Origin of the sequence: Agromyces binzhouensis, from assembly GCF_042672355.1 — a bacterium.
Lineage (GTDB): Bacteria > Actinomycetota > Actinomycetes > Actinomycetales > Microbacteriaceae > Agromyces > Agromyces binzhouensis.
Genome location: NZ_JBHXVJ010000001.1, coordinates 53,256 through 108,601 on the forward strand (window position 1 = coordinate 53,256; position 55,346 = coordinate 108,601).

Consider the following 55,346-nt stretch of genomic DNA (forward strand, 5'->3'; position numbering starts at 1 on the left):
GGCGCCATCGGAGATGGTGCGGGCGTAGACCACTCCGCGCACGCGTTCGGCGCGGCCGCGCGAGTCGTGTCGCAGGTCGGCCATCGCCTCGGTCGCCGCGCCGGGCGTCAGCCAGTTCAGCACGACCGCGTCGGCGAGCTCGGCGGCGAGTCGGCGCATGCGCGGGCCGAGGGCGCCCACCGCGATCGCGGCGTCGGTGCGGGTGCGGAGTTCGGCGACGCCGTCGGCGACGACGGCGACCGGGTGTCGCACGCCGCCGGATCCGATGCCGATCGTCGTGCGCTCCGGGGGGATGCCCGCGAGTTCGAGGCTTCCGACCGGTCGACGATCGATCGGGATGACGCCGGTCGCGAGCCCGAGCCGCTCGGTCGCCTCGGCGACCACGCGGAGCCCGGCGAGCGAGTCGCCGCCCGGGACGTCGTTCAGCCAGATCGCGTCGAATCCGAGCCGCTCGAGCCGCGGGGCGAGCGCGCGCAGCGTCTCCGGCGCCGTCGTTCCGGGCAGTCCGATCGAGAGCGCGGCACGCATCCGCTCAGCCCGCGTAGCTGCCGACGAGGCGGACGGCTCCGCCGTCCACGCCCTTGGCTCCCTGCTCCCAGCCGGATGCCTCGACGTCGCGTGCGCCGGTCGAGACCGTGCCGACCTGCCAGGCGGGCAGGCCGAGCGTGCCCAGTTCGGCGATGACGGATGCCGCGGCATCCGCCGACACGACCGCGAAGAAGCCGACGCCGAGGTTCCAGGTGCCCTCGGTCGACTCGAGCGTCGTGCCCGCGAGGTCGTTCAGGACCCGGAACACGGGCTGCGGCGACCACGTGGAGCGGTCGACCTCGACCCAGGAGCCGCGAGGGAGCACACGCGCCAGGTTCGCAGCGATGCCGCCGCCGGTGACGTGCGAGAGCGAGTGCACGGCTGCACCGAGCGTGTCGTGCGCGAGGAGGCGCACGAGCGGGCCGGAGTACAGGCGGGTGGGTTCGAGGAGCGCTTCGCCCCAGGTCGTGCCGAGGTCGGCCGAGGCATCCGTGTACGAGAGGTTCGCGTTCGCCAGGACGTGCCGGACCAGCGAGTAGCCGTTCGAGTGCAGCCCCGAGGACTCGATCGCGATGACGGCGTCGCCGTCCTGCACGCGCTCGGCGCCCAGGGCGCGGTCGGCCTCGACGACGCCCACGGCGGCACCCGCGACGTCGTAGTCGTCGACGCCCATGAGGCCGGGGTGCTCGGCGGTCTCGCCGCCGACGAGCGCGGTGCCGGTCTCGGCGCAGGCGCGGGCGATCCCCGTGACGATCGCGGCGATGCGGTCGGGCACGACCTTGCCGCAGGCGATGTAGTCGGTCATGAAGAGCGGGGTCGCGCCGACCACGACGATGTCGTCGACGACCATGCCGACGAGGTCCTGGCCGATCGTGTCGTGGATGTCGAGCGCCTGCGCGATCGCGATCTTCGTGCCGACGCCGTCGGTCGAGGTCGCGAGGAGGGGGCGCGCGTAGTCCTTCGCGAACGAGAGGTCGTAGAGCCCGGCGAAGCCGCCGACGCCGCCGAGCACGTTCGGCCCGTGGGTGTTCGCGACCGCCTCCTTCATCAGTTCGACGGCGAGGTCGCCGGCGGCGGTGTCGACTCCGGCAGCGGCATAGGACGAGTTCGCGCTCACCCGACAAGGGTACCCGCGCGAGGTGCGCCGCTCGGGCCCGCTGTCGGGGGCCGGCGGTAGAATCCGTGCATGCACGCGGGTGCCACGCCATCGTGGGTGATTCGCGAGAACGCGAGCACCGGAGCCCTCCTCGCCCTCTACCTGCGGGAGGTGCTCGGCATCGCGTCGCCCGCCGAACTCCCCCGACTCCGCGAGGTGGGTCGCATCGGCCCCGAGGCGGCGCGCGACGTCGACGCGCACGACACCCTCGAGAAGCAGTGGCGCGAGTGGTGGTCGATGACCATCGAGCCCGAGTCGCACCCGTCCCCGGTGCCGCTCGAACTGGTCGACGAGTACGGCACCGCCGTCGCCCTCCCCGTCAGCGGCGCAGAGGCACTCGCCGCCGCCATCCGCCCGCACGCCGAGGCAGCCCTCGCGTGGGCGGAATGGGCGCACGAGCGCTACCGCACGGCCTCCGCCGCACGCTCCGGCGACACCTACCGGGCCTACGCGGGCTCGATCGCCGAGCACGAGCGCGAGGTGGGGCGGCGTGCCCACTCGTTCGAGTTGAACGTCGAGGTGCTGCCGCTCGCGGCATCCGGCATCTGGTGGATCGGCGAGAAGACCGTGGCCGTGACCGACACGCTCAGGTCGGATGCCGCGGCGTTCGACGACGCGATCCACCCGATCATCGCCGAGCTCGCCTGAGGCGCCGCGTTCCCGCGCGTCCGGGCGCCGCGCCCGCCCTGCGGGCCTCGTCACGCGACCGTGGCAGACTCGATCGCATGAGCATCTGGTTCGGCGAGCCCTCACTGGAGTGGGCGAACTCTCGCGGCGAGCACGCCCTGATCCGCGCCCTCGGCATCGAGATGACCGAGATCACCGACGGCTCGCTGAAGGGGCGGATGCCGGTCGACCACCGCACCCGACAGCCCGCCGGCGTGCTGCACGGCGGCGCGTCCGTCGCACTCGCCGAGACGCTCGCGAGCTGGGGCGCCTCGTTCACGGTCGACCCGTCGCAGTACTACTGCGTCGGCATGGAGATCAACGCGAACCACGTCCGCCCGGTCTCCGAGGGCTGGGTCCACGCGGAGGCCAGCCCGATCACGCGCGGGCGCACGACGCAGGTCTGGGACATCCGCATCACCGACGAGCAGGGGCGCCTCGTGTGCGTCTCGCGGTGCACCATGGCGGTGCTGCCGACGCCGTCGCAGTACTGACACGCGCCGAGTCCCACGCGTATCGTGGGGCCGTGAAGCCGTTCGTCCTCCTCGCCACACGTGCCGAGGACCAGCCCGCCGACGAGGAGTACGCGCTGTTCCTCCGCGGCACCGGCCTGGACGAGCGCGACCTCGTCCGCGTCCGCCTCGAGTCCGGACCGATGCCCCGACTCGACCTCGACGGCCTGTCGGGCATCTTCGTCGGCGGCGGCCCGTTCAACGCGTCCGATCCGCCAGAGCGGAAGTCGCCCGTGCAGCATCGCGTCGAGGCCGAGTTCGCGGCCCTGCTCGACGAGGTCGTCGCCCGCGACTTCCCCTTCCTCGGCGCCTGCTACGGCGTCGGCACGCTGGGAGCCCACCAGGGCGCGCTGATCGACGACCGCTACGCCGAGAAGATCGGCGTAGTGCCCGTGACGCTGACCGACGCCGGGGCCGCCGACCCGCTCCTCGCCGGGCTGCCGGAGACGTTCAACGCGTTCGTCGGGCACAAGGAGGCGATCCGGGCCCTGCCGCCGTCGGCGACGCTGCTCGGCTCGTCGCCGACGTGCCCGGTGCAGGTCTTCCGCGTCGGCTCCAACGTCTACGCCACGCAGTTCCACCCCGAGCTCGACCTGGAGGGCATCATCGTGCGCATCCGCGCGTACGCGAGCTACGGCTACTTCGCCGACGACGAGCTCGAGCTCACGCTCGCCGCCGCCGCGCGCGCGGTCGTGTCCGAGCCGAGCCGGATGCTGGGCACGTTCGTCGAGCGCTACGCGCGCTGAGCGGACGCGTCACGGGCGAGCCGTGAACACCTCGCGCAACCCCGGCCACGCCGGCGCCCGCGCGAACACCGGGATCCGCTCGATCGGCACCTCGACGCGCACGACGCCATCGCCGGCGACAGCCTCCCCCGACCACGCGTCGACCCACTCGCCGGGCGGCAGCGCGACCTCGTGCGTCGTCTCACCCTCGTCGACGACGGGCGAGACGAACAGGTCGCGCCCGAGGAACCACTGCAGCGGATGGGTCCAGGCGGTCTCGAGGGTCGGGTGGTCGAAGTACACCGGGCGCATGAGCGGCGCCGAGGTGCGGATGCTCTCGGCGGCCTCGGCCGCGAGGTACGGCACGAGCCGCTCGCGCAGGTGCGCGTACGCACGGAAGACCGGAAGGACCCGATCGTCGCCAGTGCGTTCGGCGAGGTTCCAGGGCGTGCGGTCGCGCACCGGCCGCCGGTGGTGGTTGAACTCGGAGTGGTACTGCATGATCGGCACGAACGTCGACGCGGCGGTCGCACGCAGGTAGAGCTCGGCGCTCGGCAGCGGGCCCGAGAAGCCCGCGAGGTCCCAGCCCCAGTAGAGGATGCCGCTCGCCGCCGCCGAGAGCCCTGCGAACATCGACCAGCGGAACGCCTCCCACGTGGAGTTCTCGTCGCCCGCCCAGAAGGCGCCGTGCGCCTGCGACCCGGTGAAGCCGGCCCGGCTGAACGTCACGGGCGCCTTGCCCGCCGACCGGAGCAGGTCGCCGTAGGCCTTGGCGTACGCGACCGGGAACAGGTTGTTCCCCTCGTCGCCGCGCGTTCCGTCGAGGTAGGCGAGCTCACGGCCCCAGGCGTGCTCGCCGCCATCCGTCTTGAAGCCGTCGATGCCGACCTCCTCGACGAGGTACCGGCGCTTCTCGGTCCACCACCGCGCGGCCCGCTCGTCGGTGAGGTCGGGCATCGTCGACAGCGGGAACCACCACCCGCGGTTGCGGTACGGGCGCAGCTCGCCGCGCGCGTTCGGCTCGCGGATCAGCACGCCCTCGCGCTCGGCGGCGAGCGCGTCGGCCCTCGCCTGACCCGTCGGATGCGGTCGTGCCTTCAGCAGCGGGATCTGCCAGAGGTGCACGCGGATGTCGCGGGCGTGCAGCTCGTCGACCATGCCCTTCGGGTCGGGCCAGGCGCCGTCCGCCGGGAAGGTGAAGTCGGCGAGCCGGTGCGGTGCGCCGTCCTCGGCGACCTCGTACTCGGCGTCGCGGAAGGCGGTGAAGGTGCGCTCGTCGCTCCACGCCTCGATGACGACCGAGCCGACGGGCACGTCGTGGTCGCGGTGCAGGTCCATCTGGCGGACGACCTCGGCCTGCGTGTTCCACTCGTTGCCGCTCGCCCAGAGCCGGAACACCCAGTCGGGCAGCTCCTCGGGGCGGCCGACCTCGGCGAGGAACGCGTCGAGCACGTCGGTGGGCGTGCCGTCGTAGAACGCGACGGCGACGGCGGTCTCGCCGGCCGCGGCATCCGCCTCGACCTCGACGACGAGCCGATCGGGCTCGCTCGCGCCGACGTCGAACCACGCGCGCCGCGACGTGCGCACGTGGAAGCCCCAGCCCTCGCCGCCCACGACGTGCGCGAACGGCATCGGGAGGTAGGTCTTCCGTTCGGCGCCCTGCGACTTGTACTGCTCGAAGACGACCGAGTCGAGCTCGGTGCCCCGGTGATCGAGCGCATCGAAGCGCTCCCCGAAGCCCGTGACGTGCTCGCCGTCGGCGAGCGGCAGCGCGAGGCGCACGCGGCGCACGCGCGCGCCGTCGGTCAGGACCTGCACGCTGCCCGGGATGACGCGGCTCGCCGCCGCGGTCGAGACGATGCCGTCGGGGGCGTCGGCCCAACCCGAGACGGCAGCCTCGAACCGGCGCGTGCGCTGCATGCCGCCGTCGGTCGTGCGCCCGACGAAGCGGTATCGGATGGCGCTGCCCGCCTCGGGCGCAGGCAACTCGACCGCCCAGCCGCCGGCCGTCCGCGCGAGCCGCGCCTGCGCGGAGGCGAGGTGCCCGCCGTCGATCGTCTGGCCGCGCGACGTGCGCGTCGCGCGCGCGAGCGGGAGGCGTTCGGTGCGGCGCGAGCCCGCGGCATCCGTGACCTCGACCTCGACCTCGACGGACTCGACGTCGGACGTCGCACGGACGCCGAGCCGGAGCGGCTCGCCTGCGACGGGGTCGACCGGCCGGCGCTGCTCGGTGTCGATCGAGTACGGGTGGCCGGAGCCGAACGGGCGGTGGCGGATCATCGGGCGGACTCCTGGGGTGCGGGTGCGGATTCGGGTGCGCCGTCGAGGGCCACGGCGAGTCGGACGAGCATGGCGTGGCTCCAGAGCAGCGGGTCGGCGGACGGCCCCCAACGCGCGACCCACTCGTCGACCCGGGAGGGGTCGAGGAGGTGCCGTTCCACCTGCTCGGGCATCGACCCGTCCGCCCCCGCGGTCCCGGCCGCCCAGTCGAGCAGCTCGCGCGCACGGTCGGCGTCGCCGGCGCGCGCGTGGGCGAGGCCGAGGAAGCAGGAGAGCAACGGCCACTGGCCGCCGCCGAAGTAGGTGTCGCCGACGAAGCGGTGCACGCCGCCGTCGACCGTCAGGTCGCGCTCGATCGCGGCGATGGTGCCGGCACCGAGCTCGGATGCCGCGGGGACGACGTCCATGACCCCGACGATCGCCGCGAGGCTCGCGTCGACGGCCGTCGAGCCGACCCACTTCGACAGGTGCCCCTCGGCGACGCCGCGCCGCACCATGAACCCCTCGACGTCCGCCGCCGCCGCAGCCGCGAGTGCGGCGCCGTCGTCGTCGAGGACGCCGAGCGACGCGGCCGCTCGCAGTCCGGCCGCGATGCAGCCGAGCGTGGACACGTGCACGTGCTCGGCGTGCTCCTCCCACCAGTCGAAGCACGGGCGCTGCCACGAGGACGCGAGGTAGTCGACCGTGAGCGCGATCGCCGACGCCCAGCGCGCGGCGTCCGCGCCGTGCCGACGCGCATGCTCGGCGATCGCCCAGAGCCAGGTCCCGTATCCGTCGAGCTGGAAGTCCCACCACTCGTCGTCGCCGGCCCGGCCGTCGAAGGTGAAGCGCGTGGGCAGCATCGCGGAATCCGCGACCGGCGCTCCGGTCCGGGCGGCCGCCGTGATCGCGCCGATGTCGTCGCGACGGGACTCGAGCACGCCGGCGCACCAGTCGAAGAACCGCTCGGCCGACTCGGCGCGGCCGTACGCGGACATGGCGTCAGCGATGAACGCGCCGTCGCGGAACCAGCTGTACCCGGCGTACGCCGAGAACGTGGGGCTCGCGGGGTAGGCGCCGCCGGCGTCCTGGAGCGTGGCGATGAGGTCGGCGCTCGAGGCGACCAGCGCAGCGAGGTCGGCGCGGGCGGCGCCGGCGGTCGTGGGAAGGGTCATCGTGGGGCTGCCTCCGTGCGTGGTGGATGGGCGGGGCCGGGCGCGTGGGCGCCCGGCCCCGAGGCGGTGCGAGCGGTCAGCCGCCGATGGCGGCGTTGATGCGCTCCTCGGCGGAGTCGAGCGCCTCCTGCACGGTCTTCCGACCGGCCTGCGCCTCGACGAGCTCCTCGGTCATGATGTCCTGCATCTCCTGCTGGCCCTCGGCGACCACGGGCGGGAGCGCGACGTCCTCGAGCGAGTCGAAGACGGCCTGCCGGTTCTCGGGGTTCCCGAGCGTGAGGTAGCTGTCGAGCGCGGCCTCGTCGGAGGTCGCCGGGAGCTCCCATCCCGCATCCAGGCGGGTCTGGACCATGACGTCGCTCGAGGTGAGGTACTCGGCGAAGGCGGCAGCGGCCTCCTGGTGCTCCGATCCCGCAGAGACGCCGACCGCGTTCGAGAAGAGCGCACTCGCCTGCTGGGCGTTGCCCGGCTCGACCGCGATGTCCCAGCCGAAGGGCGCGTCGGCGAATGCGCCGAACATCCAGATGCCCGTGTGCAGCATCGCGAGCTTCCCGTCGAGGAAGAGGTTGGTGTCGAAGTCGGGCGTGCCCTGGCCGTCCTCGATGGTCGGCATGGTCGTGCCGCTCTTGCCGACGAGCCACTCGGCGGCCTCGACGCCCTCCGGCGTGTTGAACGCGACGGCCGTGCCGTCGGAGTCCAGGAACTCGCCGCCGTTCTGCGCGAGCACCTTGTAGTACTCGTAGAAGCTCACGGGCTGGTGGTCGCCCCACACGCCTGCGGCCTCGTCGGTGAGCTGCTCGGCCGCTGCCTGCTCGTCGGCCCAGGTCCAGTCCGCGCTCGGCGTCTCGACGCCCGCGGCCTCGAACAGGTCGCTGTTGTAGAAGAGCACGACGGTCGAGAAGGAGCTGGGCAGGGCGTACTGCGTGCCATCCGCCTGGTAGGCCTCGAGCACGCTCTGACGGTAGGCGGACGGGTCCTCCGGATCGAGCTCGGCGAGGACGCCGTTCGCCTGGTACTGGGCGAAGTTCGCGTACTCGATGTCGAACACGTCGGCGACGGTGCCCGCGGCGAGGTCGGTCTGCAGCGCCGTACCGTAGTCGGCGTACGGCAGCGTGGTGACCTCGACCGTCACGTCGGGGTTCTCCTCCTCGAACGCGTCGACGATGGCCTGGAGGTTCTCCTCGTTGCCGCCGTTCGAGATGAAGTTCGTGTAGGTGATGGTGACGGGGCCGTCGGCGTCGCCGGACGAGTCGCCGGCCGAGCAGCCGGTCAGGGCGAGTGCGGCGGCGGCGACGATGCCGACGCCGGCCAGTGCTGTGGTCCTCATGGTGCGTATCTCCTTCGATAGGGGTGAGGCGTGGATGGAGCGGATGGGTGTTCGGGACTCGGAGCGGGCGTCGCGGGCCTCACTTGATACCGGTGTTCGCGACCCCCTGGATGACGTACTTCTGGGCGAAGAGGTAGATGGCGAGCATCGGGAGGATGCTCACGACGGAGCCGGCCATGACGATGTCCCACTGCGTCGTGTACTGGCCCTGCAGTCCGGCCAGGGCGACGGGCAGCGTCTGCAGCTCGGGCGAGCGCAGCACGACGAGGGGCCACAGGAAGCTGTTCCAGCTGCCCATGAACGCGAACACCGCGAGGGTCGCGAGCGCCGGCCTGATGTTGGGCAGGATCACCGTCCAGAAGATCCGGAAGTGGCCGGCGCCGTCGAGCGCCGCGGCCTCGTCGAGCTCGACGGGCACCTGGTTCATCGCCTGCCGGAGCAGGAACACCCCGAAGGCGGCCGCGAGCGTCGGCAGCAGGGCCCCCAGGTAGGTGTCGACGAGCCCCCAGGCGCGCAGCTCGGCGAACAGCGGCACGACGAGCACCTGCAGCGGGATCATCATCGTCGCGAGGTAGATGCCGAAGACGACCGTGCGCCCGCGGAACGGCAGGCGGCTGAACGCGTAGGCCGCGGTCGCGCTCGTGAAGAGCTGCGCGAGCGTCGTCACGGTGGCGAGCAGCAGGCTGTTGCCGACGACGCGGGCGAACGGCAGGTCGGCGAACAGCCGCTGGTACGCCTCGATGCTCGGGTCGGCCGGGACGATCGACGGGGTCGAGCCCAGGCCGCTGCCGGGGCTCAGCGAGGTCACGACCGTCCAGTAGAACGGGAAGAACATCGCCAGGGCGCCGAGCACCATCACAACGTGCAGCAGCACGCTCCGGGCGAGCGCCGCGCGCGCGGCGTCGGTGCGGTGACGGATGCCTCCGGCCCGTGCCGGCGTCGGTGCGAGGGTCGTCTCAGCCATAGTTCACCCACTTGCGCTGGCCGCGGATCTGGATGACCGTCACGGCGAGGATCACGACGAACAGGAGCCACGAGAGCGCCGACGCCTCGCCTGCCCTGCCGTATCGGAAGGTCAGGTCGTAGATCTGCTGGACGACCACCTGGGTCGCTCCGCCCGGGCCGCCGCCGGTCATCGCGTACACCTGGTCGAACACCTGGAACCCGTTGATGAGCGAGATGACGATCACGAAGAACGTGGCGGGTGAGAGCAGGGGGAGGGTCACCGAGAACAGGCGACGCCACCACCCGGCCCCGTCGACGCGCGCTGCGTCGAGCAGTTCGGGGTCGATGGCCTGCAGGCCCGCGAGCAGGATCACCATGACGAAGCCGAGGTCCTTCCACGCCGAGGCGAGGATGATCGAGGGCATCGCCCAGGCCGGGTCGGTCCACCACCCGGGTCCGTCGATGCCGAACCAGGCGAGCACGCTGTTCACGACGCCGTTCGACGGGTTGAGCAGCCACCGCCAGACGAGCGCGACGACGATCCAGCTCGTGATGACGGGGAGGAAGTACACGCCGCGGAGGATCGTGCGACCGCGCAGCGCCGTGTTCAGCGCGAGGGCGATCGCGAGCCCGCCCACGTAGACGAGCGGCAGGTAGCCGACGATGTAGTACAGCGTGTGGAGGAAGACGTCGGCCGTCTCGGGATCGGTGAGCAGGTCCGCGTAGTTCTCGAGCCCGACCCACTTCGCGGGTGCGAGCAGGTTCCACTCGGTGAGGCTGATCCAGGCGGCGGCGACCATCGGGCCGAGCACGAAGAGGAGGAGCGGCACCGCGCTCGGCAGCAGGAACGCGAGCACCGTGAGGGCGTACCGGACCCGTCGTGCGCGGCGGCCGGCGCCGCGCGGAGGCACGGCGCGCGATGCGGTCGGGCGGGCGTCGGCACCGACCTCCGCGGCGGCCTCGCCGATGAGCGCGGTCATCGGCGCACCACCGGGCCGACGAGCCGTTCGCGGATGAGCCTCCCCTGGTCGCCGGCGGACCCGGCGGAGTCGAACGGCATCGCGAGCACCAGTGCGGCGGCACCCTGCGCCCAGCTCTCGTCCTGCCAGGTCTCGATCTCGACGGGCAGGCTCCGACGGTGCCGGAGCAGGTGCGACCGGAACGCGGGCTCGAACCCCGGCGACCAGTGACGCCATCCGGTCGTGCCCTCGCCGAGGACCACGACGAGGGCCGGGTCGACGGTGTGCACGACGCCGGCGAGCGTGCGCCCGAGCAGCCGCCCGGCCTCGCGGTAGATCCGGATGGCGTCGCCCTCGCCCGCGTCCGCGGCGGCGAGGAGGTCGTCGATGCCGCCGTGCGGCGGGATCGCACCGCGTTCGCGCGCGTCGCGGACCAGCGCGCCCTCGCCGATGTGCGCTTCGAGGCATCCGTCGTTGCCGCAACCGCACCGCGGCCCGTCGTCGGCGACGGGGAAGTGCCCGATCTCGCCGGCCCCGCCGGAGGCGCCCCGCAGCACGTTGCCGTCGACGACGACGCCGGCGCCGACGCCCGTGCCGATCGTGACGACCAGGAAGTTGTCGTGCGAGCGGCCCAGCCCGAACAGGCGTTCCGCGACCGCGAGCGCGTTGACGTTGTTCTCGACGACGACCGGGAGCCCGGTGGCTCGCCGGAGGGCGTCTCCGAGCTCGACCCCGGTCCACCCGAGCTGGGCCGAGTCGACGATGCCGCTCCCGAGGCGGTCGACGCTGCCCGGCACGCCGACGCCGAGGCCGAGCACGGTGGTGCCGTCGCCGGCGGCGATGAAGCCGCGGATGCGTTCGACGAGTTCGGCGATGAACGTGCTGGCGGTCGCGTCGAACGGCTCGCTCGCCGAGCGGACCACCCGCCCGTCGACGCCCACCTCGACGAAGGCCACGTGGTCGGCGACCACCTTGACGCCGATGGCGTGGCCGGCCGAGGTCGCGAGGCCCAGCATCCGCCCCGGGCGTCCGCCGTTGGACGGCGCCTGCTCGAGTTCGACGAGCAGTCCGTCGGCGAGCAGTTCCTTCACGAGCTGCGTGATGAGCGCGGGCGAGAGGGCGAGCACCCGGGCCAGCTCGGCGCGCGACGCGGGGCCGTCGGCGCCGAGCCGCGCGAGGATCGCCGAACGGTTGACGTCGGTTCGGTTGCTGGAGTGGATCGCCATCGATGCCTCTGTGTCCGTGGAGCGGGTCGCGGTGGGGTGTCGTGAGTTAATTTAGAACTAAACAAAGTAGAAAAGCAAGACCCGATATCGCCCGGACACGACGAAGCGCCCCGCACCGGTCCCTCGGTGCGAGGCGCTTCGCGATCGGGCGGCCGCGTTCAGCGGCCTCGGCGGGCGATCAGGATGCCGCCGCCGTGGCGTACGTCGCCTGGGCGACCGAGCCGTAGTACGGCCCGAACATCACGTTCGGGATGTTGTTGTAGCCGAAGCTGTTCACCGAGTTCTGCGCACCGTTGCCGAGGAACCACGGGCCGCCCGAGGAACCGCCGGTCATGTCGCACGGGATGCCCTGCGACTGGGTCTGGCCGTAGGGGTCCGCCGTCGCGGTGCCCGCGCACGACTTCAGCGTCTGGCCGTTGAACGGCGCGGCCGCCGGGTAGCCGAACGCCTCGTACGAGAGCCCGCGGGCCTGGTTGAACGAGATCGCCGTGCCGCCGACCGTCGCCTGCAGGCTCTTGCCGGCGAGCTGACCGACCGTGGCGAAGGCCGTGTCGTACGTGATGTCGCCGCCCCTCGTCCACTGGCGCGGCGCCGTCAGCGACGTCGCGACCCACTGCCCGTACGGCGCCGCACCGTTCTCGTAGGCCGGCACGAACGTCCAGTTCGTGGCGTACTTGCCCTTGCCGGAGTGCACGCAGTGCGCGGCCGTCGCGACCACGCTGCCGTTCGACGAGCTCACCGAGTTGCCCGAGCACACGTAGTTGCGGCCGTTCAGGGTGAAGAACACCTTGCCGATGTTCGACACGGGCGACTCGTTCGCCGCCATCGGCGTGACCTCCGGCGCCGGCGCGGGCTTGCCGTACGTGACCGGTGCGCCGGCGGCGACCCCCGCCGCCGGGGTCGAGGCCGACTTGCCGGCGAGCAGCACGTCGGCCGGGGTGGCCGAGCGCATGCGTTCGGCGGTCCAGTACCCGGCGGCCGCGGTCCGTTCGGCGGCGGGCACGGCGCGCTGGTCGACGCCCGGCGGCACCGAGGGCGGCGCGGCCGACGCGGCGGTCGGCGCGGCGAGGAGCCCGCAGGCGACGAGGGCGGCGCCGGCGAGTGCCGCGCGCAACGAGGTGAGCTTCATGGACGAGCCCTTTCTGAGCAGGCGGCGGCGGTCCCCCCGAACGGTCGCCGCGCCGCGATGATGCGAATGTCGGGAAGCGTGGCACACGTCCCCCGTTCGGGGGGAGAGTCCGACGCATCCTTCGCGGAAATCGAGAACCCGCGGGAGGGATCCGGCAAATCCTCCCCACGTACGACCCGCCCGGGGTAGGTTCGTCGTTTGGCCATCGGAGTCGCCGGGCCGACCTGAAGGCGTCCGCGCACGCGGCCGCTCAGGTGAGCAGCGTCATCCGCACAGCCGGCTCACACGCGCGCGTATGCGAGGATGTATCGTCCAGCTCGGACGCTTCACCACACCTCCCGAGGAGCCATCGCTCGCATGTGCGGCATCGTCGGCATCGTCTCCACCGAGCCCGTCAACCAGCAGATCTACGACAGCCTCCTCCTCCTGCAGCACCGCGGGCAGGACTCGACGGGCATCGCGACGGCCGACGGCCCGATCTTCCACATGCACAAGGCGCGCGGGCAGGTCCGCGAGGCGTTCCGCACGCGCGACATGCGCTCGCTGCTCGGCCGGATGGGCCTCGGGCACGTGCGCTACACGACGAAGGGCGCCGCCGAGCGCGAGGAGGAGGCGCAGCCGTTCTACGTGAACGCGCCGTACGGCATCATCCTCGTGCACAACGGCAACCTCACGAACACGCGCGAGCTGTCCGAGGACCTCTTCCGCATCGACCGCCGCCACGTGAACTCCACGAGCGACACCGAGATGCTGCTCAACGTGCTCGCGACCGAGCTGCAGGGCCAGATCACCGGCCTCGAACTCGACCCCGACCAGGTGTTCAACGCGGTCGCGCAGGTGCACGAGCGCGTCGAGGGTTCGTACGCGGTCATCGCGATGATCGCCGGCCACGGCCTGCTCGCGTTCCGCGACCCGTTCGGTATCCGACCGCTCATCCTCGGCAGGCGCACGACGGAGTCCGGCAAGGACGAGTGGATCGTGGCATCCGAGTCGCTCGTGCTCGAGAACGGCGACTACGAGGTCGTGCGCGACGTCGAGCCCGGCGAGGCCGTCTTCATCACGACCGAGGGCGAGATGATCTCGCGCCAGTGCGCGAGGAACCCGCGCCTCATCCCCTGCTCGTTCGAGTACGTCTACCTCGCGCGCCCCGACTCGATCATGAATGGCATCTCCGTCTACGAGGCGCGCCTGCGCATGGGCGACCGCCTCGCGAACACCATCGCGACGCACATGGACCACGGCGACGTCGACGTGGTCATGCCGATCCCCGACTCGTCGCGGCCCGCCGCGATGCAGGTGGCCCAGAAGCTCGGCATCGAGTACCGCGAGGGCTTCTACAAGAACCGGTACGTCGGCCGCACGTTCATCATGCCCGGGCAGGCCGCGCGCAAGCGCTCGGTCCGGCAGAAGCTGAACGCGATGGGCACCGAGTTCAAGGGCAAGAACGTGCTCATCGTCGACGACTCGATCGTGCGCGGCACGACCTCGAAGCAGATCGTCGAGATGGCGCGTGCCGCCGGCGCGAACAAGGTGACGTTCACGTCGGCCGCGCCGCCCGTGCGCTTCCCGCACGTGTACGGCATCAACATGCCGAGCCGCGCCGAACTCGTCGCGCACGACCGGAAGATCCCCGAGATCGCGCGCGAGCTCGGCGCCGACCACATGATCTACCAGGAGGTCGAGGACCTCCAGGCGGCGATCACCGAGGGGACGTCGATCGACAGCCTCGACCTCTCGTGCTTCACCGGCGAGTACGTGACCGGCACGGTGACGCCCGAGTACCTGGAGTGGGTCGAGCGCACGCAGCTCAGCTGACGCACGGCCCGCCGCTCACAGGCCGCCCTCGGTCGGACCTGCGACGCTGATCGCATGGGCGCGTACGCCGAGTACCTCGGGATCTACGACGCCGACGGCGGTGTGCGGGGCGACCTCGCCTACATCGTCGGCCACCTCCTGGGCACCAGGGAGTGCGCGCTCTGCGACATCACCCACACCTGGCGCCGCAAGCCGGAGTGGGACGCCATGGTGCTCCGCGTCGGGGTGCCGTTCACCCTCCGGCACCGCAACGAGGTGACGGATGCCGCGGCATCCGCCGCCCTCGCGGACGCGGGCCTGCCGGTCGTGCTCGGCCGCGATACGGCGGGCACGTGGCATCCGGTCCTGCGGCGGGCCGCCCTCGAGCGCGCGCACGGCAGCGTCGAGGAGTTCGAGCGGCTGCTGCTCGCCGCCCGAGCGGATCAGGGTTCCGGATCGTCGTCGACGTAGTGCGTCGACTCGTGCTCGGCGACGGCCGTGCCGCGGCGCTTCGCGAGCACGCGATCGATGACGAGCGCGGTGACGCCCCCGAGCGCGAGCCCGCCCGCGCCGCACCACAGCAGCAGGAAGCCGAACACCTGCCCGCGGTCGAACTGGTCGCTCTCGGGGAACGCGAACGTGAGGATCAGCGCGACCAGCACGCCGAGCGCGGCGCCGAGCAGGAGGAAGCTGCCGTAGCGCGGTGACCGGCGCACGGTCACGGCGTCGCTCGTCACGTCGGTCTCGAGGCGCTCGCCTGCCTCGGGGTCGAGGTCCATGCGCTCGACCTTGGGGCGTGCGTCCTCGCCGGGTGCGCCCTCGTCCGCCGAGGCCGCGTGCTCGACGGACGCCCCGGGGCCGGCCGAACCGTCGGCGGCGACGGATGCCTCCGGCTGGACGGGCGACGCCCCGCCCGCGTCGGCGCCCGTGGCGGTCGCGTCGGACCCCGCCGGCTCGGCGGGATCGGTGGGCTCGGGACGGGTCGCATCGCTCACCCGTCCATTCTCCCGCACGGCGCGCGTCAGCCGAGCCGCGCGGCGTCGATGACGGGCACCACGTCCTCGAGGTCGGCGCGCTGACCCGAGGCGTGGACCGACCCCGACGAGCGGGCGTCGCCCCACGCGAGCGTGCCCGTGGCGAGGCCCAGCCAGGTCGCGGCATCCGTCTCGACGACGTTCGGCGGCGTGCCGCGCGTGTGCCGCGGTCCCTCGATGCACTGCACCGCCCCGAACGGCGGCACGCGCACCTCGACGGTCCCGCCGGGCGCGCGTTCGGCGAGCAGTTGCAGGGTGTATCTCACCGCGAGCGCCAGCGTGTTCCGGTCGACGGATGCCGCGGCATCCGCCCGCACCACCGACGCGACCGCGTCGCGCCCCTCGACGTCTCCGATCCTCCGCGGCATCCCCCCATCCTCCCGCACGCCCACGGGCATCGCGAGGGGGTCCGGTAGCCTGAGCGGGTGAGAATCCTCGTCCTCGGTTCGGGCGCGCGCGAGCACGCCATCATCCTCGCCCTGCTCGACGAGGAGGCCGGCCACGAGATCGTGGCGGCGCCCGGCAACGCGGGGATCGCCGCGTCCCCCACCTCCTCGGCGCGTGGCAGCGTCGAGACCATCGCACTCGACCCGACCGACCCCGTGATCGTCGCCGACTACGCGATGGACAACGACATCGAGCTCGTCGTCGTCGGCCCCGAGGCGCCGCTCGTCGCGGGCGTCGCCGACGCCCTGCGGACGCGCGGGATCGCGGTGTTCGGCCCGGCCAGGGCCGCCGCCGCGCTCGAGGGGTCGAAGACGTTCGCCAAGCGCATCATGGAGTCGGCCGGCGTGCCCACGGGTCGCGCGAGCCTCGTCGACTCGCTGCCGAAGGTGACCGAGGTCCTCGACGAGTTCGGCGCCCCCTACGTCGTGAAGGCCGACGGACTCGCCGCCGGCAAGGGCGTGCTCGTCACCGAGGACCGCGAGGCGGCGCTCGCGCACGCCGCGCACTACCTGCAGCAGGGTCCCGTGCTGGTCGAGGAGTTCCTCGACGGCCAGGAGGTCTCGCTCTTCCTGCTCTCCGACGGCACCAACGTGCTGCCGCTGTCGCCGGCCCAGGACTACAAGCGCCTGCGCGACGGCGACGAGGGCCCGAACACCGGCGGCATGGGCGCGTACTCGCCGCTGCCGTGGCTGGACGAGCGGTTCGGCAGCGAGGAGGCCTTCGTCGACGAGGTCATCGAGACGATCGCGCTGCCGACCGTGAAGCAGCTGGCCGAGGAGCAGACCCCGTTCATCGGGCTGCTCTACGCGGGGCTCATCCTGACCAGCCGGGGCATCCGCGTCATCGAGTTCAACGCGCGCTTCGGCGATCCGGAGACGCAGGTCGTGCTGCCCCGGCTGGCGACGCCGCTCTCCGGCCTGCTGTTCGCCGCTGCGACCGGCAGGCTCGGCGAGCTGCCGCGGCCCGAGTTCCGCGCCGACGCGGCCGTCACGGTCGTGCTCGCGAGCGAGGGTTACCCCGAGTCCCCCGAGACCGGGCGACGGCTCGACGGCCTCGACGCCGCGGCATCCGTGCCCGGCGTGCACCTCGCGCACGCCGCCACCGCGGTCGGGTCGACCGCCGACGACGCCGAGCCGCACCTCATCGCGACGGGCGGCCGCGTGCTCAACGTCGTCGCGGTCGGCGACGACTTCGCGGAGGCGCGACGCCGCGCGTACGAGGCGATCGGACAGCTCCGACTCGACGGCGGGCAGTACCGCACCGACATCGCCGCACGCGTCGCGGACTGAGCAGGGCGCCGCGCCCGGGCCGGGCGCAGGCGTCGTGACGAGAAGGAGACAGCATGACCCACGTGACCGACCTCGCCGGCTGGACCCTCGTCTACTCGGGCAAGGTGCGCGACCTGTACGTGCCGACCGACCTGATGACCGACGACGACACCTGGACGGGCGACCCCCTGAAGCTGTCGCCCGTCGCCCTCGTCGTCGCGAGCGACCGGGTGAGTGCGTTCGACGAGATCCTCGAGCCCGAGATCCCGGGCAAGGGGGCGCTGCTCACCTCCCTCACGCGCTGGTGGTTCGACCGGCTGCCCGAGGTTCCGAACCACCTCGCCTACGCCGAGGACGACCGCTACCGCGACCTGCCGGCGATCCCGGCCGCGGTCGCCGACCGCGCGATGCTCTGCCGCACGCTCGACATGTTCCCGATCGAGTGCGTCGTTCGCGGCTACCTCACGGGCAGCGGATACGCGGAGTACGTCGCGACCGGCGGCATCGGCGGACTGCCGCTCCCCGAGGGCCTCCAGGACGGCGACCGGCTCCCCGAGCCCGTGTACACGCCCGCGTGGAAGGCGCCGCTCGGCCAGCACGACGAGAACATCTCGTACGAGCGGACCGTCGAGCTCGTCGGCGAGACCGTCGCGGAGCAGCTCCGCGCGATCTCGCTCGCGGTCTTCGAGCACGCCTCCGAGGTCGCCGAGGAGCGCGGGCTGATCCTCGCCGACACGAAGTTCGAGTTCGGCGCCGACCGCGAGCTCGGCATCGTGACGCTCGCCGACGAGGTGCTGACGAGCGACTCGAGCCGGTACTGGGACCTGGAGGCGTACCTGACCGGTGCGACGCCCGAGATCCGCATGGCGAGCTTCGACAAGCAGATCGTGCGCGACTGGCTCGCCGCGAACTGGGACCGGTCCGCGCAGGCCGCGCCCCCGACCCTGCCGGCGGAGGTCGTCGAGCAGACGGCCGAGCGCTACCGTGCGCTCGTGGAGCGGCTCACGCTCGGGCTCTGAGCCGGGTCGGGGGTCGGCCGGCTCGCGCCGTCCCCGCCGCGGGGGAATAGTCGTCGAGGGGACGTGGTTGAAATAGTTGTGCCTACAACTGATTCGGGCCGCTCATCCGGCGCCGCCCACGATCGACTCGCCGCCGACACGGCGATGGGTCCGGTGACCCTGCGCGTCGCCGACCTCGACGCCATGATCCGGTACTACCGCGACGGCGTGACGCTCGAGCTCCTGAGCCACGACGGGCCGGTCGCCGTGCTCGGGCGCGGCGGCGTGCCCGCCATGATCCTCCAGCACGCACCCGAGCTGAGGCACGCGTCGCCGCGCAGCGCCGGGCTGTTCCACACCGCGATCCTCTTCGACACCAGGGAGGCGCTCGCGACCGCCCTCCTGTCGGTCGCGACGAAGCACCCCGGCACCTTCACCGGCAGCGCCGACCACCTCGTGAGCGAGGCGTTCTACTTCGACGACCCCGAGGGCAACGGAGTGGAGCTCTACTTCGACCGCGACCGCTCGACGTGGAGCTGGACGCACGGCACGGTCGAGATGGCCACGATCTTCCTCGACCCCAACGGGTACCTGCGCGAGCACCTCACCGAGCGGGGGGCGGATGCCGCGGCCGCGGGCACCGGCCTCGGCAACGCCGGGGTCGGGCACGTGCACCTCTCCGTGGGCGACGTCGCGAGCGCGCGCGAGTTCTACGTGGACCGCCTGGGCTTCGACCAGACCGCGACCTACGGTGACCAAGCGCTCTTCGTCAGCGCAGGCGGCTACCACCACCACATGGCCATGAACACGTGGAAGAGCCTCGGCGCGGGGCGCCGACAGCTCGCGCTCGGCCTCGGCAAGGTCGAGATCCTGGTGCCGACCGAGGACGACCTCGGCGAACTGGGCGAGCGGATGGCGCACTTCCGCGTCCCGTCCCGAGACGACGGGCGCACGATCGCGTTCGACGACCCGTGGGCGAACGTCGTCGAGGTACGCGCGGCGGAGTAGCGGCCGACCGGCCGACCGGCCGCGGCAGGCTCTCAGTCCTCGGCGCGCTTCCGGTGCGACATGTCGTGGAACTCGCCGAAGTCGAGCGCGGCGCCCGGCAGCTCGTTCGCATCGGGCCGTGCGCGGAGCCCGTCGAGCACCACGGCCAGCTGGCGTCGCCAGAACGGCAGGTAGGCGCCGCCGTACTGGCCGAGCGAACCGAGCATGTCGACGAGCACGCTGATGTCGACCGCGGTGACGTCGGGGCGAAGGACTCCCTCGGCCTGGGCCCGCGCGACGATGCCGTCGGCCATCGCCTGCAGTTCGGTCCCCGGACGGTGGTCGGGGTCGAGCTCGGCCACGCGACGCATGACGGCAGGCAGGTACGGGCGCTCGATGAGCCAGGCGGACAGGGCCTCGAGCCAGATCTCGATCGCGTGCCATCCGCTCTCGGCCTGGCTGATCTTCGCCGTGAAGGCACGCAGGTCGTCGACGCCCGTGTCGTAGAGCTCCCGGATCAGCGCGTCGCGCGTCGGGAAGTGGCGGTAGACGGTGCCGGCCCCCACCCCCGCGCGGGTGGCGAGCTCATCCAGCGGCGCATCGATGCCGCGTTCGGCGAACAGGCGCCGGGCCTCGACGAGCAGGCGCTCATGGTTGCGGCGGGCGTCCCGACGCGACGACACGGTCGTGGTCACGACACCAGCGTACGCCCGCGACCCCGCCGGGTGTCCGGATCGGATAGTATTCGGAGCGTCTACTCCGCTTTCCCTAGTGCGGGAGACATGCGCCCACTCGGGGGAGGGGCGTCGGTGCGGCGGGCACGGGGTGGATGCCTGCTCTGGGGGATGCCCGCCGCACCCACTTCGGGTCCGAGTCACGCCCGGGAGCCGCCACCCCGTCCGGTTCGCTATTCGAGCGTCTCGAGGTGCACCTCGACCGGCTCTCCCGCCTCGATGCCCTCGGCCTCGCGCACGGCGCGCTTCAGCGGGAGCGCGTAGCGCTCCTTCCCCGGGAAGATCGAGGTCCGCCACGTCGTGCCGCCGATCGTCGCCGAGACCCGCACCGACCCGAACCCGCGCGGCATGCGCGGTCGGTCGCGGATCTCCTCGGAGAGCTCGCCGGGCACGTCGACGAAGAACCACGAATCGGCGGCGCGCTCCTCCCAGCGGTAGACGACCGCCGTGAACCGGTACTCCTCGCGCATGCGACCGACCCTACGCCCGATCCCGACGACGTCGCGCAGCCGTCCGGGTCCCCGGACGACGGCGTTCCCGGGGCCCTGACGGGCGCATCGGCCCGGTGGCTAGGCTGGCGGCGTGGCAGCATCGAACGACGACCGAGCGGTCGAGGCGGACGAACGGGGCGTCGAGGCCAACACGCGACGCATCGAGGCATCCGTCGTCACCGACTTCAGCGACCGCATGAGCTACGGCGGCTACCTCGACCTCGACACGCTGCTCGCCGCACAGCGGCCCATCTCGCGGCCCGAGCACCACGACGAGCTGCTGTTCATCATCCAGCACCAGACCACCGAGCTCTGGCTGAAGCTCGTCCTGCACGAGCTCGAGTCGGCGTGCGAGTTCATGCGCGCCGACGACCTCCCGCCGGCGCTCAAGTGCATCGCGCGAGTGAAGCACATCCAGAAGACCCTCACCGAGCAGTGGTCGGTGCTCGCGACGCTCACCCCGAGCGAGTACGCGCAGTTCCGCGGCGTGCTCGGCAACGCGTCCGGCTTCCAGTCGTACCAGTACCGCGCGGTCGAGTTCACGCTGGGCAACAAGAACGCGAAGATGCTGCAGGTCTTCGAGGCGGACGCCGCGGCGAGCGCGATCGTGCGACGCGCCCTCGAGTCGCCGAGCCTGTACGACGAGTTCCTGCGCCTGCTCGCCCGCGCCGGATACGACATCCCGGCCGACGTGCTCGACCGGGACGTCACGAAGGCCTGGACCTTCCACGACGACCTCGTGCCCGTGTTCGCGGCGATCTACGCCGACCCGGAGCACAACTGGGCCGCCTACGAGACGTGCGAGGAACTCGTCGACCTCGAGGACAACTTCCAGCTCTGGCGGTTCCGGCACCTGAAGACCGTCGAGCGCATCATCGGGTCGAAGACGGGCACCGGCGGTTCGAGCGGTGCGCCGTTCCTCAGGCGCGCGCTCGAGCTCACCTTCTTCCCCGAGCTGTACGCGGTCCGCACCGAGATCCCGGGGTGAGCGAGATGACGGATGCCTCGCACTCCCGTGAGCCCGCCGAGCCCGCCGAGCCCGCCCGGCCCGCCGATCCGCTCGGCCCGCGTGCCCGCCGCGTGCGGCGTTCGCTGAACGGCGACCATCCAGGCGAGACCGGCGTCATGCTGCCGCCGTTCGTCGACCACCACGTGCACCTCCAGCTGGCCGATCCGGCACCCGCCGTCGCACGCGGGATCGCCGCAGTGGTCGACCTCGGCGCCGACCCCGGCGCCATCGCGACGATCGCGCGCGCCGACGGGCTGCCGCACGTGCGGTACGCGGGAGCGTTCCTCACCGCCCGCGGCGGCTACCCGACGGGTCGACCGTGGGCGCCGGCCGGGAGCGTGCGCGAACTCGACCCCGTCTCCGGCGACGCCGACGACCTGCGCGAGCGTCGGCACCACGCGCTCAGCGGGCCCGTCGAAGCGGTGGTCGACGAGCAGCGGAGGTTCGGGGCATCCGTCGTCAAGGTCGCCCTGAACTCCGTCGCAGGCCCGACCTTCGACCGGTCGACGCTCGACGCGATCGTCGCGGCCTCACGAGCGGCCGGGTTGCCGGTCGCCGTGCACGCCGAGGGCGCGGGGATGGCGCAGCTCGCGATCGACGCCGGCGCCGACGTGCTCGTGCACGCGCCCTTCACCGAGCGACTCGAGGACGACGTGATCGCGCGCGCCGTCGCAGCCCGTCAGGCGTGGATCTCGACGATCGCGATCCACGTGCGCGACGACGCATCCGTCGCCGAGACCGCCATCGACAACGTCCGCCGCTTCCACGCCGCCGGCGGTCGCGTGCTCTACGGCACCGACTCCGGCAACGGCGAGCTCGATCCGGGAGTGAACCCCGTCGAGGTCGCCGCGCTCGTGCGCGCCGGGCTCGCGGCATCCGCGGTCATCGCCGCACTCGCCGACCCGTGGCCCGAGCGATCGCCGGACTGGGCCGACGCCGGCGTCGCGACCTTCGTCCCCGACCCCGCCCCGGCCGACGGCGACCTCGGCACGCCCGACGCCGTCGCCCGATGGCTCGCCACGGCACGACTCGTGCCCACCGAGGAACTGGAGCTCAGCTGACCATGGACTCGCTGCTCGCCTACGCCCGCCGCCAGGATCGCGCCGACGGCCTCGCGCACCTCCGAACGCGATTCGTCGGCGCCGACACCGAGCTCGTCTACTTCGACGGGAACTCGCTCGGCAGGCCGCCCGTCGCGGCGATCGAGCGCGTCGAGCGGTTCATGCGCGAGGAATGGGGCGGGCGACTCATCCGCGGGTGGGACGAGTCCTGGCTGCAGCTGCCGTACGAGATCGGCGACCGCATCGGTCGCGCCGTGATCGAGGCGAAGGCCGGCCAGACCGTGATCGGCGACTCGACGACGGTGCTCCTCTACAAGCTCGCGCGCGCCGCCGTCGATGCGCAGGTCGCACGGGATCCGCAGCGCCGCGAGATCGTCGTCGACCGCGACAACTTCCCGACCGACCGGTACGTCCTCGAGGGCATCGCGCACGAGACCGGATGCCGCCTCCGCTGGATCGACGTCGACCTCGAGCGCGGCGTGACCCCGGAGCAGCTCGCCGAAGTCGCCGGGCCGCACACGGCGCTCGTCGTCGTCAACCACGTCTCGTACCGGTCCGCCTACCTCGCCGACGCGCCGGAGCTCACGCGCATCGCCCACGACGCCGGCGCGCTCATCCTCTGGGACCTCTGCCACTCGGCCGGCTCAGTGCCGGTGCACGCCGATCGATGGGAGTTCGACCTCGCCGTCGGCTGCACCTACAAGTACCTCAACGGAGGGCCCGGCTCCCCCGCGTTCGCGTACGTGCGCGACGACCTGCAGCAGGCGCTGCGTCAGCCGATCCAGGGCTGGTTCGGCACGGCCGACCTGTTCGCGATGGGCCCCGAGTACGTTCCCGCGCCCGGCATCCGTCGCTTCGTCAGCGGCACGTCGCCCATCACCGCGATGATCGCCATGCAGGAGACGCTCGCCATGATCGAGGACGTCGGCATGGCGGCGATCCGCGCGAAGTCGATCGCGCTCACCGAGTACGCGATCGAACTCGCCGACCAGTGGCTCGCTCCGCTGGGCGTCGTGGTCGGCTCGCCGCGCGACGCGGAGGAGCGCGGCGGCCACGTGATCCTGCAGCACGACGCCATGCGCGAGGTCACCGCCCGCCTCTGGCAGCGCGACGTGATCCCCGACTACCGCGACGTGGGCGGCCTGCGGGTCGGGCTCGCACCCCTGTCGACGAGCTTCGAGGAGGTCCACCGCGGCCTCGACGCCACGCGCGAGGTGCTCCGCGAGGTGCTCGCGGAGCGGGCGGGGCTCGGCTAGGCGTCGGCCGCGGTCACGGTCGTCGGTCGCCTCGCGGCCGGACGCCGGCCGAGCAGCACGGCCAGGATCACGGCGAGGGCGAGCCCCGCCTCGAAGATCGCCGAGAGCCAGAGCTCTGGCGCCGTGATCACGAGCGAGACGCCGAGCACGACGTGCATCGCGGAGATCGCGAGCACCAGCGCCCGCCCGGCCTCGACGCGCGTGCCGCGCGCCAACAGCACGCCGACGATGACGGTCACGCCCATGAGCATGTTGTAGACCCCGACGTTGCGGGTCCAGAGGGCGACCGCGTCGTACTCGTCGGGCTCGATGAGGAAGATCGCGTACAACGCGGGCTCCCGGAAGAAGAACGTCTCCAACGCGCCGACCACGAGGAGCGTGAGCGCCTCGAGCGCCGCCAGGACCTGTGCGACTCTGGTCATGGCCGCATTCTCCTCCCGGCCCCAGCCGAGGTCCAGCCTCGATGGCGTGCCGACCGCTGCACGCCGGTACCACGCGATCCGGGGTCGGGCAATCCCCGGTGGGACTTCACTTGCACGGAACATGGCGCGCGTAGCATGGCCGCACACGTGACACCGATGGAAGGGATGTTCCATGACGGATGCGACGGACAAGAAGATCGACGACCTCGACGACCAGGTCGAGGAGGCCGTCGAGAACGCGATGGCCGCAGCGGATGCGGCGGCCGACGATGCCTCCGACCGGATCGAGGACCTCGCCGACGCGGCGAGCGAGGCGCTCGGCAGGGCGACCGCCGCGGCGACCGAGGTCGCGAGCAAGGCGACGGCCGCGGCGACCGACGCGGCGAGCAAGGCGACGGCCGCGGCCTCCGATGCCGCGAGCCAGGCCAAGGCGCTCGCCGCGGACGCCATGGACGACGCCGGCGAGTTCATCGACGACGCCAGCGACTGGATCCAGGAGAAGTACCGCGAGAACCCGGCGCTCGTGCTCGGTCTCGCCGCCGCGGCCGGCGTGGCGCTGATCGTCGGCGTCGGCGCGATCGTCCGCGCGATCACGCGCGACTGAGCGCGACGCGGGCGGTGCGGGCCGACCGCGTCGCCCGCGCCCGCACAGCGCGGTCAGGCGAGCGCCGCGATCCGGGCGAACTCCCTGCGGAGGCCCTCCGACACGACGTCGGCGGCGACCGCCGCGGCATCGCAGTGCACGGCGCAACGCAGCGCGCCGTCGTACGAGATCGCCGCGATGCCGAGGCGGACGTTCCCCTGGATCGCCGTCACGGGCCAGGCGTGCTCGAGTCGCGCGCCGGCCAGGGCGAGCGGATGCCGCGGCCCGGGCACGTTCGTCACGAACATCACGATGAGCCGCTGTCGGCGTGCGAGCCGGAGGAAGAGCCGCGCGCCGACGCGCGTGCGGGTCAACTCGAACGTCCCGCGCCCTCGCGCGTCGCGCTTCCCCTCGGCGGTGAGCGCCGCGATCCGGGCCAGCCGGCGCGGGAGGTCGGCCTCGCCGGTCGGGAGCCGGACGAGCATGACGCCGACCGCGTTGCCCGATCGGCCGCGGGCGCCCAGGGCGACCGGCACGCTCGCGGGCAGGACCTCCGGCACCGGATCGCCGTGCGCGCGAAGCGCGCCCTCGACGGCGGCGGCCGCCGCGGCGAGCAGGGCATCGTTGAGCGTCGCACCGACGGCCCCCGCGCCCGCCGCGAGCGCGGCGAGCGGCGCCTCGGCGAACGCGACGCCGCGCCGCGGGCCGATCGGACCGAGGAGGACCGTGTCCGGCACCGCCTGCCGGAACATGCCCAGCGTGCGCTCGACGCCGGATGCGATCGCACGCACGCCGCGTGCGGGCGCGGCCTCGGCGGCGACCTCGGAAGCTCCGTTCGGGGTCCGCGACGCGGCATCCGCCTCGTCTCGCGCTTCGGGTGCGAGCAGGCGCTCGACCAGTCGCACCGAGGCGATGCCGTCGGCGAGCGCGTGGTGGATCCGCAGCACCACGCCGACCCGGCCGGGCTCGACGCCCGGGACGACCAGCAGTTCCCAGAGCGGACGGTCGAGCGGCATCGGCGTGACCATCAGTCGCGCGCACAGCTCCTCGAGGCCGGCGCGCCTGTCCACCGGTTCGACGGTGCGCACGTGTCGCGCGAGGTCGAGGGCCGCCGGTTCCCACGCCAGCGCGCGTCCGTCGCGGACCACGCGCTGCGAGAGCCGCGGAACCGCGGCGATCCGGGAGGCCAGGCTCGCCCGGACGCGGTCGAGGTCCACCGAGCCGTCGGCGCCGACCGCTCCGCCCGGAGCGAGCACGCCGGCCATCAGGAACGCGTTCACCTGGTCGGGAACGTCCATCGCGATGTTCGCCGCGTCGGCCCTCGAGAGCCGCTCGCGACCGGCGGTCCGAGCCGTCACGCCCGCAGTCTACGGCGGGCGACGAGCGGCGTCCGGGCGACGGATAGAATCGACGCATCCACACCCTCGACACCGAACGGAGAACCGCGGTGCCCACCATCGTCGTCGAAGTGATGCCCAAGGCCGAACTGCTCGACCCGCAGGGGAAGGCCGTCGCCGGCGCGCTCTCCCGTACCGGGCACGACTCGATCAGCGGGGTCCGGGTCGGCAAGCGCTTCGAACTCACCGTCGACGGCCCGATCGACGACGCGGTCCGCGCCGAGGTCGCCGCCCTCGCCGAGCACGTGCTCTCCAACTCGGTCATCGAGGACGTCGTGGGCATCCACTACGAGCAGTCGAACGCCGAACTGGCCGGCGAGGCGGCAGGTCACCACGACGGCTACGACGCCCCCGCGGGCGAGACCCACTGAGCGCGGGGAGTCGGCCCATGCGCATCGGCGTCATCACGTTCCCCGGCTCGCTCGACGACCGCGACGCGCAGCGCGCCGTGCGGCTCGCGGGCGGCGAGCCCGTCGCGCTCTGGCACGGGTCGCACGACCTCGAGGGCGTCGACGCCCTCATCCTCCCGGGTGGCTTCAGCTACGGCGACTACCTGCGCTGCGGCGCGATCGCCTCGCTCAGCCCGATCATGACCGAGGTCGTCGACGCGGCGAACGCCGGCATGCCGGTCCTCGGCATCTGCAACGGCTTCCAGATGCTCGCGGAGGCGCACCTGCTCGAGGGCGGCCTGATCCGCAACGACCACGGCTCGTTCATCTGCCGCGACCAGGTCCTGCGCGTCGAGAACGCGTCGACCGCGTGGACCGGTGAGTTCGAGGCCGGCCAGGAGATCACCATCCCGTTGAAGAACGGCGAGGGCGGGTTCATCGCCTCGGAGGAGACGCTCGATCGTCTCGAGGGCGAGGGGCGCGTGGCGTTCCGCTACGTGGGCGTCAACCCGAACGGATCGCTCCGCGACATCGCGGGCATCACGAACGCCGCCGGGAACGTCGTCGGACTCATGCCGCACCCCGAGCACGCGGTCGAGCCGGGCTTCGGCCCCGACACCGCCGCCGCGATGCGATCGGGCGTCGACGGGCTCGGCTTCTTCACGAGCGTCATCCGCCGCACCCTCGTCGAGGCCTAGCCCGCATCGGCACCTCCCGTAGGCTGACGCTCGGGAGGTGCCGATGCCGACATCCGACGGAACCCGCCGCTGGTGGGCCACGCTCTCCGAGGCGATCTCGTCCCGGATCTGGCCGCTGCCCGTCGCGGCGATCATCGCCGCCGTCATCGCCGGCGTGCTGCTCCCGCTGCTCGACGCCGCGGTCGACGAGCAGCTCCCGCCCTGGCTCGGAGCACTGCTCTTCAGCGGCGGGACCGAGGCCGCGCGGGCGGTGCTCACGACGATCAGCGGCTCGCTCATCACCGCGACCTCGCTGACCTTCTCGCTCACCGTGGTCGCCCTGCAGCTCGCGAGCAACCAGGCGTCTCCGCGCGTGCTCCGCCAATTCGCGTCGGACGGTATGGTCCACCTGACCCTCGCGATCTTCCTCGGCACCTTCGCGTACGCCCTGACCGTGCTGCGCACCGTCGAGGACGCCGGCGACCGGGTCCCCCGGATCGCGGTGACCGTCGCCTTCGGGCTCACGCTCGCGAGCGTCGTCGTCCTCGTGCTCTTCCTGGCCCACCTCGCGAGCCGGCTGCGGGTCGAGACGATGCTGCGCGACGTGCATCGCGAGACCGCGCGCACCATCGCCCTCGTCGGGGCCGACGATCGCGCCACGGCGCCCGCCCCGGAGCGGCCGGGTGACGCGCGGCAGATCCTCGCGCGGCACTCCGGTTTCGTCGTCGGGATCGACCGCGACCGGGTGATCGCCGCGGCGCGCGAGCACGGCGTCGTCGTGCGCGAACTCCGGGACATGGGCGCGAGCGTCATCGAGGCGACGCCCCTCGCGGAGTGGTGGCCGGCGCAGGCCCGCCCGGCGGCGGCACGGGATGGCGCGGCCGACGCCGAGGCCGGCGTCGCCGCCGACACCGAGGCCCGGACGGACGGCGGCACCCGCGCCGATCGCGCCGCGCTCGAGCGCGCCGTCGTCGAGGCCTATCACGTCGGATACGAGCGCACCGCGCCGCAGGACGTCGGCTTCGGCCTGCGGCAGATCGCGGACATCGCGACGAAGGCGCTCTCACCCGGCGTCAACGATCCGACGACCGCGGTCCACGCGCTGAGCCATGTCGCCGCGCTGCTCGGCGACATCGCGGAGCTTCCCGAGCAGCCGGCCGCCTACGCCGACGAGGACGGCACGGCGCGGCTCGTCCCGCGCGGTCACGAGTTCGCGTCGCTCGTCGAGGTCGGGATCCAGCAGGCTCGTCGCTACGGCGCCGCCGACCCGGACGTCGCGGCGCGGCTCTTCGGCCTCCTCGAGGACGTCGGGCGGCGCGTCTCCCGGCCGGACCAGCGGATCGTGCTCGCGCGCCAGCTCGACCGCCTCGTGGCCAGCGTGGACGCCGAAGCCTACGACCCGCACGAGCGCGCGGTGTTCGCCGAGCTCGCGGCGCGCGTCCGATCCGTGCTCGATCGGCCCGCCGCCTCGACGTCCGTGTAGCGACCCGGCGCGCGGTGCGCGACGTCCGTGGCGTCCGAGCCGCGCTGCCACGCGACCCGGACGCCGTGCCGGCGCTCCGGCGGTGCGGACTAGGCCGCGGCCTCGTCGGCCTCCGGCTGCTGCGGCGCGTCGGCGTCCACGCCCGCGGCGTAGGCGGCGCGGAGCGCGGCGCCGAGCCCGGCGTCGACGTTCGTCCAGTACTGGAAGAAGCGCTCGCGGATGTCGTCCACGGTGATCGCGTTCGCCTGGCCCGAGAGCGTCTCGAGGAAGCGCGCCTTGGCCTCGGCCGAGTAGACGTCGCGGTAGAGCGCGCCGGCCTGGCCGAAGTCGGAGTCGTCGGCGCGGAGCGTGTAGGCGGAGCGGACGAGCGCGCCGTCGGCCTCCCAGCCGCCCTCGGCCGCGACCGCGGCGTCGGCGGCCGGGCCGCCGACCGAGTTCGGGGCGTAGACCGGAGCGGTCGGCGCGCTGAAGTGGTAGCGCGCGGCGCCGTCCTGCGAATAGTTGTGCACGGATGCCGCGTGCGGCGCGTTCACGGGCAGCTGGTTGTAGTTCGTGCCCACGCGGTAGCGCTGCGCGTCGGGGTAACTGAACACGCGCGCCATGAGCATCTTGTCGGGGCTGATCGCGATGCCCGGGACGGTGTTGGCCGGCGAGAACGCGGCCTGCTCGATCTCCGCGAAGAAGTTCTGCGGGTTGCGGTCGAGCGTCAGCGTGCCCACCGGGACGAGCGGGTAGTCGGCGTGTGGCCACACCTTGGTGAGGTCGAACGGGTTGAAGCGGTAGGTCTTCGCGTCCTCGTAGGGCATGACCTGCACGAAGAGGTCCCACTTCGGGTGGTCGCCGCGTTCGATCGCCTCGTACAGGTCGCGCCGGTAGAAGTCGGCGTCGGCGCCGGCGATCGCCTCGGCGGTCTCGGCGTCGAGGTGCAGGTCGCCCTGCTGCGAGCGGAAGTGGTACTTCACCCAGAACCGCTCGCCCTCGGCGTTGGTCCACTGGTACGTGTGCGAGCCGTAGCCCTGCATCTCGCGCCACGACTTCGGCAGGCCGCGGTCGCCCATGAGGTAGGTGACCTGGTGGGCCGACTCGGGCGAGAGGGTCCAGAAGTCCCACTGCATGTCGGCGTCTCGGAGCCCGGAGCCCGGCAGGCGCTTCTGCGAGTGGATGAAGTCGGGGAACTTGATGGCGTCGCGGATGAAGAAGACCGGGGTGTTGTTGCCGACGATGTCGAAGTTGCCCTCGGTCGTGTAGAACTTCAGCGAGAAGCCGCGCACGTCGCGCCAGGTGTCGGGCGAGCCCTGCTCGCCGGCGACAGATGAGAAGCGCAGCAGCGTCTCGGACTCGGCGCCGGGCTGGAACACGGCCGCGCGGGTGTAGGCCGAGACATCCGCCGTGACCTCGAAGCGGCCGAATGCGCCGCCGCCCTTGGCGTGCACGATCCGCTCCGGGATCCGCTCGCGGTTGAACTGGGCGAGCTTCTCGACGAGGTACCGGTCGTGCAGCACCGTGGCGCCGTCGGCGCCGACCGTGAGCGAGTGCGCGTCGCTGGCGACCGGCGTGCCGGTCTGGGTGGTCGTCACGGGCGGGGTCGTAGGGTTCGACATGTCGTCCTTCTCTTCTCGGTGGTGGATGCCGCGGCGCGGCGGTGCGCGTCGTGCGGGCACGACGAGCACCGCCCCGGCCGGGCGGTCGGCGCGCGGGGCGCGCCTGGGCGAGCGGATGGCGCCGGGCTAGCCGGCGACCTCCCGCTGGCAGTCGGCGCAGAGGCCCCAGAAGGTGACCTCGGCGGTGTGGATGGCGAAGCCGGCGGCGTCGGAGGGCGCGAGGCAGGGCGGCTCGCCCACCACGCAGTCGACGTCGGCCACGGCGCGGCACCGGGTGCAGACGACGTGGTGGTGGTTGTCGCCCGTGCGGCTCTCGTAGAGCGCCGGCGACTCGGCGGGTTCGATGCGTCGCAGCAGTCCGGCGTCGGTGAGCGCACCGAGCACGTTGTAGACCGACTGCAGCGAGGTGCCGGGGAGCGTGCCCGCGACCCGCGAGAGCACGGCATCGGCGTCGAGGTGGCCGTGGCCGCTGACGGCGTCGAGCACCGCGATGCGCGGGGCGGTCACCTTGAGACCCGCGGCGCGAAGGCGCGCCGCGGCGTCGTCGCGGTGGGCCTCGGTGGTCATGCCCCCACCGTAGCAGTTGTTTTGAGTGACTCAAAACAACTTCGCGACCGGTTCACGTTCGCGGCGCACGCAGGGCTGCGCCAAAGCCCGCGCATAGCCTCACGGCGAAGCATCGGAACCGCACCGGTGCGCCGCGCACCGCGCAGGACACGCCCGGAGGACCGATCATGACCGCTCAGAGCACGAACACGACGACCGCCGCGACGACGGACGACCCGGCGACGACGCCGGACGCTCCCGCCACGGCGCCGACCGCACCGCTGCCGCCTGCGGCGCAGACGCCTCCCCCGTTCCACCCGGCCGACCGCGACGCGCCCGCCGCGGGGGCGCCGCCCGCCGGCGGCCGTCCGTCACGGGTCGACGAGCGCACGCCCTGGCACCGCCGCGCCTGGGTGCTCGTCGTGGCGGCCCTGGTCGCGGCGCTCGTCTTCTTCGGCGCGGGCTTCGTCGCGGGGAACGCCGCCGCCGTGTTCGGCGGTGTCGTCGGCGACCGTGCGGGCATCCCCGCGGGTCCGGGCTTCGGCGGCGACCGGGGCGGCGACCGCTTCGCCCCCGGCCGCGATCGCCCGGGCTTCGGCGGGCCCGGCGAGCGCCCCGGTTCCGGCGACGGGGACGGCGACGACACAGGCACCGGCTCGGAGTCCTGAACGGCCGTGCGCGTACGGGGCCTCAGCGCGCCCGATCGTCCGGGCCGGCGGACCGGTCGTCGCCCGCATCGACGTCGGCCCCCGCGCGCGCACCGTCCCCGTCCTCCTGGGACTGCACCGGGATCGCCTGCGTGAACTCCGACGCGCGCTGCGCGCCGTCCGCCGTCCCGGAGAAGAGCCCGGCGCGCGGTATCGAGCCCGTCGCCGGCTTCGCCGCCGACGGCTCCCCGGCCTGCCGCCGCGACTCGGACGCGGCATCCGTCGCCCCGCTCCGCCCCTCGTCGGAGTCCGCATCCGCATCGGTCCGCTCCGCCGGCTCCGAGCCGACCAGGACGCGCTGCTGCGGGAGCGCCGCGGCATCCTGCTCTCGGATCCACTCGACGAGGTCCTCGCGGACCAGGCATCGGAGGTCCCACAGCGCCGCCGAGTCGGCTGCGCTGACGAGTACGCGGACCCGGACGAGCCCGCCGGTCGCCTCGGTGACCTGCAGCACCTTCGTGCGGCCGTCGAAGAGCTCCTCTCCCTCGAGGACCCGGTCGAGCTCCTCGCGCATCGCGTCGGTCGAGATGCGCCAGTCGACGTCGAGCTCGACCGAGCCGACGAGGGCGCTGCCGTACTTCGTCCAGTTCTGGAACGGCTTCGTGGTGAAGTACGTGCAGGGCAGCACGACGGTCCGCTCGTCCCACGTGACGACCACCACGTAGGTGAGGGTGATCTCGCGGATGCGGCCCCACTCGCCCTCGACGACGACGACGTCGTCGACGCGGATCGCCTCGCTGAACGCGATCTGGACCCCGGCGAACATGTTCGCGAGCACCGACTGCGCGGCGAGACCGGCGACGATCGACGCGATTCCGGCGGAGGCGAGCACGCTCGCACCGACCGCGCGCACGCCCGGGAAGGTGAGCAGGATGGCGCCCACCGCCAGGATCACGATGACGACGACCACGAGTCGGCGCACGATCTGCAACTGCGTGTGCACGCGCCGTGCGACCCGATTGTCGGCGACATCCAACCGGTACCGGCTCACGCCCATGTCGGCGAGGAACAGGAACAGCTCCGCGACGAGCCAGGCGCCCGCGGCGATCATCGCGATGAGGAAGGCGTGGTCCACGGCGGGCCGCCAACTCGCGTCGGGGAACGCGAGCGCGATCGAGATCCACGTGCCGGCGACGAGGAGCACCGTCCGGAACGGCCATCGCGCGCGGCGGATCAGGATGCCCGCCCAGTCGCGGCGGCGCGAGACGGCCCGCACGATGATCGAGGCGATGGCCGAGATGATGAACGTGGCGATGACCGCGATGACGAGCGCGATCGCGAAGACCAACGTGGTCTCCCAGGTCGTGGCGTCGGGCATGGCGGACTCCCTCCGGTCGGGCTCCCCAGCGTATGCGGGCCCCCTGTGAGGCGTGCAAGCCGAGCGAGGACCTCTCGGGTCATGCCCAGCCCGCGCCGGGGCGACGGCCAGAGGGCGGTGCGCCGCGGTCGCGGAGCGCGGGCGCAGTGGTCAGGTCGCGTCGCGGGCCGCGATCCAGGCGCGGACCAGCGCCTGCAACGCCTCGCGCTTGTGCTCCAGGTCTCCCGAGTCGACGAGCTTCGCGACGCGCGAGACGTCGCCCTCGCCCTCGAGCAGGCCGTCCGGATCGGGGAGCTCGGCCCCTCGGTGAGGATGAGGCTCGCGTGCGGGCGGCGCCGGTACCCTGAACGGATGGCCCTGACCGAGCTCGTCCCACTGCCCGGTGGCACGTTCCGCATGGGCAGCGACGCCCACTACGCCGAGGAGGCGCCGCAGCACGAACGGCAGGTCGCGCCGTTCGCGATCGAGCGCCACCCGGTCACGAACTCCCAGTTCGCCGAGTTCGTCAGCGCGACCGGATACGTCACGACCGCCGAGCGCCCGCTCGACCCCGTCGAGTTCGCCGACGTCCCGGAATCCGATCGTGCGCCGGGGTCGCTCGTGTTCACGCCGACCGACGGCCCGGTCGACCTTCGCGACTGGCGCCAGTGGTGGCGCTGGGTGCCGGGCGCCGACTGGCGCCATCCGTTCGGCCCGGGCTCGGGGCTGGAGGACCGCGCCGACCACCCGGTCGTGCACGTCGCCTTCGCGGACGCCACGGCGTACGCCGAATGGGCCGGTCGCCGCCTGCCCACCGAGGCGGAATGGGAGTACGCGGCGCGCGGCGGGCTGGACGGCGCCGAGTTCGCGTGGGGCGACGAGCGGACGCCCGGCGGCGTCGTCCTGGCGAACACCTGGCAGGGGTCGTTCCCGTACCGCAACGAGGGCTGGGGCGGCACCTCTCCCGTCGGTGCGTACCCGCCGAACGGGTTCGGGCTCGTCGACGTCATCGGCAACGTGTGGGAGTGGACCTCGGACCCGTTCACGCCTCGACACGTTCCCCCGGGCGCGGCATCCGTCGACCGCGGCGAGCGCGCCGACCTGCTCGCCGGCGCGGCTCCGTCGCGCGCACTGCACGTCACCAAGGGCGGGTCGCACCTGTGCGCGCCCGAGTACTGCCGCCGCTACCGACCGGCCGCGCGCTCGTCCCAGGCTGAGGACTCCTCGACCACGCACCTCGGCTTCCGCTGCGCGGCCGACGTCACGGGCTGAGTGCTCAGCGGTACTCCGGGTTCGGGTGGTCCGGCGTGGGCCGGTACCCCCAGCGCTCCCCCGATTCCCACTCGTCGCGGACGTTGCCGATCGCGGGGATCCCGCCCGCATCGTTCAGCAGCCTGGCGAGGTGCATGAGGTTGTACGTCATGAACGTCGTGTTGCGGTTCGTGAAGTCGTTCTCGGGGCCGCCGGAACCCTCGTCGAGGTAGCTCGGGCCCGGGCCCGCCTCGCCGATCCACCCGGCGTCGGCGGCAGGAGGGATCGTGTAGCCGATGTGCTGCATCGAGTAGAGCAGGTCCATCGCGCAGTGCTTGATGCCGTCCTCGTTGCCCGTGATGACGACCCCGCCGACCTTGCCGTAGAAGGCGTACTGCCCCTTGGCGTTCCGCTCGCCGCTCATCGCGTAGAGGCGTTCGACGAGTCGCTTGGTGACCGACGAGTTGTCGCCGAGCCAGATCGGCCCGCCGATCACGAGGATGTCGGCGTCGCGGATGCTCGGCCAGATCTCGTCGGGCCACGCGTCCGTCGCCCAGCCGTGCTCGCGCATGTCGGGGAACACGCCCGTCGCGACGTCGTGGTCGACGAGCCGGAAGGTCTCGACGGCGACGCCGTGCTGGCGCATCAGTGCGATGCTCGCGTCCATCAGGCCCTGGGTGTTGCTCACCTCGGGCGACCGCTTGAGCGTGCAGTTGACGTACACGGCGCTGAGGTCGCTGAAATCCGGTGCTGCTGCCATGGAGCGACGGTACTCCGGACGCCCGGGATTCAGTACCGGAGAACGCTGTGTATCTCGACGTCATCGCCGAGCCGGGCCCGCCCGCCGAGGTCGAGGAGCTCGATCGCGACCGATACGCCCGCGACGCGCCATCCGGCCCGCTCGATCAGCGTCGCCGCCGCCTCGACCGTGCCGCCCGTGGCGAGCACGTCGTCGACGATGAGCACGCGCGAGCCCGGGGGAAGCTCGTCCTCGTGCACCTCGAGCGCGGCCGTGCCGTACTCGAGGTCGTACTCCTCGCGGAGCACCGCGCGCGGCAGCTTGCCGCCCTTCCGGACGGGGAGCACGCCCGCGCCCGAGAGCGCCGACGCGGCTCCCGCGAGCAGGAAGCCGCGCGCCTCGAGCCCGGCGAGGTGGTCGAACCGACCGGCGAACGGCGCGGTGAGCGCCTCGGACAGTGCGCGGAACGTCGGGCCGTCGGCGAAGACCGGGGTCAGGTCCCGGAACACGACGCCGGTCTCCGGGAAGTCTGGGATGACGGCGAGCTTCGACTCGACGAGGTCGCGGACCTGCGCTTCGTTCACCGCAACACCCTACTCCGGCCCGAGCTCCGCCATTCGTTCGATGCGGATGGTGGTACCCGCTTGAGAGGATGGTCCGGTGAGCTCCCCCGATCCGAACCCCACGACCGCCACCACCTCGAATCCGCTCCGACTCCCGCCGGCCACGACGCCGGTCACGTCGGTCGCGCCCGGCCTGACGCCGAAGCGGCTGTTCCGGCTCCTCGCGGTCGCCGAGGCGATCACCTGGACCATCCTCATCACCGCGCTCATCATGCGCGCCACGCTCGGCCTCGACTGGGCGGTGCTCGTCGGCGGCTCCATCCACGGCTTCGTCTTCCTCGCGTACGCGTTCACGGCGGCGCTCGTCGGCGTCAACCAGCGGTGGCCGTTCGGGCTGATCGTGCTGGGCGTCGTCTTCGCGATCGTCCCCTACGCGACGATCCCCTTCGAGGTGTGGCTGCTCCGCCGCGACAAGCTCGACGGACCGTGGCGGCGGGAGCCGACCGACCACCCCGCCGACGGCAACGTGATCAACCGGATGCTGCACTGGTTCCTCGCCCGTCCGCTGCTGCTGACCGTGGCCGCCGTGCTCGGCATCGCCGCGGTCTTCACGATCCTGCTCATCGTCGGGCCGCCCGGCGGCCGCGACTGACCGCTCGACCCAGGGCGTGACGAAGGGCGGGGCGGATGCCGCGGCATCCGCCCCGCCCTCGTTCGTCGGGCTATCGGGTTCCGGTCACTCGACCGTCACGCGGTCGATCGAGTGCGTGCCCTTGCCGGCGAACGTGAGGGAGTAGCCCTGCACGTCCGTCAGCGTGAGCCCGTCGTCCGGTGCCCCGGCCGGCTGCTCGTCGGCCCGCTTGAAGGCGTCGAACGGGATCGTCACCTCGTGCCACCCCGCCGTGCGGTCGACGATGCCCGCGACGAAGCGCTCGGCCGTGTCGGGCGCCTGGTAGACGCGGACGTAGTCGACCGTGAGCGACTGCGGGAACTCGAGGTCGTCGCCCAGGGCGCCGCCGAAGTTGCCGCCCACCGCGATGTTGGTGATGAGCGAGAACGGGTGGTCGAAGACCCACTCGTTCGGCGCGACATCCGCCGGGTCGGCCTGGTGGTAGACGATGCCGTCCACTTCCCAGACGATCTCGTCCGGCGTCCACTCGACCGCGAACTCGTGCCAGCCTGCGGGCACGGGCTCACCGAAGTCGTAGATGCCGCCGAACGACTGCCCGCCCGAGTAGCCGGGGCCGTGGATGGTGCCGAAGACCTCGTTCGGCAGGCGCCCGACGTACTCCATGACGTCGATCTCGCCGGTCTGCGGCCAGCCGACCTCGCGGAAGTCGGTGCCGAGCGACCACACCGCCGGCCAGATGCCGCTGCCCTCGGGCAGCTGCACGCGCGACTCGATGCGACCGTACTCGAACTCCTGCTTCTGCTCGGTGATCAGGCGCGCGGAGGTGTACTCGCACGGTCCGTACCAGCACTCGAGCCCGGCCTGCTCGCCGTCGACCTCGCGGGCCGTGATGACGAGGTTGCCGTCGCCGTCCAGCGCCGCGTTGTCGGTGCTGTCGGTGTAGTACTGCAGCTCGTCGTTGCCCCAGCCCCAGCCGCCGGTCTCGTACGACCAGTTCTCCGGGTTCGCGGGCGCGCCCGCGGGGCCGTCGAACTCGTCGCTCCACGCGAGCTCCCAGGTGTCGGGGCCCGCGTCGGGCGCCGGGTCGTCCTGGATGCCGACCGTGATGCGGGTCGGCTTCCCGGTGCCGTTCACCATGAAGCTGATGCCGTCTGCGTCCGACCAGTCCTGGCCGCCGGCGAACTCGCGCGACATGGTCGCCGTGCCGGTGTGGGTGAAGTCGGCGACGCCCTCGAAGGCGGCCTGGCCGTCATAGGCGTCGGCGTCGCCCGCCGCGATCTCGCGGGTCGTGAGCTCGGCATCGCCGGTGACGTCGTAGAGCCACGGCTCCGTCTCGAAGTCCTCGATGAGCGACGGGTCGATCGGGTCGTCGTCCTGGATGCTCACCGGGGCGGTGCGCACGAAGCCGAACTCGGCGCCCTGCGGGTCGGAGAGCCGGATGATGAACGTCTCGTCGACCTCGTGCTTGCCGTCCTCGATGGTGGGCAGCTCGATCGTCGCCTCGCGCTCCCCGGCCGGGATCGTGACCGATCCGCTCGCGGGCGTGAAGTCGCGATCCGCGGTCGCCGAGAGGTCCTCGGTCGCGGTGCGCGCCTCGGTCGCCTCGGCGGCCCAGTCGACCGTGACCTCCGTCTCGGCCACGCGGTTCAGGCGGATGACGCCGGTCACCGTGTCGCCCTCGTCGACCTCGTAGCCCGACCGGTCGAACCCGACCGCGAGCGCGGGCGGCTCGGCCTCGCCGTAGACGAGCACGTCGTCGTAGAGGAAGGTCTGCGGCGTGGTCGTCCGGAGCGACCCGAATGCGTACCCGTGCATGTCGGTGAGGGTCAGCCCGTCGTTCGGGGCGCCGTTGCCGATGTTCTTGCGCGAGAACTCGTCGAAGTCGAACGTGAGGAACTTCCAGCCGCGCCAGTCGTCGGAGAACGAGACGACGAAGCGCTCGGCGTCGTCGGTCGTCGAGCCGGGGTTGCGGTTGTCGAGCAGGTCGAGGAAGAGGTCGGTGCCGGAGCCGTTGCCGTACATCCAGAACCCGATGCCCTCGTAGGTCGACCAGTCCTCGGTCGTCCAGGCGTCCGCGGCCTCGTTCGTGAAGTTGCGCACGACGACGCCGAAGCTCGTCACGTCGAAGTCGGCGCGCAGCACGTCGTTGCCCTCGGGTGCACCCGGAACCGGGGCCGGCGGGGCGTCGGTGCGCTCGAACGCGACGCTGCTGCTCGGGTCCTGCGCCTCGAACCAGCCGACGGGGATGCCGCCGGCGTCACCGCGGACGAGCGGCGACTCGTGGTCGTCGACGATCGTCGTGCGGCCGGTCGGCGGCCCGACGACCTCGCCGTCGTCGTCGAGGATGGTCACCTCGAGCGAGGTGAGCGAGCCGAGCTGCGCACCCGACGGGGCGGTGAGCTGGAGCGAGAAGGTCTCGTCGCCCTCGTCGGCGTCGTCACCGGTCGTGGCGACCTGGATGATGCGGCTCGTCTCGCCGGGCGCGAACTCGACGGTCGTGGTCGGGTCGGCGTAGTCGCCTTCGGCGAGGGTCGCCGTGCCGTCGACGGCACCGAGTTCGACGGTCACGGGCGATGCCGATGCGAGGTCGAGTCGCACCTCGATGTCGAGCGCGTCTCCCTCGATCGCAGAGGCGGCTGCGGTCGAGAAGGAGACCGACGGAGTGAGGTCGGAGTCCGAGAAGACGGCGATGTCGTCGACGCGGATGGTGTCGGAGCCGTTCACGGCGGGGATCGCGTAGCCCCACAGGCTCGTGAGCCCGAGGCCGTCGTCCGGTGCGCCGCCCGGCTGGAAGTCGGTCGCGCGCGTGAACGCCGACCAGGGCAGGCGCACCTCCTTCCACCCGTCGACGTCGTCGACGAGGTCGACGTCGAAGCGCTCCGAGGCGTCGGCGTTGGCTCCGCCGTCGAAGAGCTCGACCTGGTAGACGGCGCCGTTGCCCGAGCCGTCGACCATCAGGGTCACGCCGTCGAAGGCGCTGACGTCGCGGGCTCCGGCGAACGTCTGGCCGACGCCGCCGAACGAGCCGGGGGCGGTGACGTCCCAGCCGTACGAGACGACCTTCGTGGGCCCGGACTGGTCGGGCTTTGCGTCGGGCGAGTCCGCGGCGACGTCGACGATGCCGAAGCCCGCCGCACCGTACGAGAAGAACCCGTCGGGTGCGCCGCCCTCGAAGTCGGCGATGACGGAGATGCTGCCGGCTGCGGACGCCGGTGCTGCGGCTGCGAGTGGCGCGACGACCACGGCCGCAGCTGCCACCGTCGCGGCAGTGCGCCGTGAGAGCGCTCTCTTCTTCGAGTCCATTCGTGCTCCATTGCAGTAGGTGAAGGGAACGACCGAGGTGGTCCCCGACAGGGTAGGCAGGCCCCGACGATTCCCGCAAGCCCCTTGTGGATACTGGGATCGATGCCCAGCTGTCCGGTTCGCACGATCGGCGCCCGGGAAACCGCTCACCCTGCGGTGCCCGAAGAGAGCGCTCTCACAACATATCCAGCATTCTCCGAATCGCGGCCTCGGCCGTCGGTCGCCCGCGGTCCGCGCCCGCGAGAGGAGAATGGGCGCATGCCGATCCTCAACAAGGACATGCAGGTCTGCATCTCCCTCTCCGGTCGCCCGTCGAACCTCGGCACGCGCTTCCACAACTTCCTCTACGACGAGCTCGGACTGAACTTCCTCTACAAGGCGTTCGCGACCGACGACCTCGAGGGCGCGATCCGCGGCATGCGCGCGCTCGGCTTCCGGGGCTGCTCGGTGTCGATGCCGTTCAAGGAGGCCGTGATCCCGCTCGTCGACGTGATGGAGGACTCGGCCGCCGCGATCGAGTCGGTCAACACGATCGTCAACGACGGCCGGCGGCTCACGGCATCCAACACCGACTACGAGGCGGTCGCGCAGCTCATCGCCGAGCACGGCCTCGATCCGGCGGCGCGCGTCGTCGTGCGCGGGTCCGGCGGCATGGCGAAGGCCGTGGTCGCCGCCTTCCGGGGCGCGGGCTTCGACGACCTCACGGTGCTCGCGCGCAACGCGGAGACCGGACCGGCACTCGCCGAGAAGTACGGCTACGCCTGGGTGCGCGACGAGCCCGAGGCATCCTTCGACGTCATCGTGAACGTCACGCCGCTCGGCATGCAGGGGGCGGATGCCGCGTCGCTCGCCTTCGACGAGCCGGTCATCGAGCGCGCCTCGACGGTCTTCGACGTGGTCGCGTTCCCCGCCGAGACGCCGCTCATCGCGGCGGCTCGCGCCGCCGGCACGCCCGTGATCACGGGCGCCGAGGTCGTGGCGCTGCAGGCCGCGCGCCAGTTCGAGCGCTACACGGGCGTCGCGCTCACGCGCGAGCAGGTCGAGCGGGCCGCCGCCTTCTCCCGCGCGGAGCCCTGACCGGCGCATGCTCAGGTGAGCACGCCGGGTAGACTCGGTGCGACCGGCATCCGCCCGCGGCATCCGTCTCGCCGCCGTTTCCAGGAGCTCGCCACCCGTGACTGACGCACCCGCCACGACCGCTGCGCCGACCCCGGCCACCACGACGCCGGTGCTCGACACCGTCGAGGTCGCCACGGCCACCCCCGAGAAGGAGCAGCCGTACGCGGCGCTCGGCGTGAAGCCCGACGAGTACGAGCGGATCCGCAACATCCTCGGCCGCCGCCCGACCAGCGCCGAGCTCGCCATGTACTCCGTCATGTGGAGCGAGCACGCCTCGTACAAGTCGAGCAAGGTGCACCTTCGCCAGTTCGGCAAGAAGGTCACTCCCGAGATGAAGCAGCACCTCATGGTGGGCATCGGCGAGAACGCCGGCGTGCTCGACATCGGCGAGGGCTGGGCGGTCACGTTCAAGATCGAGTCGCACAACCACCCGTCGTTCATCGAGCCGTTCCAGGGCGCCGCGACCGGCGTCGGCGGCATCGTACGCGACATCATCTCGATGGGCGCCCGCCCGGTCGCCGTCATGGACGCGCTGCGGTTCGGCGCCATCGACGACCCCGACACCGCGCGCGTCGTGCACGGCGTCGTGTCGGGCATCAGCTTCTACGGCAACTGCCTCGGCCTGCCGAACATCGGCGGCGAGACCTGGTTCGACCCGGTGTACCAGAAGAACCCGCTCGTCAACGCGCTCGCCGTGGGTGTGCTGCGCCATGAGGACCTGCACCTCGCGAACGCGAAGGGCGTCGGCAACAAGGTCGTGCTGTTCGGCGCCCGCACCGGCGGCGACGGCATCGGCGGCACGTCGATCCTCGCGTCCGACACGTTCGCCGAGGGCGGCCCGACCAAGCGCCCGGCCGTGCAGGTCGGCGACCCGTTCGCCGAGAAGGTGCTCATCGAGTGCTGCCTCGAGCTCTTCAAGGGCGACCTCGTCGAGGGCATCCAGGACCTGGGCGCGGCGGGCATCTCGTGCGCGACGAGCGAGCTCGCGGCGAACGGCGACGGCGGCATGTCGATCGTGCTCGACGACGTGCTGCTGCGCGACCCGTCGCTCACTCCGGAGGAGATCCTGATGTCGGAGAGCCAGGAGCGCATGATGGCCATCGTGCGCCCCGAGAAGCTCGCCGGCTTCATGGAGGTCGTGCAGAAATGGGACGTCGAGACGAGCGTGCTCGGCGAGGTCACCGACTCCGGACGCCTCTCGATCACCTGGCGCGGCCAGGAGATCGTGAACGTCGACCCGCGCACGGTCGCGGTCGACGGGCCCGTCTACGAGCGGCCGATGACCGTCCCGTCGTACCTGGAGGCCCTGCAGGCCGACACGGCCGCGTCGCTCGCCCGCCCCGCCGACGACGCCGGCGACGAGCTGCGCGCCCAGTTCCTGCAGCTCGTCGGCTCGGCGAACCAGGCGGATGCCGCGTGGATCACGAACCAGTACGACCACTACGTGCTCGGCAACACCGCGCTCGCCGCACCCGACGACGCGGGCATGATCCGAGTCGACGAGGGGTCGGGGCTCGGCGTCTCGGTCGCCACCGACGCGAACGGGCGCTACTGCCAGCTCGACCCGCGCCGCGGCGCGCAGCTCGCGCTCGCCGAGGCGTACCGCAACGTCGCCGTGACCGGCGCGACCCCGATGGGCATCTCGGACTGCCTGAACTTCGGCTCTCCCGAGAACCCCGAAGTGATGTGGCAGTTCGCCGAGGCCGTCACGGGCCTGGCCGACGGATGCCTCGAACTGGGCATCCCCGTCACCGGCGGCAACGTGAGCTTCTACAACCAGACCGGCGACGTGCCGATCCACCCGACCCCGGTCGTGGCGGTGCTCGGCGTGATCGACGACGTCGCGCGCCGCATCCCGTCGGGCTGGCAGGACGAGGGGCACAACATCTACCTGCTCGGCGAGACGTACGCCGAGCTCGACGGCTCCGCGTGGGCGGGCGTCGTGCACGACCACCTCGGCGGGGTGCCGCCGTTCGTCGACCTGGCTCGCGAGAAGCAGCTCGCCGAGCTGCTGCGCGCCGCGGCGCTCGAGGGCCTCATCGACTCGGCGCACGACCTCTCCGACGGCGGCCTCGCGATCGCGCTGGCCGAGGGCGTCGGCCGCTTCGGCGTCGGCGCGCGCGTGTTCCTCGGCGAGGTCACGGAGGACGCCGGGATCGACCTCGCGACCGCGCTCTTCTCCGAGTCGACCGGCCGCGTGATCGTGACCGTGCCCCGCGAGGACGACGTCAAGTTCCGCGGCCTCTGCGAGGGTCGCGGCTACCCCGTGCGCCGCATCGGCGTGACGGATGCCGCGTCGAGCTCGCTCGAGGTGCAGGGCGCGTTCACGGTGTCGATCGACGAGCTCCGCACCGTGAACCGCGCTCCGCTCGCCGACGCGTTCGGCCCGATCGTCGGCTACTGAGCCGTCCATCGGGTCCGAGCGGATCGAGGAACGACGCATGCCGGGCGGCGAGCGCCAGACGTACTCCGAGGCGTACGCCGCGGAGCACGGCACCTTCGCGCTGATCCCGGCGGCGTACGTGTTCCTCGTCGACGGCGACCGCGTGCTGCTGCAGCTGCGCGCGGGAACCGGGTACTACGACGGCTGGTGGGCCGCGTCCGCCGCCGGGCACGTCGACCCCGGCGAGACGCTCGTGGCGGGCGCCGTGCGCGAGACGCTCGAGGAGATCGGCGTCGACGTCGACCCCTCCGAGCTCGAGCCGATCACGGCGATGCACCGCACCGCGCCGACCGGCCGGCCGGTCGACCAGCGGCTCGACGTGTTCTTCGCAGCGCGCTCGTGGCGCGGCATCCCGACCCTGCAGGAGCCCGACAAGGCGAGCGCACTCGAATGGTTCGCGCTCGACGACCTGCCCGAGCGGCTCGTGCACCACGAGCGGTTCGCCCTCGAGGGCTGGCGCGACGGCGGCCTGCCGGCGGTCACGGCGTTCGGATTCTGATGGAGGCGCTCGTCGGCGTCCTCGGCGCGCTGTTCGCGGCGGCGCTCGTCGTGGGCATGACGGTGCGCGCCATCCGCGCGCCGCGCGGGCAGCGGGCACGGTCGGCGTTCGGCCCGCTCATGGGCGCGGGCGAGACGTACCAGGAGCTGCACACGGGGCAGCGCGGACTGCACGACTCGGTCATCGAAGCGATCGCCGAGCAGGAGCAGCGCCCCTCGCGGACCGACGCCGACGACGAGCCGCCTCCCGCCTGAGCACGCGGGCTCCGGTGGCTCGTGTCAGGCGCCCTGCGGCGGGTGCACGAGCAGGTCGACGCGCTCGGCGAGGTAGGCGTCGAGCGGCAGTGCCGCATCGGCGAACGCCGGGTTCCAGCGCACGCCCACGATCGAGGTGCCGTCGTCGCGCGGGATGAGCCGGAGCGGCCCGTCGCCGACGGCGAGCGCGTCGGGTTCGAGCGACAGGGGCTCCGCGTCGAACACCACGGTCTCGCCCTCGGGGATCCCGCCCTTGATCGCGGCGGCGCGGTACGCGCGGTGCTCGGCGACCGAGTCGGCGAGCACGCTCCGTCGCACCGCGCGCTCGGCGCGCACCACGCGGCCGGTCGAGTACAGCCGCGCATCGGCGTCGAGCAGCAGCACGCCCAGTCGCCAGACCGGCCCGACGACGCTCATGCGCGGGGCGCGCGGCATGCCGAGCACGCGCCGACCCGCGACGAACTCGGCCAGCGTCTCGGTTCGAGCGGATGCCTCGGCGAGCACGCGCACGGCGCCCTCGACGGCCTCGCGCGCCCGCGCGGCCGCGGCCGCGGCATCCGTCTCGCCCATGTGTCGAGCCTAGACACGGCCGGCGAGTGTCCACGGAATGCGGCTCGGCCGTGCCCGGACCCGCATCGGCCGGACACTCGCACGCCACGCGCTCAGCGTGTGCGCTCGATCAGCGCGAGCAGGGCCATGCCGTAGGCCTCGGCGGCGTCGGGGTGCTCGAACGCGAGCGTGTCGCCGCCGAGGCCGATCGACACCTCGAAGGCATCCGGCAGGCGGCGCAGGCTCCGGAACGTGGCGCGGAGCAGCTCGCGCAGCTGGTCCTCGCGCGGCAGCCAGATGGCGTCGGCGAGCGCGACCGAGTCGAGCGCCCACTCCGTCGTGCCGTTGAAGCCGAGGATCGTGCCGGTCTCGTGCCGGTGCGTCTCGATCGTCATCTCGCTGACCGTGAAGACGTCGGCCTCGGCCTCGGCCTCGACGTTGCTGGGCAGGTCGAGCTGGAAGCGGTCGCCCGACTGCGGATGCCACGCGAGCCCGGCGTCCCGCAACTGCAGGGCGAGGTCTCGGCTGATCATGCGGACACGCTACGCGCTCGCGCCGGCGGGCACCTAGTCGCGCCGCTTCCGGATGCGCGCCGGGCCGAGCCCCGCGCCCAGGCCGACGATGATGATCCCGGCGAACAGGAACCCGTAGCGCCCGCTGAGCACGCCGAACAGTCCGAGCACGACGCCGACGACGACCACCACGCGTGCGATCCGCAGGCGGACACCGGGCTGCGACCACCAGCGCGAGACCAGGCCCCGGATCACGGGCGCGACCCGACGTCGAAGGTGCGACCGATCGCGTCCTCGGCCAGCGCCCACACGCGGGCGCCGGTGCGCGCGTCGCGGCTCGTGCGCGTCGGCGCCGCGAGCCTGGGCGGGCCCTTGACCATCCACTGCGGCCCCCAGAACTGGCCGCCCTCGACGTCGTCGGCGGTGACGGCGTGCACGATCGCCTCCGCTCCGCGGTGCTTGCCCTGCGACCACGCCGCCTGCAGCGCGTCGGCGAACCGGTCGGCCGTCGGCGGCTGGTTGACGCCGGGCACGCGCGGCGTGCGCCCGGAGATCGAGTAGCCCGGGTGGGCGACGATGCTGTGCACGCGGGGCGTGACGGATGCCGCGCCGACCGCCTCCGCGGCATCCGTCGCCGCACGGCGCAGGCGCCGGTCGAGCTCGAACGCGACGGACGCGCCGGCGATCTTCGACTGCGCGTACGCGCGCCAGGCGGAGTACGAGCCGGTGAGCTGGAGGTCGTCGACCCGGAAGGTGGAGAGCCTCGTCGAGAGCGAACCGACGGTGACGACCCGGGCGCCGCGGGCGAGGTGGGGCACGACGCCCGCGAGGAGCGCGAAGTGGCCGAGCACGTTGGTCGCGAGCACGAGTTCGTGTCCGTCGACCGATTCGTTCCGCTCGCTCGGGGTGTGCACCATGCCGGCGTTCAGGACGACCGCGTCGAGCGGTGCGCGATCGAGCAGGCGGTCGGCCCCCGCGCGCACGGAGTCGAGCGACGACGTGTCGATCACGAGCGTGTCGACGGAGGCGCGCGGCATCCGCCCGCGGATCGCGGCGACCGCCGCGTCGAGACGCTCCGGGCTGCGGCCCGAGAGGATCACGTGGGCGCCCGCCCGGGCGAGGCGGGCGGACGTGAAGAACCCGAGGCCGGCGTTCGCTCCGGTGACGAGCACCTGCCGCCCGGCCTGCGGCGGCACCCGCGTCGGGTACCAGTTCACGGGCGGTCCGACCCGGAGCCGTCGGCGATCTCCTCGTGGTGGCGGATCACCTCGGCCACCACGAAGTTGAACCACTTCTCGGCGAACGCGGGGTCGAGGTGGGCGTCCTCCGCGAGCGAGCGGAGCCGCTCGATCTGCCGCTTCTCGCGGTCGGGGTCGCTCGGGGGCAGGCCGTGCTCGGCCTTCAGGCGACCGACCTGCTGGGTGAACTTGAACCGCTCCGCGAGCAGGTGGATGAGGGCGGCGTCGATGTTGTCGATGCTCGAGCGGATGCCGAGCAGCATGCTGATCGCGGCGTCGCGTTCGTCGACCGCGCCGTCGCCCTCGGCCTTGCTGGGGTCGGCGGCGCGGTCGGGAATCTCGGCGGTCATGCTTCGACCCTAGGCGACGCCCGAACCCCATGAGAATCGGCTGCAGGACACGGCCCGCGGGCCGCCCGGCCGATGCTCATGCACGGGGTGCCGGCACCGCCGAGCGGAACGCGCGCAGGCGCAGGCTGTTGCCGACCACGAACACGCTCGAGAACGCCATCGCCGCACCCGCGAGCATCGGGTTCAGGAGCCCGAGGGCCGCGAGCGGGATCGCGGCCACGTTGTACGCGAACGCCCAGAACAGGTTGCCGCGGATCGTGCCGAGCGTGCGGCGCGACAGCCGGATCGCGTCGACCGCGGCGAGCAGGTCGCCCCGCACGAGCGTGAGGTCCGCGGCCTCGATCGCGACGTCGCTGCCCGTGCCCATCGCGATCCCGAGGTCGGCCTGCGCGAGCGCCGCAGCGTCGTTGACGCCGTCGCCGACCATCGCGACCGTGCGGCCCTCGTCCTGCAGGCGGGCGACGACCGCGGCCTTGTCGGCCGGCAGCACCTCGGCGACGACCCGCTCGATGCCCACCTCCGCGGCGACCTGCCGTGCCACGGTCGCGTTGTCGCCCGTGAGCAGGATCGGCTCGAGCCCGAGCCGGCGGAGCCGCGCGATGGCGTCGGCGCTCGTGGCCTTCACGGCGTCGGCGACGCTCAGCGCGCCGCGCACGCGGCCGTCCCAGGCGACGACCACGACCGTGCGGCCCTCGGCCTCGGCGGCGGCGGCGGATGCCTCGACCTGCGGGTCGGGCCCGAACCCCCACTCGGCGAGCAGGGCGGGCCGTCCGACGAGCACGAGGTGCCCGTCGACGACGCCGTGCACGCCGAGGCCGGGGCGGTTCTCGAACGACTCGGGCGTCGGCAGGCTGCCGACCCGGACGGCCGCGCCGTCCGCGATCGCCTTCGCGACCGGGTGCTCGGAGGCGTGCTCGAGCGCCCCCGCGAGGCGGAGCAGGTCGACCTCGTCGACGCCGTCGGCGGCGTGCACGCCCGCGAGCGACATCCGCCCGCTCGTCAGGGTGCCCGTCTTGTCGAGCACGATCGTGTCGACGCGACGCGTCGACTCGAGCACCTCGGGCCCCTTGATGAGCACGCCGAGCTGTGCGCCGCGACCGGTGCCGACGAGCAGCGCGGTCGGGGTCGCGAGGCCGAGCGCGCACGGGCACGCGATGATCAGCACGGCGACGGCGGCGGTGAACGCCGCGGCGGCCGGGAAGCCGCCGCCGAGCCACATGCCGAGCGTCGCGATCGCGATGAGGATCACGATCGGCACGAAGACGCCCGCGACGCGGTCGGCGAGTCGCTGCACCTCGGCCTTGCCCGCCTGGGCGTCCTCGACGAGGCGCGCCATCTGCGCGAGCTGCGTGTCGGCGCCGACGCGCGTCGCGCGCACCACGAGGCGTCCTCCGGCGTTCACGGTGGCGCCGATCACGGCGTCGCCCGTCTCGACCTCGACCGGCACGGATTCGCCGGTCACGAGCGAGGCGTCGACCGCGCTGCGCCCCTCGACGACGACGCCGTCGGTCGCGATCTTCTCGCCTGGGCGGACGACGAACGCATCGCCGACCGCGAGCTGCTCGACCGGGATCCGCGACTCGACGCCGTCGCGGAGCACCGCGACGTCCTTCGCGCCGAGCTCGATCAGCGCTCGGAGCGCCGCGCCGGCGGCACGCTTGGACCGCTTCTCGAGGTAGCGGCCGAGGAGCACGAACATCGTCACGCCCGCGGCGACCTCCAGGTAGAGGTTCGACGCGCCGTCGCTCGGGGCGACCGTGAACTCGAAGCCGTGCACCATGCCGGGCGTTCCTGCGGTGCCGAGGAACAGGGCGTACAGCGACCAGAGGAACGCCGCCGTCACGCCCAGCGAGACGAGCGTGTCCATCGTCGCGGCGCCGTGCCGCAGGTTGACGAGCGCGGCCCGGTGGAACGGCCAGGCCGCCCACGTCACGACGGGCGCGGCGAGCGCCAGCGACGCCCACTGCCAGTACGTGAACTGCAGCGCCGGGATCATCGCGAGGAGGATCACCGGGACCGAGAGCACGATCGCGGCGATGAGCCGCGTGCGCAGCGACCTGAGCTCGGCGTCGGCGCGGTTCTCCACGGGGGGCGCGCCGGCCGGCGCCGGCGGGAGCTGGGCGCGGTAGCCCGCCGCCTCGACCGTCGCGATGAGCTCGGGGTCGTCGACGCCGACGGGCGCCGAGACCCGCGCCTTCTCGGTCGCGTAGTTCACCGTCGCCGTGACGCCGTCGAGGCGGTTGAGCTTCTTCTCGATGCGCATGGCGCACGAGGCGCAGGTCATGCCGCCGATCTCGAGCTCGACGACGCGCTGGTCGCCGGACCCGGTCGCGACGTCGGTCACCGGTGGGCCTCGGCGTGCCCGGCGGCGTCGCCGTGCCCGGCTCCGTGCGGGTGCTCGGTGCCGTCGCCGTGATGCGCGAGCTCGTCGCCGGTCGCGGCGATCGCGGTGACGACGAAGGGGACGGACCGGACCACGCCGCCCTCCATCAGGTCGAGGTAGAGCAGGTACCGCCCCGGCGTGGGCGCACTCGCCATGAAGGCGATCTCCGGGCCGGGCACGGTGACGCCGTCGCCGGGCACGCCCAGCGGGTGCACGTGCAGGTAGGCGAGGTCGCCCTGGCGGAGCGCGACGAGGTGCCCGTACGCACCGAGGTACGGTTCGAGCGAGGTCACCGGGGCGCCGCCTCGGGTGACGGTGAAGACGAGCTCGCCCACTCCGCCCGCGACGAGGGTTCCGTCGAGTTCGACCTCGAGGCCGCCGACGCTCGAGGTGATGGCATCGGTGGTGCGCGGCTCGGGGACGAACTCGCCCGCGACCTCCACGGTGCTCGTGAGCGTGATCGTCTCGCCGAGCGCCGTGGGCGTGATGTCGGCGAAGACCCGGTAGGCGCCGGCCGCGTCGAACGTGAACGGGATCCGCCAGGACCCGTCGCCGTGCAGGGCGGGGTGCACGTGCCGGAAGTGCGCGCCGTCGGTCCGCACCACGATGAGGTGCAGCGGCCTGTCGTGCGAGATCTCGACGTCGGTGACCGCGACGCCCGAGGCATCCGTCACTGCGAAGGAGATCTCGCCCGCCTCGCCGGCCCGGGCGGGCGCGGTGAGCGCGGTGAGGGTCAGTCCTCGGTGCGAGACCGCGAGTCCGCGCACGTCGTCGGCGGATGCCGCGTGGGCGGCGTGGGCGCCGTGCCCGGCGATCATGGTGTCCATGGGAGCCTCCTCGTTCGAGGTCCGGGCGGCCGGTGGATCGGCCGAGGTGATGGGTGGCGCCGGGGCGGCGTCGAACCGCCCCGGCGTGCGCGCCGTCAGACGCGCACTGCGGAGTAGCCCGCCTCCTCGACGGCGGCGATCACGCCGGCGTCGTCGAGCTCGGCGGGGGCGGAGAGGGTGAGGGTGCCGGCGGCCGCCGAGACCCGGATGCCGGTCACGCCCGACACCTGCTCGACCTCCTCGCGCACCGACAGTTCGCAGTGCCCGCACGTCATGCCGGTCACCTGGTACTCGCGCTCGCTCATCGGGTTCTCCTCTTCTGGATCGGATCGTGTTCGAGGGTACCCCAGAGGGGTACTTGTACCAAGTCGAACGCAATACCCCAATGGGGTATTCCGACGAGTGCCGATGCGACCATGCCGATCGAGTCAGCGCGCCGTCGGCGGTGGCATGAGCGGGACCGGGGGCGCCGCGGCATCCGCCGGTCGCTCCCGCTCCCACCACGCAGCGAGCGCGAGGACCCCCGGGTCGGCGAAGCGCGGACCCGCGACCTGCAGGGCGATCGCACGACCGTCCGAGGTCGTTCCCGCGTTGATGCTCACCGCCGGCTGGCCCGACATGTTGTACGGGAGCGTGAACGCGATGTGGGCCATCCCGAGGTCCTCCTCGCCCCACGGCATCGGCCGCTCGGCGGGGAACGCGGCCATCGGCGCGACCGGCGACAGGACCGCGTCGAACGGCGCGGTCGCGAGGACCGTGCGATGCCTGAGCTCCCCGATGTCGTCGTACGCAGCGAGCGCGGCCGTTCCGGAGACGCCGGCGCCGGGCGCGACCCACCGGGCGATGTACGGCAGCACGCGGTCCCGCGCCTCGGGCGTGAGGTCGTCGTAGGTGCGACGGAACCGCACCCGCCAGAACCGGTCGACCTGCCCGAGCAGCCCGTCGTCGAGGAACGGCGCGAGCTCGACGACATCCGCCCCCGCCGAGGCGAACCGTTCCGCGGCCGCCCGCACCGTCGCGGCGACCTCGGGATCGACGGGCAGCCCGGCTCCCGCCTCGGTGTGGACGGCGATCCGGAGCCCGCGGACGTCGACGGCCGGATCCGCCCAGTCGAGCCGCTCGTACGGCAGCGAGGTGTGGTCGCGCACATCCGGTCGCGTCACCACCGCCATCGCCGCCGCGAGGTCGGCGACGCGGCGGCCGATCGGCCCACCCGCGCGCCCGAGGTACGGCGGGTCGATGGGCACGCGCCCCGCGCTGGGCTTCAGCCCGACGAGCCCGAGCCACGCCGCCGGGAACCGGATGGATCCGCCGATGTCGCTGCCCATGTGGATCGGGCCGAGGCCCGCCGCCGCGGCCGCACCGGCACCCGCGCTCGAACCGCCGACCGTGAGCGCCGCGTCGAGCGGGCTGCGGGTGATGCCGTGCAGGCTCGAGACGCCCGACGAGAGCATCCCCCAGTCGGGCATGGTCGTCGAGCCGAGCACCACGGCACCCGCCTCGCGCAACCGGGCCACGATCGGCGAGTCGGCGTCGGGGACGACGGGCGCGGATGCCGCAGAACCCGACCGCGCGGCGACGCCCGCGCGCAGCATGTTCTCCTTGACCGTGACCGGCACCCCGTCGAGCGGGCCGATCGGCGCACCGCGCCGGTGACGGTCGGCGCTCGCCGCGGCATCCGCCCGCACCTGATCGGGATCGTGATCGGAGAAGGCGTTCACGACCGGCTCGAACCGGACGATGCGCGCGAGGGCGTCCTCGGCGACCGCGAGGGGCGTCGCCGCGCCTGCGCGGAACGCCGCGGCGAGGTCCGCCGCGGAGGAGGTCGCGTCGACGGCGGGATGAGGGGCGGGCTGCGAGGCGCTCGTCACCTGCTCACCCCATCACATCGCGTCGCCCCTGCACAGGGGCGGGCGATCACCCGGCCGCGGGCGACCGTCGCGCGAGCGGCATCCGCACCCGCCCCTGGGCGAGCACGATGCCGAGCATGACCACGAGCGCGCCCACCGGCTCGTTCCACGACAGCGGCTCGCTGAGCACCAGTACGCCGAGCACGACGCCCACCACGGGCGTGACGTAGGTGACGGTCGACGCGTTCGTCGGACCCCAGTCGCGGATCACTCCGATGTTCCAGACGTAGGCGAGGCCCGTCCCGAGGATGCCGAGCACCGCGAGGCTCGCCACGATCGGCAGGTCGAGCGCCACCGGGCCGACGGCGAGGATCGGCGTGAGCAGCAGCATCACGGCCGCGCCCGTGCCGACCTGCAGGAACGCGAAGGTCGTCTGCGCGATGGGCCGGCCGCTCAGGAACCTGCGCGTGTAGCCGAACATGACGCCGTAGCAGGCGGTCGCGCCGAGGCACGCGAGCTGTCCCGCGAGGCTGCCCCCGAGCTCGGAGGACCACGGCGCGATGATGACGACCACCCCGAGGATGCCGACGATCACGCCGAGCCAGCGCGAGGCATCCAGCCGCTCGACCCGGAAGACGAGCGTGGCGGCGACCGCGGTCATGATCGGCGTCGTCGCGTTGAGGATCGAGGCGAGGCTCGAGGTCACGCTCTGCTGGGCCCACGAGAACAGGAGGAACGGGATCACGCACCCGAGCACCCCGATCACGAGGAAGTGCAGCCACACGATCGGCTCGCGCGGCAGCACCGGACCGCCCGCGACGCGCGGCCGGACCGCGAGCACGACGAGGCCGAGCGTGAGGCCGCCGAGCACGGTGCGCGTCCACGCGACCTGGGTGAACGAGACGCCGCCCAGCGCGACGGCCATGAACAGGAAGCTCGCACCCCAGACGAGTCCCGCCGAGAGGAACTGCGCCCAGGTGCGGATGCCGCCGCGGCGCGGCGCCGTCGCGGTCGACGGCGCGGTGGTGGTGGGACCGGAGGGGGTGGTGGTGCTCACCCGCCAACGGTACGACCCGCTGGGGCCGGCCACGAGGGTCGCGGAATGCGATGTCCGGAACCCGCCGAAGGTTGGCAGCGACGAGCCCCCGCCCGTGCCGATCCGGCGCACCGCGCCTAGGCTTGGCGCCATGACCAGCCATTTCGACGTCATCGTCCTGGGCGCGGGTCCGGGCGGCTACGTGGCCGCCATCCGCGCCGCCCAGCTCGGCCTGAAGGTGGCCGTCATCGAGGAGAAGTACTGGGGCGGGGTCTGCCTCAACGTCGGGTGCATCCCCTCGAAGGCACTGCTGCGCAACGCCGAGCTCGCACACATCTTCCACGCCCAGGCCTCCACGTTCGGCATCTCGGGCGACGTGCACTTCGACTTCGGCGCGGCGTACGACCGCAGCCGCCAGGTCTCCGAGAAGCACGTCAAGGGCGTGCACTTCCTGATGAAGAAGAACGGCATCACCGAGTTCGACGGCCGCGGCTCGTTCACCGGTCCGAACGGCATCGACGTCGCGAAGGGCGACGGCTCGGTCGAGTCGCTGACCTTCGACAACGCGATCATCGCGACCGGCTCCAGGGTGCGCCTGCTGCCCGGCGTCGAGCTCTCCGACAACGTCGTGACCTACGAGACGCAGATCCTCACCCGAGACCTGCCGCGCTCGATCGCGATCGTCGGTGCGGGCGCCATCGGCATGGAGTTCGCCTACGTGCTCAGGAACTACGGTGTCGAGGTCACCGTCGTCGAGTTCCTCGACCGCGCGCTGCCGAACGAGGACGCCGAGGTGTCGAAGGAGATCACGCGCCAGTACCGCAACCTCGGCGTGCCCATCCTGACCTCGACGAAGGTCGAGACGGTGACCGACCAGGGCTCCCAGGTCACCGTGACCTACACCGGGGCCGACGGGCAGCCGGGTTCGCTCGTCGTCGACAAGGTGCTCATGGCCGTCGGCTTCGCTCCCAATGTCGAGGGCTTCGGGCTCGACGCCACGGGCGTGCAGCTGACCGAGCGCGGCGCCATCGCGATCGACGACCGCATGCGCACCAACGTGCCGCACATCTACGCCATCGGCGACGCGACCGCGAAGCTCATGCTCGCGCACGTCGCCGAGGCGCAGGGCGTCGTGGCGGCCGAGACCATCGCCGACGCCGAGACCATGGAGCTCGGCGACTACCGGATGATGCCGCGCGCCACGTTCTGCTCGCCGCAGGTCGCCTCGTTCGGGCTCACCGAGCAGCAGGCGCGCGACGAGGGCTACGACGTGATCACCGCGAAGTTCCCCTTCACCGCGAACGGCAAGGCGAACGGCCTCGGCGACCCGGTCGGGTTCGTGAAGCTCGTGGCCGACAAGAGCCACTACGAGCTGCTCGGCGGCCACCTCATCGGGCCGGACGCCTCGGAGCTGCTGCCCGAGCTGACCCTCGCGCAGAAGTGGGACCTCGGCGCGCTCGAGCTCGCCCGCAACGTGCACACGCACCCGACGCTCTCGGAGGCGCTGCAGGAGGCGTTCCACGGGCTCACCGGCCACATGATCAACATGTGACGCGGCCCGGCGCCGCACCCACGGTGCGCGAACGGGAGGAAGAATCCGGCGACACGCCGGTGAGAGCGGATGCCGCGGCGGCGCGCCATCCGGAAGTTCCTCCCGTTCCGTGCTCGAGTGGGAACCGGGTGCCCCGCGCCCACGTGGAGAGGACCGTTCGGTGAACCTGCTCATGATCATCCTCGGAGCCGTGCTCGCCGTCGCCGGCACCATCTGGACGCTTCAGGGCGTCGGCGTCCTGCCGGGCTCGGTGATGTCCGGGGTCACGATGTGGGCCGTGATCGGCCCCATCGTGGCGATCGGCGGGATCGCCCTGCTCTGGGTCGGGCTGGCCCGGCGTCGCCGCTCGCGCTGAGCCGCCGCGGGGCTCCGCGATGCAGGCGGCACTGCGTGCGCTCGGGAGGAACTTCATGCCGACACGCCGGCAACCCGGGCCGCCGCGACCGCGTGTCCTCGGGAACTTCCTCCCGAGCGGATGGTGAGCCAGCGCTCGGCGGCAGCGAGGTCGGCGGCGGTGACGGCACCGGCCGCAGCGCAACGGGGGCGGATGCCGGGCCGTGGGCCCGAGGCATCCGCCCCCGTCGTGCCGGCGACGAGGTCGTGGGCAGGCGGTCCCACCCCGTCGCAGTCGTGTCCGACGGCCGCCGCGGTACCCGAACCGCCGCGGCCGCCGGAGCCTCTAGTGGCTCACCGCCTTCTCGGCGCCGAGGCCGGTGAGCGAGCGGACCTCCATCTCGGCCTGCTTCTCGGGGCTCTCGACCGTCTTGTCCATGACGCTCACGATCCACCCGAGGAGGAAGGCCAGGGGGATCGAGACGATGCCCGGGTTCGACAGCGGGAAGATCGCGAAGTCGATGGCCTCGGTCTTCAGCATCGACGTCTCGGAGCCCGAGACGACCGGCGAGAAGATGATGAGCACGATCGCCGAGATCAGGCCGCCGTACATGCTCCAGAGGGCGCCCTTGGTGGTGAAACCCTTCCAGAACAGCGAGTAGACGATCGTCGGCAGGTTCGCCGACGCGGCCACCGCGAACGCGAGCGCCACGAGGAACGCCACGTTCTGGCCGTTCGCCCCGATGCCGCCGATGATCGCGACGACGCCGATGATGACGACCGTGCGACGGGCCACCTTGACCTCGGCGCCCGGCTCGGGCTTGCCCTTCTTCACGACCGACGCGTAGATGTCGTGCGCGAATGAGGCCGCCGCCGTGATGGTCAGGCCGGCGACGACCGCGAGGATCGTCGCGAACGCGATCGCCGAGATCAGGCCGAGGAGCAGCGGGCCGCCGAGCGCGAACGCAAGCAGCGGGGCCGCCGAGTTCGGGCCGCCGGGCGCGCCGGCGATGACGGCAGGACCCACGAGGGCCGCCGCGCCGTAGCCGAGCACGAGGGTGAACACGTAGAAGATGCCGATGAGCCAGATCGCCCAGACGACCGACTTGCGGGCCTCCTTGGCGGT

At 72.6% G+C, this 55,346-nt stretch carries 56 protein-coding genes (2 of these 56 cut by a window edge); 24 read left to right on the top strand and 32 right to left on the bottom strand.

The genetic code is table 11. From position 1 onward, the window contains the following. Together ACFVHK_RS00295 and purM are read right to left on the bottom strand one after the other, a co-directional pair. Positions 1-528, bottom strand: partial view of an LLM class flavin-dependent oxidoreductase gene (locus tag ACFVHK_RS00295; protein WP_376927072.1) — the 5' portion only. The gene continues 246 nt to the left of window position 1, outside the view; 528 of the gene's 774 nt are visible here — the first part of the coding sequence; it begins with the start codon at positions 526-528; its stop codon lies off the left edge, out of view. A gap of 4 nt (positions 529-532) precedes the next feature. Then, a complete protein-coding gene (gene purM, locus ACFVHK_RS00300; RefSeq protein ID WP_376927638.1) occupies positions 533-1,576 on the bottom strand; it encodes a phosphoribosylformylglycinamidine cyclo-ligase in 1,044 nt (347 codons plus the stop codon). A 138-nt stretch (positions 1,577-1,714) separates the two neighbouring features. On the opposite strand from purM, the gene ACFVHK_RS00305 reads away from it, so the two are divergent. From ACFVHK_RS00305 to ACFVHK_RS00315, 3 genes are all read left to right on the top strand, one after another. After that, a complete protein-coding gene (locus tag ACFVHK_RS00305) occupies positions 1,715-2,332 on the top strand; it encodes a zinc-binding alcohol dehydrogenase (RefSeq protein WP_129234912.1) in 618 nt (205 codons plus the stop codon). A gap of 77 nt (positions 2,333-2,409) precedes the next feature. Next, a complete protein-coding gene (locus tag ACFVHK_RS00310) occupies positions 2,410-2,844 on the top strand; it encodes a hotdog fold thioesterase (protein WP_129234914.1) in 435 nt (144 codons plus the stop codon). Between the two features lie 32 nt (positions 2,845-2,876). Then, positions 2,877-3,608 carry a glutamine amidotransferase gene (locus tag ACFVHK_RS00315; RefSeq protein ID WP_376927073.1) on the top strand — a complete coding sequence of 244 codons (732 nt, stop codon included), beginning with the start codon at positions 2,877-2,879 and terminating at the stop codon, positions 3,606-3,608. A gap of 9 nt (positions 3,609-3,617) precedes the next feature. Here the strand turns inward: ACFVHK_RS00315 and ACFVHK_RS00320 are convergent, their stop codons facing one another. The 7 genes from ACFVHK_RS00320 to ACFVHK_RS00350 form a co-directional block, all read right to left on the bottom strand. Then, on the bottom strand, positions 3,618-5,867 hold the full coding sequence (locus ACFVHK_RS00320; protein ID WP_376927074.1) for a glycoside hydrolase family 31 protein: 2,250 nt from the start codon (positions 5,865-5,867) through the stop codon (positions 3,618-3,620). Next, complete coding sequence (locus ACFVHK_RS00325; protein WP_376927075.1) at positions 5,864-7,021, bottom strand: glycoside hydrolase family 15 protein; 1,158 nt, start codon at positions 7,019-7,021, stop codon at positions 5,864-5,866. Before ACFVHK_RS00325 ends, ACFVHK_RS00320 begins: the two co-directional genes overlap by 4 nt. 76 nt (positions 7,022-7,097) lie before the next feature. Further along, entirely contained in the window at positions 7,098-8,348 is a 1,251-nt protein-coding gene (locus ACFVHK_RS00330; RefSeq protein ID WP_376927076.1) for an ABC transporter substrate-binding protein, read from the bottom strand. Positions 8,349-8,427: 79 nt separating this feature from the next. Continuing rightward, entirely contained in the window at positions 8,428-9,312 is an 885-nt protein-coding gene (locus tag ACFVHK_RS00335) for a carbohydrate ABC transporter permease (protein ID WP_376927077.1), read from the bottom strand. Continuing rightward, positions 9,305-10,273 (bottom strand): carbohydrate ABC transporter permease, encoded by a 969-nt coding sequence (locus tag ACFVHK_RS00340; RefSeq protein ID WP_376927078.1) that lies wholly within the window; start codon positions 10,271-10,273, stop codon positions 9,305-9,307. The genes ACFVHK_RS00335 and ACFVHK_RS00340 overlap by 8 nt, the downstream gene beginning before the upstream one ends. Further along, positions 10,270-11,478: an ROK family transcriptional regulator gene (locus ACFVHK_RS00345; RefSeq protein ID WP_129235808.1), complete on the bottom strand. Its 1,209-nt coding sequence runs from the start codon at positions 11,476-11,478 to the stop codon at positions 10,270-10,272. Before ACFVHK_RS00345 ends, ACFVHK_RS00340 begins: the two co-directional genes overlap by 4 nt. Before the next feature lie 178 nt (positions 11,479-11,656). Continuing rightward, positions 11,657-12,607 (bottom strand): trypsin-like serine peptidase, encoded by a 951-nt coding sequence (locus ACFVHK_RS00350; protein ID WP_376927079.1) that lies wholly within the window; start codon positions 12,605-12,607, stop codon positions 11,657-11,659. A gap of 357 nt (positions 12,608-12,964) precedes the next feature. On the opposite strand from ACFVHK_RS00350, the gene purF reads away from it, so the two are divergent. Both purF and ACFVHK_RS00360 read left to right on the top strand, forming a co-directional pair. Continuing rightward, complete coding sequence (gene purF / locus ACFVHK_RS00355; RefSeq protein ID WP_376927080.1) at positions 12,965-14,422, top strand: amidophosphoribosyltransferase; 1,458 nt, start codon at positions 12,965-12,967, stop codon at positions 14,420-14,422. A gap of 54 nt (positions 14,423-14,476) precedes the next feature. Continuing rightward, a complete protein-coding gene (locus ACFVHK_RS00360; protein ID WP_376927081.1) occupies positions 14,477-14,872 on the top strand; it encodes a hypothetical protein in 396 nt (131 codons plus the stop codon). On the opposite strand, the gene ACFVHK_RS00365 is transcribed toward ACFVHK_RS00360, so the two are convergent. After that, on the bottom strand, positions 14,845-15,396 hold the full coding sequence (locus ACFVHK_RS00365; RefSeq protein WP_376927082.1) for a hypothetical protein: 552 nt from the start codon (positions 15,394-15,396) through the stop codon (positions 14,845-14,847). The genes ACFVHK_RS00360 and ACFVHK_RS00365 overlap by 28 nt on opposite strands. 26 nt (positions 15,397-15,422) lie before the next feature. Then, a complete protein-coding gene (locus ACFVHK_RS00370) occupies positions 15,423-15,803 on the bottom strand; it encodes a sterol carrier family protein (protein WP_376927083.1) in 381 nt (126 codons plus the stop codon). Between the two features lie 57 nt (positions 15,804-15,860). On the opposite strand from ACFVHK_RS00370, the gene purD reads away from it, so the two are divergent. The 3 genes from purD to ACFVHK_RS00385 all read left to right on the top strand — a co-directional run bounded on the left by purD (position 15,861) and on the right by ACFVHK_RS00385 (position 19,156). Beyond that, entirely contained in the window at positions 15,861-17,171 is a 1,311-nt protein-coding gene (gene purD / locus ACFVHK_RS00375) for a phosphoribosylamine--glycine ligase (protein ID WP_376927084.1), read from the top strand. 53 nt (positions 17,172-17,224) lie between these two features. Then, positions 17,225-18,169, top strand: a complete 945-nt coding sequence (locus tag ACFVHK_RS00380) for a phosphoribosylaminoimidazolesuccinocarboxamide synthase (protein ID WP_376927085.1) — start codon at positions 17,225-17,227, stop codon at positions 18,167-18,169. A gap of 144 nt (positions 18,170-18,313) precedes the next feature. Continuing rightward, positions 18,314-19,156, top strand: a complete 843-nt coding sequence (locus ACFVHK_RS00385; protein WP_376927086.1) for a VOC family protein — start codon at positions 18,314-18,316, stop codon at positions 19,154-19,156. A gap of 32 nt (positions 19,157-19,188) precedes the next feature. Here the strand turns inward: ACFVHK_RS00385 and ACFVHK_RS00390 are convergent, their stop codons facing one another. Together ACFVHK_RS00390 and ACFVHK_RS00395 are read right to left on the bottom strand one after the other, a co-directional pair. Then, positions 19,189-19,830, bottom strand: coding sequence for a TetR/AcrR family transcriptional regulator (locus ACFVHK_RS00390; RefSeq protein ID WP_376927087.1), 642 nt, complete (start codon positions 19,828-19,830; stop codon positions 19,189-19,191). A 212-nt stretch (positions 19,831-20,042) separates the two neighbouring features. Then, positions 20,043-20,339, bottom strand: coding sequence for a DUF1905 domain-containing protein (locus tag ACFVHK_RS00395; protein WP_129234485.1), 297 nt, complete (start codon positions 20,337-20,339; stop codon positions 20,043-20,045). Positions 20,340-20,451: 112 nt separating this feature from the next. Here ACFVHK_RS00395 and kynA point away from each other — a divergent pair, with 112 nt between their 5' ends. From kynA to ACFVHK_RS00410, 3 genes are read left to right on the top strand one after another with little or no spacing between them, the layout of a single operon-like run. Next, a complete protein-coding gene (kynA, locus tag ACFVHK_RS00400) occupies positions 20,452-21,348 on the top strand; it encodes a tryptophan 2,3-dioxygenase (protein WP_376927088.1) in 897 nt (298 codons plus the stop codon). A 5-nt stretch (positions 21,349-21,353) separates the two neighbouring features. After that, complete coding sequence (locus ACFVHK_RS00405) at positions 21,354-22,430, top strand: amidohydrolase family protein (protein ID WP_376927639.1); 1,077 nt, start codon at positions 21,354-21,356, stop codon at positions 22,428-22,430. Positions 22,431-22,432: 2 nt separating this feature from the next. Then, positions 22,433-23,686 (top strand): kynureninase, encoded by a 1,254-nt coding sequence (locus ACFVHK_RS00410; RefSeq protein ID WP_207207064.1) that lies wholly within the window; start codon positions 22,433-22,435, stop codon positions 23,684-23,686. Here the strand turns inward: ACFVHK_RS00410 and ACFVHK_RS00415 are convergent. Next, on the bottom strand, positions 23,683-24,108 hold the full coding sequence (locus ACFVHK_RS00415) for a DUF1304 family protein (RefSeq protein ID WP_376927089.1): 426 nt from the start codon (positions 24,106-24,108) through the stop codon (positions 23,683-23,685). The two genes, ACFVHK_RS00410 and ACFVHK_RS00415, sit on opposite strands and share 4 nt — an antisense overlap. Positions 24,109-24,280: 172 nt before the next feature. Here ACFVHK_RS00415 and ACFVHK_RS00420 point away from each other — a divergent pair, with 172 nt between their 5' ends. Beyond that, positions 24,281-24,712 (top strand): hypothetical protein, encoded by a 432-nt coding sequence (locus ACFVHK_RS00420; RefSeq protein WP_376927090.1) that lies wholly within the window; start codon positions 24,281-24,283, stop codon positions 24,710-24,712. Between the two features lie 53 nt (positions 24,713-24,765). On the opposite strand, the gene ACFVHK_RS00425 is transcribed toward ACFVHK_RS00420, so the two are convergent. Further along, positions 24,766-26,049 carry a wax ester/triacylglycerol synthase domain-containing protein gene (locus ACFVHK_RS00425; protein ID WP_376927091.1) on the bottom strand — a complete coding sequence of 428 codons (1,284 nt, stop codon included), beginning with the start codon at positions 26,047-26,049 and terminating at the stop codon, positions 24,766-24,768. Positions 26,050-26,138: 89 nt separating this feature from the next. Between ACFVHK_RS00425 and purS the strand changes: the two genes are divergently transcribed. From purS to ACFVHK_RS00440, 3 genes are read left to right on the top strand one after another with little or no spacing between them, the layout of a single operon-like run. Further along, positions 26,139-26,459 carry a phosphoribosylformylglycinamidine synthase subunit PurS gene (gene purS / locus ACFVHK_RS00430; protein WP_207207174.1) on the top strand — a complete coding sequence of 107 codons (321 nt, stop codon included), beginning with the start codon at positions 26,139-26,141 and terminating at the stop codon, positions 26,457-26,459. A 17-nt stretch (positions 26,460-26,476) separates the two neighbouring features. Next, entirely contained in the window at positions 26,477-27,175 is a 699-nt protein-coding gene (gene purQ / locus ACFVHK_RS00435) for a phosphoribosylformylglycinamidine synthase subunit PurQ (protein WP_129235762.1), read from the top strand. 43 nt (positions 27,176-27,218) lie between these two features. After that, positions 27,219-28,637 (top strand): DUF2254 domain-containing protein, encoded by a 1,419-nt coding sequence (locus ACFVHK_RS00440; RefSeq protein ID WP_376927092.1) that lies wholly within the window; start codon positions 27,219-27,221, stop codon positions 28,635-28,637. An 89-nt stretch (positions 28,638-28,726) separates the two neighbouring features. On the opposite strand, the gene ACFVHK_RS00445 is transcribed toward ACFVHK_RS00440, so the two are convergent. Together ACFVHK_RS00445 and ACFVHK_RS00450 are read right to left on the bottom strand one after the other, a co-directional pair. Further along, the gene (locus ACFVHK_RS00445) at positions 28,727-30,238 is read right to left on the bottom strand and encodes a catalase (RefSeq protein ID WP_376927093.1); all 1,512 of its coding nucleotides are present in this window, start codon (positions 30,236-30,238) and stop codon (positions 28,727-28,729) included. A 126-nt stretch (positions 30,239-30,364) separates the two neighbouring features. After that, the gene (locus tag ACFVHK_RS00450) at positions 30,365-30,805 is read right to left on the bottom strand and encodes a Fur family transcriptional regulator (RefSeq protein ID WP_129236048.1); all 441 of its coding nucleotides are present in this window, start codon (positions 30,803-30,805) and stop codon (positions 30,365-30,367) included. A 167-nt stretch (positions 30,806-30,972) separates the two neighbouring features. Between ACFVHK_RS00450 and ACFVHK_RS00455 the strand changes: the two genes are divergently transcribed. Further along, positions 30,973-31,452 (top strand): hypothetical protein, encoded by a 480-nt coding sequence (locus ACFVHK_RS00455; RefSeq protein WP_376927094.1) that lies wholly within the window; start codon positions 30,973-30,975, stop codon positions 31,450-31,452. A 22-nt stretch (positions 31,453-31,474) separates the two neighbouring features. On the opposite strand, the gene ACFVHK_RS00460 is transcribed toward ACFVHK_RS00455, so the two are convergent. Further along, positions 31,475-32,809 carry a mechanosensitive ion channel family protein gene (locus ACFVHK_RS00460; protein WP_376927095.1) on the bottom strand — a complete coding sequence of 445 codons (1,335 nt, stop codon included), beginning with the start codon at positions 32,807-32,809 and terminating at the stop codon, positions 31,475-31,477. Between the two features lie 351 nt (positions 32,810-33,160). Here ACFVHK_RS00460 and ACFVHK_RS00465 point away from each other — a divergent pair, with 351 nt between their 5' ends. Continuing rightward, positions 33,161-34,060, top strand: a complete 900-nt coding sequence (locus ACFVHK_RS00465) for a formylglycine-generating enzyme family protein (protein ID WP_129233707.1) — start codon at positions 33,161-33,163, stop codon at positions 34,058-34,060. A gap of 4 nt (positions 34,061-34,064) precedes the next feature. On the opposite strand, the gene ACFVHK_RS00470 is transcribed toward ACFVHK_RS00465, so the two are convergent. Further along, positions 34,065-34,799, bottom strand: coding sequence for a flavodoxin family protein (locus tag ACFVHK_RS00470; RefSeq protein WP_129233708.1), 735 nt, complete (start codon positions 34,797-34,799; stop codon positions 34,065-34,067). A gap of 29 nt (positions 34,800-34,828) precedes the next feature. Further along, positions 34,829-35,362 carry an adenine phosphoribosyltransferase gene (locus ACFVHK_RS00475; protein WP_376927096.1) on the bottom strand — a complete coding sequence of 178 codons (534 nt, stop codon included), beginning with the start codon at positions 35,360-35,362 and terminating at the stop codon, positions 34,829-34,831. Positions 35,363-35,438: 76 nt separating this feature from the next. On the opposite strand from ACFVHK_RS00475, the gene ACFVHK_RS00480 reads away from it, so the two are divergent. Further along, positions 35,439-35,993, top strand: coding sequence for a DUF3817 domain-containing protein (locus ACFVHK_RS00480; protein WP_376927097.1), 555 nt, complete (start codon positions 35,439-35,441; stop codon positions 35,991-35,993). 84 nt (positions 35,994-36,077) lie between these two features. On the opposite strand, the gene ACFVHK_RS00485 is transcribed toward ACFVHK_RS00480, so the two are convergent. After that, on the bottom strand, positions 36,078-39,275 hold the full coding sequence (locus ACFVHK_RS00485) for a carbohydrate binding domain-containing protein (RefSeq protein ID WP_376927098.1): 3,198 nt from the start codon (positions 39,273-39,275) through the stop codon (positions 36,078-36,080). A 258-nt stretch (positions 39,276-39,533) separates the two neighbouring features. On the opposite strand from ACFVHK_RS00485, the gene ACFVHK_RS00490 reads away from it, so the two are divergent. The 4 genes from ACFVHK_RS00490 (at position 39,534) to ACFVHK_RS00505 (ending at position 43,590) form a co-directional block, all read left to right on the top strand. After that, a complete protein-coding gene (locus ACFVHK_RS00490; protein WP_376927099.1) occupies positions 39,534-40,352 on the top strand; it encodes a shikimate 5-dehydrogenase in 819 nt (272 codons plus the stop codon). 97 nt (positions 40,353-40,449) lie between these two features. Further along, complete coding sequence (gene purL, locus ACFVHK_RS00495) at positions 40,450-42,798, top strand: phosphoribosylformylglycinamidine synthase subunit PurL (RefSeq protein WP_376927100.1); 2,349 nt, start codon at positions 40,450-40,452, stop codon at positions 42,796-42,798. 37 nt (positions 42,799-42,835) lie between these two features. Then, positions 42,836-43,336 carry an NUDIX hydrolase gene (locus tag ACFVHK_RS00500; protein WP_376927101.1) on the top strand — a complete coding sequence of 167 codons (501 nt, stop codon included), beginning with the start codon at positions 42,836-42,838 and terminating at the stop codon, positions 43,334-43,336. Next, entirely contained in the window at positions 43,336-43,590 is a 255-nt protein-coding gene (locus ACFVHK_RS00505; protein WP_376927102.1) for a hypothetical protein, read from the top strand. The genes ACFVHK_RS00500 and ACFVHK_RS00505 overlap by 1 nt, the downstream gene beginning before the upstream one ends. 24 nt (positions 43,591-43,614) lie before the next feature. Here ACFVHK_RS00505 and ACFVHK_RS00510 read toward each other — a convergent pair whose 3' ends face one another. From ACFVHK_RS00510 to ACFVHK_RS00555, 10 genes are all read right to left on the bottom strand, one after another. After that, positions 43,615-44,160 carry a hypothetical protein gene (locus ACFVHK_RS00510; RefSeq protein ID WP_376927103.1) on the bottom strand — a complete coding sequence of 182 codons (546 nt, stop codon included), beginning with the start codon at positions 44,158-44,160 and terminating at the stop codon, positions 43,615-43,617. 92 nt (positions 44,161-44,252) lie between these two features. Further along, positions 44,253-44,672 carry a pilus assembly protein CpaE gene (locus ACFVHK_RS00515; RefSeq protein WP_129233716.1) on the bottom strand — a complete coding sequence of 140 codons (420 nt, stop codon included), beginning with the start codon at positions 44,670-44,672 and terminating at the stop codon, positions 44,253-44,255. Between the two features lie 33 nt (positions 44,673-44,705). Beyond that, a complete protein-coding gene (locus ACFVHK_RS00520) occupies positions 44,706-44,906 on the bottom strand; it encodes a hypothetical protein (protein WP_129233717.1) in 201 nt (66 codons plus the stop codon). Further along, a complete protein-coding gene (locus ACFVHK_RS00525; protein WP_376927104.1) occupies positions 44,903-45,868 on the bottom strand; it encodes an SDR family NAD(P)-dependent oxidoreductase in 966 nt (321 codons plus the stop codon). Before ACFVHK_RS00525 ends, ACFVHK_RS00520 begins: the two co-directional genes overlap by 4 nt. After that, positions 45,865-46,239: a chorismate mutase gene (locus tag ACFVHK_RS00530; protein ID WP_207207190.1), complete on the bottom strand. Its 375-nt coding sequence runs from the start codon at positions 46,237-46,239 to the stop codon at positions 45,865-45,867. The genes ACFVHK_RS00525 and ACFVHK_RS00530 overlap by 4 nt, the downstream gene beginning before the upstream one ends. Before the next feature lie 76 nt (positions 46,240-46,315). Then, complete coding sequence (locus ACFVHK_RS00535) at positions 46,316-48,523, bottom strand: heavy metal translocating P-type ATPase (protein ID WP_376927640.1); 2,208 nt, start codon at positions 48,521-48,523, stop codon at positions 46,316-46,318. A gap of 56 nt (positions 48,524-48,579) precedes the next feature. Further along, a complete protein-coding gene (locus ACFVHK_RS00540; RefSeq protein ID WP_376927105.1) occupies positions 48,580-49,449 on the bottom strand; it encodes a heavy-metal-associated domain-containing protein in 870 nt (289 codons plus the stop codon). A gap of 95 nt (positions 49,450-49,544) precedes the next feature. After that, positions 49,545-49,754 carry a heavy-metal-associated domain-containing protein gene (locus tag ACFVHK_RS00545; RefSeq protein WP_129235669.1) on the bottom strand — a complete coding sequence of 70 codons (210 nt, stop codon included), beginning with the start codon at positions 49,752-49,754 and terminating at the stop codon, positions 49,545-49,547. Positions 49,755-49,877: 123 nt separating this feature from the next. Continuing rightward, positions 49,878-51,320 carry an amidase gene (locus tag ACFVHK_RS00550; RefSeq protein ID WP_376927106.1) on the bottom strand — a complete coding sequence of 481 codons (1,443 nt, stop codon included), beginning with the start codon at positions 51,318-51,320 and terminating at the stop codon, positions 49,878-49,880. 46 nt (positions 51,321-51,366) lie between these two features. Beyond that, entirely contained in the window at positions 51,367-52,356 is a 990-nt protein-coding gene (locus tag ACFVHK_RS00555) for a DMT family transporter (RefSeq protein ID WP_376927107.1), read from the bottom strand. A 130-nt stretch (positions 52,357-52,486) separates the two neighbouring features. Between ACFVHK_RS00555 and lpdA the strand changes: the two genes are divergently transcribed. Next, on the top strand, positions 52,487-53,887 hold the full coding sequence (gene lpdA, locus ACFVHK_RS00560) for a dihydrolipoyl dehydrogenase (RefSeq protein ID WP_376927108.1): 1,401 nt from the start codon (positions 52,487-52,489) through the stop codon (positions 53,885-53,887). 160 nt (positions 53,888-54,047) lie between these two features. Further along, positions 54,048-54,242 carry a hypothetical protein gene (locus tag ACFVHK_RS00565; protein WP_242492310.1) on the top strand — a complete coding sequence of 65 codons (195 nt, stop codon included), beginning with the start codon at positions 54,048-54,050 and terminating at the stop codon, positions 54,240-54,242. A gap of 324 nt (positions 54,243-54,566) precedes the next feature. Here the strand turns inward: ACFVHK_RS00565 and ACFVHK_RS00570 are convergent, their stop codons facing one another. Further along, positions 54,567-55,346, bottom strand: the 3' portion of a protein-coding gene (locus ACFVHK_RS00570; RefSeq protein ID WP_129234772.1) for a solute symporter family protein. Its footprint extends 834 nt past the window's final position; only the last 780 of its 1,614 coding nucleotides appear in the window; its start codon lies beyond the right edge, outside the window — the gene reads right to left on this strand; it ends in the stop codon at positions 54,567-54,569.

Bases quoted from the DNA above. Each gene is read 5' to 3' on its own strand.
- ACFVHK_RS00445 (WP_376927093.1), bottom strand. From the start codon at position 30,238: ATGTCGAACCCTACGACCCCGCCCGTGACGACCACCCAGACCGGCACG.
- ACFVHK_RS00325 (WP_376927075.1), bottom strand. From the start codon at position 7,021: ATGACCCTTCCCACGACCGCCGGCGCCGCCCGCGCCGACCTCGCTGCG.
- ACFVHK_RS00370 (WP_376927083.1), bottom strand. From the start codon at position 15,803: ATGCCGCGGAGGATCGGAGACGTCGAGGGGCGCGACGCGGTCGCGTCG.
- lpdA (WP_376927108.1), top strand. From the start codon at position 52,487: ATGACCAGCCATTTCGACGTCATCGTCCTGGGCGCGGGTCCGGGCGGC.
- ACFVHK_RS00465 (WP_129233707.1), top strand. From the start codon at position 33,161: ATGGCCCTGACCGAGCTCGTCCCACTGCCCGGTGGCACGTTCCGCATG.
- ACFVHK_RS00320 (WP_376927074.1), bottom strand. From the start codon at position 5,867: ATGATCCGCCACCGCCCGTTCGGCTCCGGCCACCCGTACTCGATCGAC.
- ACFVHK_RS00500 (WP_376927101.1), top strand. From the start codon at position 42,836: ATGCCGGGCGGCGAGCGCCAGACGTACTCCGAGGCGTACGCCGCGGAG.
- ACFVHK_RS00490 (WP_376927099.1), top strand. From the start codon at position 39,534: ATGCCGATCCTCAACAAGGACATGCAGGTCTGCATCTCCCTCTCCGGT.
- purM (WP_376927638.1), bottom strand. From the start codon at position 1,576: ATGAAGGAGGCGGTCGCGAACACCCACGGGCCGAACGTGCTCGGCGGC.
- ACFVHK_RS00515 (WP_129233716.1), bottom strand. From the start codon at position 44,672: ATGATCAGCCGAGACCTCGCCCTGCAGTTGCGGGACGCCGGGCTCGCG.
- purQ (WP_129235762.1), top strand. From the start codon at position 26,477: ATGCGCATCGGCGTCATCACGTTCCCCGGCTCGCTCGACGACCGCGAC.
- ACFVHK_RS00350 (WP_376927079.1), bottom strand. From the start codon at position 12,607: ATGAAGCTCACCTCGTTGCGCGCGGCACTCGCCGGCGCCGCCCTCGTC.
- ACFVHK_RS00535 (WP_376927640.1), bottom strand. From the start codon at position 48,523: ATGACCTGCGCCTCGTGCGCCATGCGCATCGAGAAGAAGCTCAACCGC.
- ACFVHK_RS00305 (WP_129234912.1), top strand. From the start codon at position 1,715: ATGCACGCGGGTGCCACGCCATCGTGGGTGATTCGCGAGAACGCGAGC.
- ACFVHK_RS00450 (WP_129236048.1), bottom strand. From the start codon at position 30,805: ATGACCACCGAGGCCCACCGCGACGACGCCGCGGCGCGCCTTCGCGCC.
- ACFVHK_RS00455 (WP_376927094.1), top strand. From the start codon at position 30,973: ATGACCGCTCAGAGCACGAACACGACGACCGCCGCGACGACGGACGAC.
- ACFVHK_RS00310 (WP_129234914.1), top strand. From the start codon at position 2,410: ATGAGCATCTGGTTCGGCGAGCCCTCACTGGAGTGGGCGAACTCTCGC.
- ACFVHK_RS00335 (WP_376927077.1), bottom strand. From the start codon at position 9,312: ATGGCTGAGACGACCCTCGCACCGACGCCGGCACGGGCCGGAGGCATC.
- ACFVHK_RS00340 (WP_376927078.1), bottom strand. From the start codon at position 10,273: ATGACCGCGCTCATCGGCGAGGCCGCCGCGGAGGTCGGTGCCGACGCC.
- ACFVHK_RS00440 (WP_376927092.1), top strand. From the start codon at position 27,219: ATGCCGACATCCGACGGAACCCGCCGCTGGTGGGCCACGCTCTCCGAG.
- ACFVHK_RS00420 (WP_376927090.1), top strand. From the start codon at position 24,281: ATGACGGATGCGACGGACAAGAAGATCGACGACCTCGACGACCAGGTC.
- ACFVHK_RS00460 (WP_376927095.1), bottom strand. From the start codon at position 32,809: ATGCCCGACGCCACGACCTGGGAGACCACGTTGGTCTTCGCGATCGCG.
- ACFVHK_RS00510 (WP_376927103.1), bottom strand. From the start codon at position 44,160: ATGGGCGAGACGGATGCCGCGGCCGCGGCCGCGCGGGCGCGCGAGGCC.
- ACFVHK_RS00405 (WP_376927639.1), top strand. From the start codon at position 21,354: ATGACGGATGCCTCGCACTCCCGTGAGCCCGCCGAGCCCGCCGAGCCC.
- ACFVHK_RS00345 (WP_129235808.1), bottom strand. From the start codon at position 11,478: ATGGCGATCCACTCCAGCAACCGAACCGACGTCAACCGTTCGGCGATC.
- ACFVHK_RS00540 (WP_376927105.1), bottom strand. From the start codon at position 49,449: ATGGACACCATGATCGCCGGGCACGGCGCCCACGCCGCCCACGCGGCA.
- ACFVHK_RS00330 (WP_376927076.1), bottom strand. From the start codon at position 8,348: ATGAGGACCACAGCACTGGCCGGCGTCGGCATCGTCGCCGCCGCCGCA.
- purF (WP_376927080.1), top strand. From the start codon at position 12,965: ATGTGCGGCATCGTCGGCATCGTCTCCACCGAGCCCGTCAACCAGCAG.
- ACFVHK_RS00380 (WP_376927085.1), top strand. From the start codon at position 17,225: ATGACCCACGTGACCGACCTCGCCGGCTGGACCCTCGTCTACTCGGGC.
- ACFVHK_RS00505 (WP_376927102.1), top strand. From the start codon at position 43,336: ATGGAGGCGCTCGTCGGCGTCCTCGGCGCGCTGTTCGCGGCGGCGCTC.
- ACFVHK_RS00395 (WP_129234485.1), bottom strand. From the start codon at position 20,339: ATGCGCGAGGAGTACCGGTTCACGGCGGTCGTCTACCGCTGGGAGGAG.
- ACFVHK_RS00410 (WP_207207064.1), top strand. From the start codon at position 22,433: ATGGACTCGCTGCTCGCCTACGCCCGCCGCCAGGATCGCGCCGACGGC.
- ACFVHK_RS00360 (WP_376927081.1), top strand. From the start codon at position 14,477: ATGGGCGCGTACGCCGAGTACCTCGGGATCTACGACGCCGACGGCGGT.
- ACFVHK_RS00385 (WP_376927086.1), top strand. From the start codon at position 18,314: ATGGGTCCGGTGACCCTGCGCGTCGCCGACCTCGACGCCATGATCCGG.
- ACFVHK_RS00415 (WP_376927089.1), bottom strand. From the start codon at position 24,108: ATGACCAGAGTCGCACAGGTCCTGGCGGCGCTCGAGGCGCTCACGCTC.
- ACFVHK_RS00530 (WP_207207190.1), bottom strand. From the start codon at position 46,239: ATGACCGCCGAGATTCCCGACCGCGCCGCCGACCCCAGCAAGGCCGAG.
- ACFVHK_RS00470 (WP_129233708.1), bottom strand. From the start codon at position 34,799: ATGGCAGCAGCACCGGATTTCAGCGACCTCAGCGCCGTGTACGTCAAC.
- ACFVHK_RS00485 (WP_376927098.1), bottom strand. From the start codon at position 39,275: ATGGACTCGAAGAAGAGAGCGCTCTCACGGCGCACTGCCGCGACGGTG.
- ACFVHK_RS00545 (WP_129235669.1), bottom strand. From the start codon at position 49,754: ATGAGCGAGCGCGAGTACCAGGTGACCGGCATGACGTGCGGGCACTGC.